Source organism: Prevotella sp. Sow4_E9_plate, from assembly GCF_052116205.1.
Taxonomy (GTDB): Bacteria; Bacteroidota; Bacteroidia; order Bacteroidales; family Bacteroidaceae; genus Prevotella.
Genome location: NZ_JBQKLN010000006.1, coordinates 57,672 through 114,842, shown reverse-complemented (window position 1 = coordinate 114,842; position 57,171 = coordinate 57,672). Strand labels below are relative to the sequence as shown.

Here is a 57,171-nt window from a genome sequence, read left to right as displayed (position 1 = left end):
TACCTTTGCAACAGAATAAACAACTACATCGTTAAAGATGTCCATATATAGATCAAGCACAGTATTCATATATACTGTAGATGCTGTAATTTACAAAGTTACAGAACCTACACGACTTGGCCAACTCTTAATATAAATAATTAATAATCAATTAATTACAAGTAAAACAAAGAATAAGAAAATGAATTATTTCAAATTGTTTGCCACTTTAGTAAAGGCTATGGTGAAGTCTTTGAGTACTCGACAGTATGTTCTTACTTCCGAAAAAGAGAGTGATAACCTTTGGTATATTAAAATGCCTTGGGCTGGACATCATCATAACTTGCAGATGGTTGCAGGAGCTAACCATCTGTTGGAGACTTTCAAGTCTAGATTGGTCACTGTACGTGTATCTTACGAACAGAAAGAATCTACTGATATCTGTCTTACCAGACAATACTACAGAATCTTTGGTGGTGCTACCTACAAGGTTTCCAATTTAGAGGGATTCACAAAGGAGGTTTGGATTTGCCCGGTTACTTTGTTCGTACTTGGTAAATATCCAAAACGAATTTATGTCTCTAACTCTCAGAAGTAACATCGTACATAAACAGGAGAGAATAGTCTGCAATGTTTACCTTTCAAGGGATAATGGTATTAATAGATAACTAAAAGATAATAAAATGAGTAAGGAAGTAAAGATTTCAGTTATCAAGTTTGAAATGGTCAACGGTAAGAAGACCTATAAGTCGTTTACCTTTAAGTTGAATCCAAAGGAAATGGCAAAGTTCAAGACCGAGGCAACGGTGAAGAAAAAGGTGGCAGAATACGTGGCGAAAAGTGGCGTATATAAGCCTTCTGAACTTCAGAACTTAAAATACGACATGAAAGAGTTCCTGGAGGAATGGAAAAAGATGGTCCCTGTGGTGGAAGCTGAAGAGCTTGCGAAACTGGATAAGTCACCGAATAATCCAGAAACTCGCGTTACCCCTCATCTCATCAGCCGTCTTGCTGCCGGTGAAATCTTTGTATTCGGCTCCAACGCCATGGGACATCATGATGGTGGTGCGGCAAAGACTGCCCTGGAGAAGTTCGGTGCCATCAGAGGTCAGGGACATGGTTTGCAGGGAAAGAGTTACGCCATCGATTCAATGAGTGGTATGGAAGCTATGAAAAAGGATGTGGATGAATTCATCGAGTTTGCTAAGAATCATCCTGACAAAACATTCTTTGTGACATTGATTGGTTGCGGTATCGCCGGATATTCTCCAAAAGAAATGGCTCCTCTGTTTGAAAGATGCTACGATCTTGAGAATGTGTGCCTTCCTTCTGAGTTCTGGGACATCATCGGATGGCCTAAGGTTCAGCAGCCACACTATGATCTCTTACGTTTCCTGGATGCCCAGGAGTTTGCCTATACCCAGGCTTTGAGAGAACTGAAGGAAGGACGAAAGCAAAGCCATTGGATATGGTATATCTTTCCACAGCAGAAAGGACTCGGTCATAGCTACAACGCAAACTACTATGGTTTGGATGGCGAGGGTGAAGCCAGAGCCTATGTTGAACATGAAATCCTGGGTGAAAGACTCCGTGAATGCTGCAAGGCGCTCCTGCTCCATAAGGGTAAGGACATCGAATACATCATGGGAAGCGGAGTTGATGTGATGAAGCTCAACACCTCTATGAATCTCTTCAATAGAGTAAGTCCGAATGATGTGTTTGAGGAAGTTTTGGATGTTTTCTTTTAAAAATAAAATAATGACAAAGGTAACTCTTGGACGTTTTAGCGTATGAAGTATTTGGAAATGATGTAATCAAATTTCGCTCTTGTATGCTATTATTTAATGCACAATGTAAGAATAAAGACAATCCTTTTAGAAAAGTTCTTATTAGAGAATATTGGTTATTTTAAACAATAAGACCAGGATATGTAAAGTTGTAACAAAAAAAGAAAATGGTAGTAACAATCATAAAAATGTGATATAATGAAAAAAATATTTTTTGCTGCATTCATAATGCTTATCGTAACAGTATTCACTGCTTGCACTGCTAAACAAGTTTCAGAAAGTACTGTCAATACACAGTTACAGAACTCTGTTGACAGCATTGTAAAGCAGGATATGAAGGAGTTTGCGGCTCAAGAAGGTATGGTAATCGTCATGGAGACCTCCACAGGTAATCTCCGGGCAGTAGTAGGATGGAAGGAAGATAAAGGGAAAGTAGTAGAAGACACCACCCTACTCTCCAAATCCCGTGAAACTTTCCTTTTCAGAGGGGCATCCCTGCTTGCAGCTCTGGAAACCGGAAAAGTTACGCTGGACGATATGTTTCATACTTATGCCGGTATTGATGTTATCGGACAGGATACCATCTATGACCATAACTGGAGGAAAGGTGGATATGGAGAACTGACGCTTCTGCAGGGGCTGGCATACAATTCCAGTATTGCCATTGACAAGGCTGTAGATGTGGCTTATCAAAATAAAGATGTTTTCTTGCAAAAGCTACAGCAAATGGGATTGGAGAAGGATTCTACTTTCAAAGGTTCCTGGCCTGTTTATGCTCTAGGCTTCCATCATAGAAGACCAACCAGTATGGTGAGCTTCTTCAATGCCATTGCCAATGGTGGAAAGATGGTTAGTCCAAAATTGCAGGAGGGTTCTGCCATCGTAGCAGACTCTATGATAGCCAAGAAGAAGAATATTGAATCGATGCAGAAAGCACTTAGATTCTTCGTCACAAACGGCTTGGGCAAGAAGGCAGAATCAAAAATGGTCAATGTGGCTGGCATCTCAGGAAGTATCCATACGGAAGATGGCATCTATGCAGACTTCTGCGGCTACTTCCCTATCGAGAAACCGAAATACACGGTATTCGTCAGCTATAAGAGATCAGGGACACCAGCTCCTGGAGGAAACATGGCAGGACGAACTTTCAGAAAGATAGCAGAGTTATTGGAAAAAAACATCAAATAAAAACAATACATATGGAGACTATTATTTCAACAATTGTGATTGTAGCTTGTACTTACTTCTTTACTCGAAGAAAAGCAAAGCCTACAGAACAAGAGCCAGATGTCAGTACACAACCTGAGGCTTCCGCAGACATACAGCAAAAAGAAAAGCAGGATGAACCTCCACACACCAAGGATTTGTGCATAGAGCTACTGAAGCAATTAAATTGTGAGGTAACTACTTCGAAAGAGAACGAGAACCGCTTGTATTTTGAGTATCAGGGAGAACATATTGTCATTGATGCCAGTAACGACAGCTACTTCATTGAAATGTGGGATCCATGGTGGTTAATTGTTCCATTGGATGATCTAGAGCAAATGTCTAACGTACGTAAGGCAATTAACGTAACCAACAGCTGGGGCGGAACAACCGTATATTACACCATCGAAGAAGAACAGAAATTTGTTCTCCATTCCAAACGCCAATGTATATTGCCAAAAGAATTGCCCAACGTGAAAGAATATCTCATGGCTCTACTGAATGATTTCTTCACTGTAAAAAAATGGCTGAACGAAGAAATTATTGTACAACAAAATAAAGAGAACTGAGATATCCTGGGGTTAGGCAAACATTTTATTTATAATTTTGCCGCAAATGTTCAGTAATAACCATACAGTACCCAAAATACAAAGCAAACTATCATCACGCTACAGTTCAATTATCTAAGAACTGGCAAGATCTATTCTTAGGGTATGCCCCAATTAGGTGTACCCTACAGAATGGACTGCTCGTAAGCAAGCATACCTAAAACGAAAGAACTCCCCATTAATTGTGCCAAAGCAGAACCCTTCAAGAACCTCAAGCAAGTAAAAAAGAAAGAACCTTTGGCCAGATGTAAGAGTATGAACACTACACCTAACTTAATTGAGAAGTGACAAAGCTCTTTCACAAACCAAAGGTAGAAAGGCGCAGCTACCATCGAACCCCTAGGCTGCCTTTCGTTGGAGCAGGTGCTGTCGCTCCAAACCTTTCTTTTATGCAGTCGGCATTTCTGCGCAATCTCATTCATTGCGAATATCCAACTGCCATGCAAAACATTGGCGGTAAAAATGAGAACGTAGCTATGACCCTCTCCCTCAATCCAACACTTTCACAATTGCAAAGTTATATTTTTCCATTGAAATCCCAACACATTGAAGCGTTAATCTTTTGTAATATTTGAATATTCCTTTTGGACTATATCAATTTATCTCTACATTTAAAAGAAAAACACCATCGACATTAAGCTATAGTGGAACTATCGAACAGGAATCATCCCTTGTTGTAATGGCCGATGGTATCGTACTTTACAGTAATGAGAAGTTAAGTAGAATGATCTACCAAAAAATATACGTGCCCCTCTACGTCATATTTAAACCGATGCCTTGCATCCAGTCTCATGCTAGCTTCAATGGACGATTTCGTCGAATTTGGGAAAAACACCTTCACTTGCTGATATATTTCCATAAGCGACAATGGCTTACCGGCCAGAGACAACACCTCATAAATCTTGTCAACCATCGTTCCCCAATAGATATGCTCCCAAGACGCCAACCCATAGTAGCCTGACAATCCAATGGATTTCACTTCCTTCATTTTAAGCAAATAAGCGCGGATGGTATTAACTGTAAGATGACGATAAGTAGGACACCTTCTTAGAAAAATGTCTCTAATTTCCTCCGCTCTCATAGGTTTACCTCTTTCTTTCAGTATATCCAGTAGCTCATAAGTAACGGAGATTTTGTTTCTTTCAGCCACAAAACCACCTTCACTATCCACTTCCAAACCAAAGATATCCAACATCAGATAAGTAAAGAAAGAAATGAAATGCTCCTTACCACCTAATTTCTGAATATCCAACTCCTTTAAAAACATACTAGCCTGATAATGCTCATCCTTGAAACGAGTGGTAGCCAACAGTTCTTTCATCTTCGCAACCAGCTTGGCTATTTCTTCAATATCAAAAAGAATTGCATTAACCAATATGAATCTATCTTGATATTTGTACTTTCGAAACTGCTTGTTTAAAGGATAGCAAGAATTTCTCAAAAATATCAGTTCCATCAGCCCAATGACATCCTGCAAATGCTCTTTTTCCAAGATATTCTTACAAATAGGCGAATAGAATCCAATAAACGGCATTTCATACAAAAAGTCGTAATATTTCCAATGTTCATCCTGTGTAATTGGTTCAGTATTCTCCCCTATTGGGAAAAAAAGATACTTCTTAAGTTTATATGATTTTATATTGTAGGCTTTCATCAACTCCTGAAGAGTTCTTCTTTCTGTCCCGATTCCTCTATATTCTAAGAAAAAACACCTTCTTTCATTAAACATTCCACTATCCAGATAATCCGTAAAAAGAGTGAACATCGGATAATAACCATTTGCCTGATGAAAATCAATCACAAAGGATACCTTTTTATCCGTCATGAATGGAAACAATCCTATTGTGCATAAACAGGTATGTTCAAAGTCTATGGATGTATATGCCTCTACAAGAAAATCAAGCAAAGACAACGGATAATGATCGTTCAAGGAATGATTAAGTTTATATTCAATACCAAAACGATCAAATTTATCAAAGCTATGATATGTCCATGATTGGAACATGTCAACTTCATATGTCAATCTATCTTCCACAAAAGGAAATATCTGGACATCATCTATCACCTTAAAGTTCTTTTTAAAGACAGCATAATGCAATTCCAACAAGAACCTGTTCTTATTAGAAAGACGAGAATAAAGTAACGTTCCCAATGCATCTTTACCCACCTTATGCATATAATGCTTAGCATTATCATGAACATAAAAACTAAACTCGTTATGAATATCATGCATCAAATATTCCAGGCAAAGTAAGAAAACATATAGGCATGAAGCTGCCCTAGGATAATTATCCACCATCGACATTAAGTGAGATCCCTTCATACAAATGAACTTCAGTATATCTAACGAAGAAGGGAATATTGCCTGAAATTCCTTGCTATCTCCAGCATTCTCACATAAATGAGCATAACAGATGACCATCTTTTGCATGATTTCATCACCACAAAATTGCTTTACCTCCAAAAGAGGATCTTGAGAATTAATCGTAGCAAAAACATGCTCCACATCATTGATAACCTTCAATCCTATCCCTGGTATTGCCCACAACTTTTTTATCCCCATAGCCTGAAGGTCTCCAACAGTGAATAGTGAAAGAGCCCACAGTTTGTTGTAAGTAAACGTTGTTATCAGCTTATCGCCTAATAATCTGTATATCGATGTATCAATAGTATACATAATTCTTTTTTATATTTCATTGTTCTTGAATTTCTTGACATAAAAACCATCAAAGAAACTCACATAGTTAACAGTAAAAGTTCCATATTAAACAGCTTAATCTTTTTTGTCAAACGTAGAATACATAGCTACCTGAAACAAGTTCCTCACTTCAGAATTATCTGACTTAAGCCAAATACCATCCTTGCTAGCCACATAAACAGCCAACACCATAAGAAGAAAAGAGTACAAGCAGTTAAGCCCAACCTGAGCAGATGTCAAAGCAGCACCAACCCAGAGCAAAGGGATTACCAGAACATTTCGCCTGTTTAACCATTCATTGAAAATATATCTATTCATTATTATAAGTTTAAGCACTTTTATACAAAGGTACAAAAGTATTAAAAATATAATAGAATACCAACTTTTCGTTAGTAATTTTACTGATAATTCCTCAAAATACTTGAAAATGAGGCCATTTCTTTAAAAGAAATCTATTTCAGTACCCCCTTAAAAAGTATCTCTAAGAAAAAAGCACGTTGAACTGTCCACAAGACTTTAGCACGTAGGCAGTTCAAATTAATCCTTGTTGTAGTGGACGATGGTCTCGTACAACAATGAATACGAGAAGTACGACGATGAGTTGCGCAAGTCTTAATCCTTATTGTAGTGGACGATGGTCTCGTACGAGATTGTTGTCGTTTACGCAAATGTGAACGGCAGTTCAAATTAATCCTTGTTGTAGTGGACAATGGTCTAGTACCTCAACAAGAGTGCTAACATTGTAATGACACTCGGGTCTTAATCCTTATTGTAGTGGACAATGGTCTCGTACTTGATGATATTTACTCTGATATGCAGGCAGACCAGGGTCTTAATCCTTATTGTAGTGGACGATGGACTCGTACTCTAAGCTAAAGTTTACTTTCGCTAGCATTGGTAAAGTCTTAATCCTTGTTGTAGTGGAAGATGGTCTCGTACTCAATTGCCTGGTATTTTATGGCATTAATCCATTCAGTCTTAATCCTTATTGTAGTGGACAATGGTCTCGTACTTATAGTAGACACTGAGAAAGAAGCCTTTGAAATAGTCTTAATCCTTGTTGTAATGGAAGATGGTCTCGTACACGTGAACGCGCTTACCAAAAAAGTTGTAAAAGACTTAGTCTTAATCCTTGTTGTAATGGAAGATGGTCTCATACACGATAAGAAAATAGAAGATGCAAAGGAAGAAATCGTCTTAATCCTTGTTGTAATGGAAGATGGTCTCATACCAAAAAGAGTTCTGTAGTTATTTCTTGGACTATAAGTGTCTTAATCCTTGTTGTAATGGAAGATGGTCTCATACTTCCACAACGATTTACGCTATCAGCGCAATAGAACGTCTTAATCCTTGTTGTAATGGAAGATGGTCTCATACGGCATGAAAATCCAATTAAGAGAGCTCAGTTTGAGTGGTCTTAATCCTTGTTGTAATGGAAGATGGTCTCATACTTGTATGCTTATTTATTTGCTGGTATTTCTCCAATTAATAGTCTTAATCCTTGTTGTAATGGAAGATGGTCTCATACATTATTAACTCTTTAACATTAAAATTATGGATAGAAGTCTTAATCCTTGTTGTAATGGAAGATGGTCTCATACTCGACCTTATAAGACCATACTGATTATCAGTAAGTTAAAGAACTTTACTAAACAAATATTGACTTTTCTTAACCGAAAATTAACTATTCCTTAGCGGGTGCAAAGGTACGACTTTTTTCTGAGATATGCAAGCCAATTATTCTTAAATATTTAGGCCTTTTAGACCTCACAATTTAGTCTTGTTAACAACAAATCAAAAAGTTAACCCAAAAAGCACTCTTCAGCATAAGAGTAAACTACACCATCACAATATCATAAACCAACAAATCAAACTACAAAAAACTATTTCTCACATATATAATAAGGTATTATATGCACCCTAACAACAAAAAACAGGAAAAATGAGCCAGTGAAATATCATTTCACGATGTTCCCCTACCTTTGCACCCAGAAAAACCAAAGCCGCTATGGTTAAGTTGTTAGCGACACAGTAGTATCCATTCATAAAAATGGCATAAAACAAAAGAAAGTAGCAAAAAAAGGGAAAATTGAGTGAGTGAAATACCATTTCAAACTCCCACAGTACTTTTGCAAACGAAAACAGGAACAAGAAGTTAAACCCATTAAAATTAAAGAATATGAATTACGAATATCGCTACCTCATGGAATACCTCCCAAAGAGATACTCCGCTACAATGAAACAGGAGAATGACAGAGAAGTCATCTACGACTTCAAAAACGGCTACTGCAGCCTTAGCTTGATGAACACAATCGTAGAATGCATCAAGGAAATAAAAAACGAAACAGGTGGCAACAACTGGAGAGTATACTTCATACCAGCATCCACCCACCACAAGACAGCTTGCCGCTACCAAAAGCTCGCAACCTTCATCGAGAAGGAAACAGGAATTGCCTGCGACTACCATACCATCCTGCCCATCCAGGACCAGGAATCAGGCCACATCACAGGCAAGAAGACAAACCCGGCAGAGAACTTCAACATCAAGACAAGCGACGTTGCCGGCAAGAACATCATCCTCATAGATGACGTCATCACAAGAGGCATGACATACGTGCACACAACCAACAAACTCATCAACAATGGTGCCAACATGGTAAAGGGACTCTTCCTCGCCAAAACAATCAATCCTGACTGGGTAAGACATTCAGCATAGCCCTTCAGAGAGAACAAGAGAATAAACGTTAAAAAATATAAAGATCATGACAAAAGAACTCAAAATGAACGCCATCCCAATGACAGAGGATGCAGCATCAACAGTACAGGCTACCAATAACCTGGAGTACGTAAACCTCATGGAATATCTCCCAATGAGATACCCTCCAACGCTAGAGGAAGAAAAAAATCGCAGGATTGTAAGCAACTTCAAGAGGGGAAGATGCTCACCGGAACTGAAGAATCAGTTCACCGATGCAATCAAGCAACTCAAGGAAGAACGCAAGGACGTGAAGCTGAGAGTCTGTTTCATACCGGCCATCACTGCAGACAAGACAGCCCTCCGCTACTCACAACTGGCAACTGCCATTGAGACAGAAACAGGCATACCAAGTGACTACCACACCATCCTGCCAAAGCCAGAACTAATCACTCAGCACATGGCTACCGGAAAAACAGATCCAGCAGAGGACTTCCTCTTCAACAAGGAGCAAATCGAGGGAAAAGACATCATCCTGATAGGTGACATCATCACCACGGGAACAAACTTCACCAAGACAAGTCTAAAGCTTGCAGAACTTGGAGCAAAATCAGTCATCGGCCTGTTCTTGGCAAAGACCATCATTACAAAGTAACAAAAAATTAAATCAAAAATATAAGAATAATGAATAATTATCAATACCTTAAAGAATATCTCCCAGTGAGATACCAGGCAAATGCCCAGCAGTTGGCAGACCGTCAGACTTGCTATAACTTCAAAGACGGCTACCTCAACGATGAAGTTAAGAGTGGATTCCTGAACAAGATCCAGGAAATAACAAATGGAGAGAAGACAGGTTGGGCCATCTGCTTCATCCCTGCATCCACCAAGAGCAAGACACAAACCCGCTACAAAAAGCTTGCAGAAGCAATCCAGGCAGCCGGCTACAAGGTAGCAATCAATGCCATCTACAATGAGCACGACCATGAAGCTGGTCACCTCACAGGAAAAACCGGCAACCCAATCGAAGGCTTCGGCTTCAACGCCAGTGACATCGCAGGCAAAAAGCTCATCGTCATTGACGACATCATCACAAGAGGAAGAACCTTCCAAATGGTTGCAGAAAAGCTGGAAACCATGGGGGCAGCAAGCGTAACAGGACTGTTCCTGGCAAAGACCTTCAACCCAGATTACCATCCTTACTATGATCCGACGGACGATTACGAGCCAGAAGACTACTACGATCCATCAGACTACTACGAGGAGGAAGAGACATACGACAACTACAACGGTTCATACGCCCAAGACGTAGAAGGCTGGAGCGATCAGGACATAGACGATGTTTTCGACGGCGATCCTGATGCCTACTGGAACATCGACTAGTACAAACAGAACGTGCAGCTGCAAAAGCAAGTATTTTTTCTCCAAGATGTTGGGAATTCAAAAAGAAATAACTACTTTTGCAGCTGTATAACAGAAATAATAACAAAGAAATAGAACATAAAGAAATATGGCACTCAATACAGAACTCATTTTGACATTGAAAAACCTCAAAGGGTGTGGAAACAAAACCGTTCTCTCCATAGCCGAGGTAATTACGTCCCAAGTGCAGACCATCGAGGACCTATGCCACTTCTGGCCAACACTTAAGGGTAAGAAGTTCGAAAAGTACTCTGCCACTGATCTCCAGGAAGCCAACAGAAAGGCACTGACCATCATCAACGATGCAGAGAGAGAAGGTGTAGGCATCATCTCCTATTACGAAGAAGCCTTCCCTCAAATCCTGCGTGAGACCATCAATGAAGATGGCAATGCAGACGCTCCATTGATTCTGTTCTACAGAGGCAACATCAAAGCACTCCAAATGCCGGGCATCGCCATCATCGGTACAAGAGAACCAACAGAAGCAGGAACCCAAGCAGGAATCTACTTCGCAGAAAAGTTCGCAGAGCAGGGTTTCAACATCGTATCAGGTCTTGCCATAGGATGTGACACCACCGGTCACCAGGGAGCATTGAACGTGAAGGGAACCACCACGGCATTCCTAGCCAACGGCTTGGATTGGGAATCCATCTACCCTAAAGAGAACCTGGAACTGGCCAAGAACATCGTGGAAAACGGTGGATTGCTGCTCTCAGAGTATCCAGTAGGACAAAGAGGCAACCGCTATACCCTGGTGGAACGTGACAGACTGCAGGCAGGACTCTCATACGCTACCCTTGTCATCCAGACGGGTCTTAAAGGAGGAACCATGCATGCCGTAAATACCACTCTTAAAGCCCGAAAGCCACTCTTCATGATCAAATACAAGAACATGGATGGACAGGTAGGCGGAAGAGCAGAAGGCAACAAGAAGTTCCTGGAAGATGGAAAAGCACACGCCCTGACATCAGGTTCATTCGAAGAAGCCCTTGCCGTCATCAGAGAATCAGTAGAGAAGATCAACAAACCCAAAATCAAGGATTCATTATTTTAGCTTATGGCAAAAGGAGTGATTTTTGATCTGGACTTAACTCTTGTAGATACCACAATACTGGAAAATGCCAGAAAGATGAGAAACTGGCACGAGGCATATGGGCTAATCCCATATACCTCCATGTATGCAGGAATCCAAGAAGTCCTTGACCACATTAAAGCACAAGGAATCAAGATGGCAATAGTCAGCACCTCACCACGTCCCTATGTGGAAAGAATCGTTAGCCATTACCAGATTCCAGCAAGATTCATCGTTGGCTACCATGACGCCCATCCCATCAAACCTCATCCAGCCCCTATGCTAAAGGCATTGGAGTTGATGAATGAGAAAGCGGAAGATGTTCTGAGCTTTGGAGATAGGGCTATAGACATGATTGCAGCTAAAAGAGCAGGCATAAAAGCCATTGCATGCCTTTGGGGAACTAAGGAAAGAAGCATGCTGCTTGGCACCGCATACGACCAAGCAATTAGCTCTCCACTGGAGATTCTTCCATACCTGCAATGAAGATAGCAGAGACATTGAGTATGGTATCCTCTCATCAGGTTCCACTAGACATCCACATTTCTAATGGAACCTTTTTAAATCACTTAACCCCCAAAAATACAAAATTAGAGTGAGTGAAATACCATTTCACTATTTTGCAATACCTTTGCAAGCAGAAAAGAGAAAGATACTAAAAGCACTTCTCTTAAATTAAAGCATAGTATTAATATTCAATATCAATCAAACAATAAATTCATATGGAAAAGAACGCTATTATACTTGGTGATATTCGCCTCAAAAAAATGAGTAATGGATGTACAATCTCCCATCCTGATCGCGCTATATTAATTGTTACACCAGTCTTTGGATGTGCAATCTTCAACGTTATCACCAAGGATAAAACCTACGCATTCGACTTAAAAGAGACAAGCCACGGATTCCGTGTTGATACACGAGAAGGAATCTTCTATTTCGAGTATGAAGGACTCAAGTCCATCAAAGAGCGAATGGAAGCAAACATAGGTGTCTCACCTAAGACTCAAGCTGCATAGCACAAGTAACAGGCAAAAGGACTCCCCACATAACTATTCAAACAAGCTATGTGGGGAGTTTTGCATGGATAATGCAGGTATGCTAAACATTCATTTACACTTTACTGACTACTATACCTCAAACATGCCTTAGATATTAAAATGGATAGAAAAACAAGAATTGTAAAACTATCAGAACTACGAAACCGTTTACCTCATTACATGTAAACCTCTGATAATATGAATATAAAACAAAGAAGACAGGCTAGACGATAAAAGACTTTCATCATCTAGCCTACTTCCTGTCTCACTTCTGGTGGGTAAAGCTTAGATAGTTCATCGGCATGAAAGATGCAAACTACAAACAAAAGCCGATCAACTATCTAACAATCAAGTAAAGAGAAAGAGCAGACGGTATATCCACTCCTATCGTTTTCTTTGAACCTTCTGAGAAGGTCTCATCATGTGAAGGGCCATGAAGAAGCAACGCTGGCGGAATGCCAGGTCATCTTCATCATCACGCTTTCCCCATCCAGAGCCTGGTCCACCACCGCCACCACCGGATTGTGAAATCTTAGTGGCAGCATCCAGATAGCCCAGATATAGAGCAGCGGCAATGGAAGTCACCTGTACGGCATTATCCATGATAGTCTCTGCTATGGAACCATCAAAGAGAATGTCTCCTGTCTGCCTTGCCACTTGCCTCTGTTCAAAAGGAAGCGAAGAAAGGAACTCATGATATTTGGCTACCCGGTGCTTGGCATCTGTGGCCATCATCATATACCCCATTTGCTGCATTTCCTTGACGGTGGCCTTGCTGAGCAAAGGCACTTCCTTCTGGAGCTTCTTCTGTACCTCTTCAAACTTTCTCTCAGCCGAGAGGGTCTTGGTTTGCAACTGGGCAAGCTGTAACTCCGCAGTATGAAGTTTTTGAGTCTTGTCAGCAATTTTCTCATCCACCTCTTCCAGTTCCTTCTGTATCCTATCAAGCCTGATCTTTGCCTCTTCGGCACTAATCTTTCCGGAATCACGGTCTCGCTTGAGTTGCTCAACCTCCTCCAACAACCGATTCTTCTTAGATTCCAAATTGGCAATCATGGTCTGAAGGGCCTTGAACCTGGCAGTGGCATGTTTGATGTCTTTCTCCAAGCCACTCAAAGTAGCTCGCTGCTCCCTGATGACAGCCTGCTGCCCCTCGATGGTTTGAGATAGCTGCTCATTCTCACTCATTAATTTTTCCCGAAGCTCAGCGTGGTATTCCTCCGTGGAACGATGCCGGGCTCCTGTTTCAGAAATTCTATCACCACGCTCTAGACCATATTTCTGATTAATCTTAGCGATGTCATTGTGAAGACTGCTGTAAATTCTCAGACCATCCGTCTTCAACTCACCGAAATAGGACTTCCAGGAAAACTTATTGTTCTCTGTAATGGGAAGCATTGTACAATGCACATGAGGATTGGTTTCATCCAGATGCACGATAAAGGATGCTATATTCTGTTCACCAAACCTTTCACATACAAATTTATACATGTCCTTAGCCCATTCTTCTATCTCCGGATGCCGGACAATATTAGAGTTATCAGCCCCTTTTTTGAGGTTCACCACCTGGTCACCAAAGGCCAGACGATGCATCTGGTCTCTGGAACCACCTAAAATGATATTGGCCACCGTACGGAAAAACGGCGGATCCCTCCCCCTGTTCGGGTCCCAAATCTTTCGTTCCTCAAGCAGCATCTTGATTCTTTTGGGGACAGATGTTTTCTTGTCCACCTCACAAATCACCCCACCTTTCTTAATCTCAAAATTCAGGTGCTCGCGAGTAGAATCATAGTTGCCGCTCCAACGCTTCAACCTCTCGCCACCATTAGCATTGCGAAGAAACTCATTGCTCTGAGAGGTTGTCATGCCTTTTCCGGCTCTAATGTCGAGTACTTGTTTTGCCATAACTTCCTTTGTTTGTCAGCAGGGACTAAAGGGTTCTTAGGGACTTTCCCTAAGCCTAATCGCTTACCTCGGCTTGCCGCACGAAGTTGCCAAGAAATTGGCAGGTAAGCCTCCGTGTTTCAAAGCGTTAGCTATGAAACCGGGGATTAGGCTCCCCCCTGATGTAAAAAAGTGCGGTTTCCGGCGCAAGCGCCCTTGGGAAACGAGCCTTCGATAGAAGCAGTTTTCCTGATATGGCAGGCCACCTGACCGAAGCCGAAAACCAGATTGATCCATCGTGCCCATCTTCCAGGAAAGAGGGCTGAAGAGAGGCTATCCACCAGGAGTTGGAGAAAGCCCGGAGCTGAAGATGCTGGGCTTCAAATGCACCACCTTACTGGTTACCATGTTGCACACCTCCAGAATCTCATACTTTTGAAGCTGGTCAACAAAGGCCAGCACTGCCGGGCGACTCCATCCCCATGCCTTCACCAGCTGCGCGATGTTGACATCCATGTCCTTGGAAGCGAGCTTGGCCTTTTGGAAACGGATAAGCAAATCCTGCAAAGCCTTCAAGCGAGAGAATCTGTTGGGATTGCGATACGAATAGTCGTTACAGAGATAAGCAATTAGCTCTGACGACATGTTGATAACGAATCTCTCCTCCTTCGGAAGCGATTCGCTACTGCTACTATTTTCTTTTACCATTTGAATATTTCTTTTAGATATAACCATTAACTATATAATCTACCTGAGAGACAGTTGAAGATTGTGATGCTCTTTCAAAAGCTCCTAGGCAGCATTCCTTCCCCGTGGCCAGGAACCCAAGCTGCGCCACCTGCTTTTCATCCCGGGAACAGGCGGAAGCTGCTTGAACGGATATACCATACCGGCCATGAGTAGGATAAAGATCAGCTCACCCATCAGGAAGGCACGTCCACAATCAACCACTGCCACCACAATAGCAAGAGAGGCAAGGAGAATTTGCAAGCATCTGCTCCCATGAATCCCAACCAACACCCTGTCGGCAAGCCTATAGGAAAACAGCAGCAACGTCATCATCAAAGCCACCATGTAAACCCAGAGAGAGGTCTGAAACGGATAAAGGATGTTCTCCATGAACGACTTGGGACCCAGTTCAACCTCACCAACAATGCCAGGCAATCCTATATCATAAGGTGTAAGGCTCAAAGCCTTCCCTTTGGCCGCACATTCCACCTGAAACGAACAGGCTTCCTTGGCTGCATGAAAGTCCACCACCTGAAACACCAGCATACAAATGACAAGAATCAATGTAAAGAATTTTCTTCCATTGTCACTTCTATACATCTTGTGATATACATAGGAGATCCATGCCTTTACGGCAAGCGCCTTCCTTTTCATCCAAGGCATTCGGGCAGACAGGAAACTATAGAAGTTGCGCCACTTATCAGAGCTGGCAGCCTTAGGCTTGATGCAATAGTGGAATACAAAGGGAACCGATGTAAGCAGCATAGCCAGGAGCCATTTCAAAACAATCATCACCATCTTTTACAGATATGCTAAATTAGAAAAAGAACGAGAGAATCTCATCCATCTTTTGATACTCCAGAACTTCTGCCGGCACCCTGGTAACATCCCTGAGCACATGCTGGATGCCCAAAAGCATGGTTTCATCACTGTCGTAAAAGTGAACCGTCAACGAATCAATGACCCCATATTGCTCACTCCCCATGTGAATGATAAACATACTGCCATCCACCGGTGTGGAATAAGCTGCCGCCTTTAACAGCTTGCCATAGTTCTGCTTGCTGGCATAGAGGATGTGAAGCCCAAGTTTCTTCTCCAACCACTCTACCAAATCCTCCATCATTACCTGTTTGGAAGCAGGTATGACAACTTCCACGTAATCCTCATGAGGAATCGTAGGTAGAGGAACCTCCTTAAAGAATTCCGGGAGCTTGCTGCGCAACTCCAGGAAGAGCGTATTAATGGAATCCTTCCATTCCTCGCTCTCTAAAAGATTGTAGTCGCTTAATGTCTTAATCATTTGATTGCAATTATAATATTGATGATAGATATGATTTAAGGAAATACTCCGACAACACCTCTGTCAAGTTATTTTCCTTGTCTCGAACATGTTTCCTGGCATCCAACCTTTCAAGCAAGCCAGGCAAGTCATCTGAGAGGGCAAGAAGCTGCTCTCTCTGCTCCTCAGTCAACACGGCAGCAGAATAGTCGTCAATGGCCATGAAAGGCTGGATGAGCATCCATCGATAGTTGGCCTGCTGGGTGTTACCAAGGCGTCTTCTGGACAAAATATCCTCCTTACATGCCAAGGCATTCTGAATGATGCGCCGGTTGAATCGCATGCTTAGATATAACATGGTTCTGTCGTTGACATCATCCACTTGTGCCCCTACAGATGAGTAGAGTCCATCAAACACCCGGGTGGTGCCCATGGTAAGCTTCTGCAGGGTCTCGGTATCCACCTGAGCAAGATACTTCATCAAACTCCTGAAGCATTTATCCTCCAAGGCTATGAAGTTCATCAGCTCGTCACCCTGCTTGAACGACGTGGCAGAGGAAAGAAGTTTGCCATAGGCTGCAAGCGTCGTCTTCAATGATGGATAGAGCGGATAAGTATCAAGTTTCTCATAATACTTTACCGCATCCTTGAAGATGGCATTCTTCTCCAACACCTTCCGCTGCATGGCAGTGTTCAGCTTGAAATACATCACCTCACGAAGCGAGCGAGGCTTGACAAACGCCAAACGGGTGATTTCCGCCCGTATGGAATCCGACACCATGAAATATGCCACAGCCATCGGACTCTTGAGGTTGAGAGAAGAGTCCCTGCCAAAACTACTGTAGGCAGAATCCCGTACCTCCAGCCAAGTGGAGGTAAGAGAAGAAAGGTCCTCAATGGACGCATCCTGCTGCTGCTTCAAAAGCTCCAGCTGCTGCTTGCATCCCTGTAATGCCTCCTCAGACGAAGAGAAGGAAGGATGCCGCTCACAGGAAACCAATATGGCCATCATGGTCATACCGAATACAATTAACTTTTTTACCTTCATTTTATTCTAATACGATTATTGATATGTTACCTGAATCTGGGTGCAAAAGTAAAAAAGAAAACTTAAAAAGTAGTAGTTTTCGCTATATAACTATATATTTAACATTTATACAAAACCCTATTATGCAAGTTTTGAAGCTCCAAAAAGTAGATATAGAATCCCCAAAACGCCGCATATAAAGACTTTATGACATGTTCTAGATATGATAGAAGCGCCTTTTCAAATGTTAACTGCAAACATCTTATATGTTAAAATTACAGGGTTAATTTGGCACACAATTGGAGTATCATCTTAGCATAACAACTACCGAAACTCCCTCATATACCCCCAAAAACAAAAAAAGTTCCTCGCCTATTGGCGAGAAACCCTCAAAATTCATCGATAAAGATTGATGATGTCCAATCCTTTCAGCCTGGCTTTTCTGCAGGTATAGAAAGTTCCTCCCTTAGGCTTGCCATCATAATAGGCGATGATGTCACTTGCATGGGCTAACATGTAGTCATTGCGCTTGAGCAGACAACCATTGTAATACTCCTCACTGAGCACTATTTCTTCATCCACCTCATTCAAGATACGCTGATACCGCTCACGCTGATAGGGAGCCCACCTTTCACTCTGACCTCTGTAAGGAACAACCGCAACCAACTTTACCCCCTTCAGTTCCTCCTTGAGCTTGATAACCTCCTCAGCTGCCAACATGTCAAAACCTAGCGCCATGCCCGAAACAAACTTTCTGAAACCTAACGAGAAAAGCAACCTTATCTTTCCTCTCACCTGCTGTCTCACTTCCCGCTCCTTGTCCTTTGGAACAGAGCGATGTCCGGTGAAGACAACGCTCTGCTTTTTGAAAATCTGATTCATACCTTCTTATATATATAATGTGTTCTAGCTAAAAACAAACCTCCCACCACATGAGCGCCATGTTTCTCCACCTCCTCGGCAAAGATGGCATAAGAGCCACCGGTGGTGATGATGTCATCAAAGATGAGCACTTGCTTACCCTTGAAAAAAGGCTTGTCAAAATCCATGATGCTCACCTTGGAAATCTCCTTCTCTCTTCCTCTTCTGCGCTCATGAACTGCCAAGCGGTCTTCCATCAAGATAAGATGGGAATAACCATTCTTGATACCACTCAATCGGCTCACCTCCTTGCAGAACTCCTTGTAGCGGCTCTTGTTCACCTCCTGACGGCTAGCTGGAACACATAGGAAAACCATGTCCTTCACCTGCTCCCCATACTCACGCTTCAAATAGCCATCCACCATCTGCGCCACCAACTTGTAAGCATCATCCCTTGCATCCTTGAACGCATAGATAAGCTTTCTATCTTCCTTGGCATCCTCACCCACATTACGGATTCTTGCAGGAAAGTACTTCAAGAAATATCCTTGCTTCTTACTCAACTGGGCTATCCTGCCCTCATCTATCAATCTAGCCATAAAAAATCGTTTTAAAAGTTACTCACTCAAATGGTTCGGAGTCCACACCTCCACTACCCACTCATATCCTACATTATTGCACTGACTTTGGTTCATCCGTCTGATGTCCTCGGCTTGCTCCTCAGTAATAGGCTCACTCTCCAACTTCATCAGCTTCTTGATACTAGCCTCCCTGTTTGTCCCGATGTAAACCAAGTCCTTGCTCTCACGGGAGTTCCAATTGTCTGTACGATAAAAAAGAAATACTTTCATCTTGTCTCATTTAAAAGTTCAACACTCAAAAAATATTCTGGATTTCCTGATTCACTGCCTTTTCAAGCTTTTGTTTTCAGAAGAATCCGAGTTTTTTTTAAAACATTCCGGCATAACCGTCATCACTTTAGCCTTTTTACGTGCATAAAAGAATGGAAGTCCAAGGGGGCAGTAAGCCAAACAATCGGTCAAGAATCTTTTCTAGAATACCCAATCTCTGATTGCGGAAGTCTGCTGGAAAAGAATCTTAGCCGATAACAAAGTGGTGTTTGGTATCTGCCAGGACTTCACATACCTTTGCAAAGTAAAAAGACTATGGTGATGGCTACCGGCTAGAAAAGATAAAAAGTGAGGAGTATTCCCCATAAAAAACAAAATAGAACCCTAGATATATCCCATCAGAAATCACATCAAACATAAAACACGGTGTTTTCCCACCATGACCAAAGGGAACCGTGGGAAAACGAACCTCTCTCCCTTTAGCCTTCTGACAATATGGTCAGGTGGCAAGGTAGCATGGCAGGCCATACTGCCTTGGGGATTAAAACTGTCATGTACATGAAGAGAACGCCTGGGCGTGAGTCTTGAAGAGAATGGTCATGCGTGAACTACCCAGTGAAGATGGGAAATTGTCCACCTTCGCGGGTAAGTCACCCTTGGCCAGACTCGAAAAGACCTCTTCTTGTGCATGACATCAGCAAGAGAAGGTTCAAAAGACAATATATACCTTCACCCAAATACAACCATCCTATCTCTTGCAGATATAGACATAATGCAAACCTTCAGCCATAAACATGATATATTCTGTTAGCCCACAGCGTAATAGATAAAATACTCAACGCCAACACCTTTAGAGAATAACAGTTGATGTAATTGAACTACCCACAAGCAAAAACTTGATTGTGAGTAGTTCAATTCCCACAATTAACATTTACAACAAGCTAATCAACCATAAAAGTCAAACATTCTTTTACTGTTTTGCAAATCCCCACCCTGAAGAGTATTCTCAGCATACTGCAAGGCCTCATTCCAAATATTTTGATATGTAAGAATGATACCAAAATTTAATCACGGCAAAACGAAAAGAGCTATCTTGCAAAAACGAAATGTGATTTTTGACTCCAAAAACGAAATGTGAATTAAAAAAGCATTTAAACGACATTTGAAGGGTGTTTAAATGGTATTTTATCTTCGGGATTTGGGATGCAGCGGCATTCCTCTCAAAGATGCCTGTAATCTCGTGCTCGAAGGTGAAGCCAATAAAGGGATAACCTATTCTAATGTTGATATAAGAAAAACGGTGGTTGTTATAGGATGGGCTACTTCAAAGGCTGAATACATGAATAGCCTCAGTCACGAAATGCTGCATGTGGTTCAGCATATTTCTGAACAGTTTTTGATAAATATGTATGGGGAGGAGGTTTGCTACTTGCTTGGTGGATTGGTGCAGGCAGCCATTATAAAATGAGTTTACTTCTCGAATGGAAGCTATCGCTCATTCGAGTTATATGTTTGCTTTCCACATACCCATAATGTGGCTCAGCGAGGTTAAATGCGTACATCAAGACAATTCTTTTGCTGTCTTAACTACGTAATAAACAATCTCTACCATAAACAGTAGAGCATTTAACACTAGCAATAATATTGCCATAATACTGTCAAAATCTGCCATAATTATAAATTTTAAAATTCTTGTTAAATTTACTGCAAATTTACGGCTTTTCTGCGGATATTTTACTTTATCCGTTTATTTAGCGCATAAAAAATGCACTGAACTCCGTATATTTGAAGTCGGTGCAAAGATACATATTATTCTTTATGCACGCAATATTATAACAAATTTACTTAACAAGGCTATACAAAAGTACTTAGAATTTCATTGAAAAAGCTAGGTAAAACTTAATCTACCTAGCTTTTTTGTCTATTACAAAGTCAGCGACTTAGAGTTCTAAGTATATAACAATATAACGCAATAAACAATATATATAAATAGATATAACCAAACAGAAAAGACATCAAACCCTCCGTTCTTTCCACACTGCACCTGTGCCGTAGGAGGGAGCAGCCCGAAAAAATCATCCACCTTGCAGATGGATGATTTTTTGTTAACTTTTTCATAGACGTATTAATTAATCATCAATAACATCAAATGTTACGCTTACCTTTTCACCATTACCTTCTAAGATACCTTTGTCGTATTGGTCTCTTGCCATATTCTCAGCCTCTGTCTCGTTTGCGGCTTCAACGCTTACTTGAAAAACTATTTTTTCAACGATTTCAACTTGATACTTTTTCATATTTTCTCCTTTGTTAATCTTATCCGGCAGCCTTTCAACTACCGGATAAGAACATTAAACATGAAACTACTTAGTCCCAATAATCATTTGCTTGACCTCCTCATAACTTTCCTTCGTTATGAATTTGCGCCCCTCAACGCTATGCTTTGTTGTGTGTATGAGGGTAATCACACAAACCTCCTTGCCGTCCTTATAATCTTCAGTTGGCTCAATGCAAGCAATCTCGTCGGTATTAATCAATACTTTTGTTCCTGCTGTCACTTCAATGAATTTGCTCATATCTAAATTCTTTCATTAAATCAATATACATTCACATGGGTAGTTGCAAGTGGCTTTTCTGTAAATCCAAGCTCCTTACAATACACGTTTACATTCACTCTAGAGCCGGTTCCGAAGTGACGTCTCAGATTTCCGCTCTCCAAATCACGATTAATCTTTCGGTTAATCGCCTGCTTCAAACCTCTCTCAGAAGAGAAAGTAATACTGCTGTGAAAGTCTAAGATAGTCCATGATTCACCATTGCAGTCATAATAAAGATTTGCATTCATACTCCAATATCATTTAAAAGTTCAACACTCAAAAAATATTCTGGATTTCCGGATTCACTGCCTTTTCAAGCTTTTGTTTTCAGAAGAATCCGAGCTTTTTTTTTATAAACATTCCGGCATAACCGTCATCACTTTAGCCTTTTTACGTGCATAAAAGAATGGAAGTCCAAGGGGGCAGTAAGCCAAACAATCGGTCAAGAATCTTTTCTAGAATACCCAATCTCTGATTGCGGAAGTCTGCAGGAAAAGAATCTTAGCCGATAACAAAGTGGTGTTTGGTATCTGCCAGGACTTCACATACCTTTGCAAAGTAAAAAGACTATGGTGATGGCTACCGGCTAGAAAAGATAAAAAGTGAGGAGTATTCCCCATAAAAAACAAAATAGAACCCTAGATATATCCCATCAGAAATCACATCAAACATAAAACACGGTGTTTTTCCACCATGACCAAAGGGAACCGTGGGCAAACGAACCTCTCTCCCTTTAGCCCTCTGACAATATGGTCAGGTGGCAAGGTAGCATGGCAGGCCCATACTGCCTTGGGGACTAAAACAGTCATGTACATGAAGAGAACGCCTGGGCGTGAGTCTTGAAGAGAATGGTCATGCGTGAACTACCCAGTGAAGATGGGATATAGTCCACCTTTGCGGGTAAGTCACCCTTGACCAGACTCGAAAAGACCTCTTCTTGTGCATGACATCAGCAAGAGATACTTTAAAAGGCAATACACTCCATTTCAACAACCAGATATTTGCTGACATAGATACAAACCACCTCACCTGTCCTAAACATATATGCATCTACAATGATATACATTGCAGAGGAAACAGAAAACTTGACCAAAGGGTCAAATCCCCACAAAGACAAGACAACATCAAAGGCGAAAAGAAACCCTACCAAAACATAGGATTTCTTTTCTAAATATACTCTTAAACATCAAATCTTCATCTTCCTTGCCTCTTCCACAAGAGACACCCATTCTTCCTCTACTCCTCCACAAGCCAATGAAAACTCATCACCATTCGCCCAATTCTGAGCAAGGATATACAGAAAGAACGACTCCTCTATGGTCAAGCCATCGGCTTTCTCAGAGGCAAGAACCTCTCCCATCACCACTTCATCCTCACGATACAACACCTTCAATTTCTCGAAAGACATCTTTTGAACAGCCGCTTTCTCCGTCACATACGCACTAGCCGCCTTCTCTATTAGATAAGCCATGACCTTGAGCTTACCGCCGGCAGAAAGCTCCTGGCAAGGAACCACCTCATGAGCATAACACTTGGAAAAATGAAACTTGGCTGTAGATGTATCAAACTCCACCTCCAAATGATAAGAAACACCCTTCTCATCTTTCTTGCAAGAGGTGACTACACCATAACAATCCCCTCCAAGAAAAGACTCTCTTTCCACACGAAAACCATCAAACTCCAAAACTTCTTTCTGATTCATAATCCTTATTTTTAAACTCTTTGAAACTTTCCCCATGCCTCCAAGGTATCAACCTTGCAAGCATGCTGATAAACACGCTCTATTTTGCGAAAAGCAACTTGAAAAGCCTTTGGCGTACTGGATAAAGCCATACGCTTTCCCAAACTGACTTTCTGCCCCACTTCCATGGATTCCCAACAACGTATCATGCCTTCATCTGTAGGCTTGCACCCTAGATAAACGCCCTTGATACCCGTAACCCTCTGATACTTCTTAGGGTAAGGACAATAGATAGACCATGCATCCGGCGCATCCTTGGCGCTTACCCTTTCATCATGATATAAACGTACTTTCATACAAATATTTTTTTATGGAGAGGTGGTGAGCCTCTCCGTTACCTTTACAAATCCAATCTACCCTTATCATGGTAAGAGAAATAACACCCATCAGCAATTATCACATGGTCCATGAAAAAGATGCGCATGATGCTGCAAGCTTCCTTGACGCTCTTGGTAAGCATATCATCAGCCTTGCTGGGATGAGGGCTATTGGATGGGTGATTGTGAGCAATTGCCAAGATAGTAGCATTGTTCAAAACAGCCTCCCTCATGATTCTGCGCACATCTACCGCCGTCTCCGTGATACCCCCATGACTCATAGGCACATGCTTGATAAGCCTAAAGTTCTGGTTCATCAAAAGCAGATGGCATTCCTCCACCTCCAAATCCTTCACATGCGGATAAAGGATATTATAGATAGCCAAGCTACTGCCCAAATCGGGACGCTCTGCCATATTCTCCAAGCTGTAACGCTTGCCAAGCTCTATGGCTGCCTGAAGAGCTATCGCCTTGGAATCCCCGATACCCTGAACCACCTGCAAGTCCTCTACCCTAGCCTTGGCTATATTACGCAAGCTCTCCTCCATCACATTGAATATCTGACGTGCCTGTTCCACATTCTTCTGTGTACCTGTACCGATAACCAAAGAAATCAGCTCCACTGTGGTCAAGTTTCCAAGCCCATTGTTATAAGCCTTATACTGAGGAAATTCCTCCATGCAAAACCCCGAAAAATTCTGTCTCATATCTCAAATTGCTTTAAATTAAACTTAAAATATTCTGGATTTCCTGAAACAACCAGCCTTTTTCAAATCCCTGGAGTTTTGAGGATAAATCCGAGTTTTTTTTTAGCATTCCGGCATAACCTTCACACCAAGCCTTTTTTCGTGCCAAAAAAGCATGGCAGTCAAAAATGGCAGAAAGCCAAACAATCGGTAGAGAATCTTTTCCGGAAAACCGCAATCTATGATTTCGGAAGGCTGCCGGAAAAGATTCTTCGCCGATAGCAACGTGGTGTTTGGTATCTGCCAAGACTGCCATACCTTTGCACGATAAAAAGCCTGGTGGGATTATGCTGCGACAAAATGATAAAAACGAGGTTCTATTCACAAAACTACAGTAGCAAACAATAGATATAAGTATTATCTTCCCATGGATATCTATCTAAACCACGACACAGTAAAACTAAACCATAGATATCAACAAAACAGATAGACAAAGATAAGCATAAAAGAGCCGGCATAAAAGAAAAAGAGCCAAGAGAAACACATGCAGTCCATATCAACCATGTATTCCTCCTTGGCTCCCAAAAGAACGATTTCATCGAGATACCACTACTCAGATGAACCGATAACGCCATAAACTTCGCAACTTAATCAGACGATGGCACAAAGATACACCAAAAATCCAAATTCACAAAGAAAACCTCAAAAAAAATGCGATTCCATCGAAAAGTAGATATAATACCATCCCCCAAGTACCATCAATCCAAGACTACCTAAAAGATAGCCTTGGAAAGATAAACATGGCAGATATGGGAAAGGAGGCTAAGCTGCCTCCTCCTTCTTTTGCTTCTCCACCTCTGAGAGACTGGTGGCGATAAGCTTGATAACATGATGGTCCTTGCCATCCTTCTGATAGGTCTCACTCTTGAAGAAACCCTCCACCTTTACTCGCTTACCCTTCTTGAGGAGATCGAGGAGCGCCTGGTCATCATTCTTGATCCAGGTCTCGAAGCTCTGGATGGAAGAAGAGGTAATCTCCACCCCACCCTTCTTCTCGGTGGTCTTGATGGATACGCCAAAACGAGCGAGGCTGCTCTTCTCAAAGTTTCTAACTTCTGCGTCCTTGCAGATAAAACCTACTACTGTGAAATTGTTACTTGCGTTCATAATCTTAATTTTTAAAACGTTAATACTTAAATTTTACGTGCGAAATAACACCAACAAGGAGAAGGCGAGAAAAGACAAGAGATGGCCCATATTATTTTCAAAGCCAGCCTGGTTGTTTTTGAAATAGGAGCCGCTGCACCCAAAAACAATGAAAAAAATGTGGAGACAAGCCCCTGGGTGTGCCCTTGGCAGTCGCCGCTTGTGGTAAATTTGCAAAGTAAAATCAAGGGATAACGCTTAAGAAAATGAATGAACGCTCACCCCAAGAAACAAGAAAAGTAGTAGGAATCAAAAAGGACGCCACCTTAAACCAAAAACCTTGAGAAGAATAGCCCTACCTATACCCATGTGTATCCATCAACATCACCGAGAAAAGAGAGAATACCCCTAACCTCTTTTCACCCAGGACTCCGAGACCCAAAACAAAACCAGCCACTCCTCCCTCAAGGAAGGCAAGCGAAAGGAGGTGACATCCAAACAAAAGAGACCTGTCACAAGGATGGTAAAGGACTACCACCTTCCAAGAACAAGCCACCCTTCTCTCCAAAAGTGAAGCAAAAGGAAGAGGAGAAAGAGGTACCATATCTCTACTGCCATAACACCAGCATCTATCTTTTAAACAGGTAGCCCATCTCCCTAAAGTGCTCTCCCAAATCCCCCATCGCCCAATAGATATAACATCTCAAATGCTGATTGCATCAGCCATCAAACAAGCATCTGCGATACCACTTTATCCGGCATAACTGGATGGTTATGCCGGACGGCTGCGCCCTAAGAAGCAGCCGCGCCGAGGAGAGAAGCCCGAAACAGACCTCTCCCCCACTCTACACTAAAAGGCAAAACCGGCGAACAAATCAAGCTGTAAGTTACCAGACAGACGTTCCTTCAATTTCTTCACCAGCTTCTCTGTCTTCTTGTCCACCTGAAGATACTTAATCAGGCTATTAATAGCCGTATCTTTCGCCTCGTCCTCCGTACGATATAGCTTCGTAAAAATCCCGGGCAAGAAAGACCATCCCCTGGTTCCATGGAAAACGGAAACTCCATATGTCCACAATCCATTGGGATGCTGCATGATACTAAATTCCAAGTTCTCATCAATCTCTACGACTCGAATACGAGGTTTCAAATAGAATAGCACATCAACCCAAAGATACTCGTTAAGCTTCAGTTCTGACGGCGTACGAACATATCCCAACTGCTTGAGCTTCTCATAGTCACGCTTAGCAAACTCAATATGCCGCTCCCTCATATTGGATTTATCAGACGCAAAAAGTTCCTCCAACTCCATCGTCTCATCACTAAATATATTTGCCATATTCTAAAATTTGCGGCAAGGTGGTTAACCTTGCCGTTCCCTTTTTAATCTGTTATTCTGTAATAATACTGCAACTTGTCTCCTTTGAGATTGTCCTCAGCGTAACATGCAGCCATGTGATAATACTTGTTGTAAAGTTCCGCTAACTGCATATTTCTCTCATACCATTGGGCTATCTTATGATTCAGCACCATTACAAGCTCTGTTACATAGACACAATTATCTTTCCACTCAGCAAACGCACGATGAAATGTATCTGTTACGGCATCCACTCCAAAAGCATCAGCTATGGAGAAATCCTGCCAAAATGTGGTGCGTGGCTTGTAACCAGTCTCACTCTCGATGTTCCACTTAGGAACCATGATTTGAATTGTCTCTGTCATCTTCATTTATTTATAGTTCAACATTTAATTTATTCTGGATTTCCTGATTCACTGCCTTTTTAAGACTTTTGTAATCATGCTATCCGAGTTTTTTTTTAGTCATTCCGGCATACCCGTCATCACTTAGCCTTTTTATGTGCAGAAAAGATGGAAGGCTAAAGAAGTCAGTAAGCCAAACAATCGGTAGAGAATCTTTTCAGGAATACCACAATCTTGATTGAGGAAGGCTGCTTGAAAAGATTCTTTGCCGATAACGAAGAGGTGTTTGGTATCTGACAGGCCTGCCATACCTTTGCACTATAAAAAGCGAGTGATGAAAGGTTGCAAACTAAGACAAAAAACGAGGTAACGCATGATTTCAAAAAATAATATAGATCTCATTACTCTTATCTTACTGCAAACCTACTACTAGCATCTCTCCTGAGAAGAGCCATCTTCTTAGCCCTATTTAACTAAATCCACATGAAATCCATCTAGCACTTGTTTCTAAAATAGAGAGAATTTTGAATATCGTCTTTCTTCCATTGTATAGTTGACATGCATCTATCTTGTTTGAATACACGCTAGTCAACAGAAGCAGTTCACATCATTATGATAATAGACTCAGTTAAATTTTTAATTATTAGATATTTTGTTTATTAATATATAAATACCTTTGTTTGTTAATATTCAAAGTACTAAAATAATTAATATATTAGATTACTATATCCATACACGCCTACTATTCAAGTATTTAGTCCTCTTACAGTATATCTAATGAAAGGAAAGAATATTAGATTAGAAACAGTTTGTCATGCATTTTAAGTAGGACTTTCATGTTTACCAAAACCCAATCAAAGAAGATTGTTTGCAGCCAAGAGGTCACCACGAGGATACCACATCACACTCAGATCAAGTCCAACGTCCCATATTTAAAGTCATCTTTCGGTCCAAGTAGCCACAAGTAAAAGTCATATGCAATGGATAGAATCGACTATCTTGTCAACAGTCATACCATTCTAACCTGTCTCCTACTTCAACTATTTACAAACTCAGCAAGTACCAGGCTCGACATCTTCACACACTTGAATCTTGTCATGCCAATGAAACGTAAGTTCCCGATAAGGATACTAGCATATCACTTATATAGAGCATAGACAAGCTTCCATAGTCAATCGCATCAGGGTTAGTGGTACATTGATGAGCATTCTTCCAGAGAGACAACTCATAAAACAATAGATGCTCTATCATTGAAGACTATAATTAGACTGTCAATGAAAGAAATATATTAAACAAAGTATTTAAATAACTAATATACTTATTATTTAAGTATCTAAGCATTTCGATTTTCGGTATGAAGATTACCTAGTATCAAGTTCATATTATAGTGAGCTAGATATTATAGAAAAAGGCAAAGTGATACAGCAATCCCTAATCAACATAGACCGGTTACATCCTCGAAGACATACCATAGTCATGAGTAGGTCATGGAGCTGCAGTCTGTAGCAGACCATCACCCTACCTACCCAAATTGCGATGACGTAATAGACCGCGACTTGAATGCAGCCAGAAGTATTCTTGAAGAAAACTGAAGAAATATATAGGAAGTAGCCATCGATCATACAAATGAAGAAGACGCAAGACTTGCTCGTAAGCATTCCATGATGAAATCGAACTCCTCCTAAAGCCTTTAGCTTGTGAATAGTTCAACATATATAGATGCTTCAAGTATCGATAGTTGTTGATATGAGAACTACGACAAAACTAGCTAAATGCTTTAACATGAGAAAAACTTAGATACAAATAATTGAATATATAAGATATTTAATATATTTATTATTATATTATCTTATATACAAAGTATTTTCATCTTAATATCTAAGAATTAATGAATTACATGATGAACTGGCAGCGTTACCAAGTAAAAATATAAGGGTAATAAAGACTTCAAGAAATGCAGAACCTTACTATATACCAAATAACCAACACCTGCAAAGAAATAGAGCACGCTACCTGGAGGTCTCTGTGACGAACAACATCACATACAGTCCTGCCCCATCGTCTCATATCTAAAAAGATATCTTTCAGGCCACGTGTAGATTCTAACTTAAAAGTGTACCACCCCTAATAATTAAAAAGTATACCACGTAAACACAGGTACCTATCTTAACAAATGGCTAAGGTCTGTTGATCTTGTGAACAGTATCGCCTTACTTACCGATCATCTACCTCAGCCTATTCACAAACCATACTTGTACTAGAGACCTCATGCTTCCCCACTACAATCTTGCCTTAAACATGATACGCAGTTCTAAACGAAATCGAACACCTTAAATCTAAAGTTCGTAGGTAGTTCAACATAATATAGACAACTAGAAGAATCGAACACTGAAGACTAAAGAAACATAGTCAACTTAGTTAAATACATAATCATTAAAAAAACTAAGATATAAATAATAGAATATATAAGATATTTTATATATTTATTATTTTATTAACTAATATCTAAAGTATTATTTTGCAAAAACACTTAATATTTAAGGGATTAGCTGCAAAACAGAAAATACCATGGTTATAAATATAAGAGTTGAAGCAGTTTAAAGAAACAGTAGAAAGTCTCTACCGTGGACTATAGCACACTCCATATACGTCCAAAGTACACAACATGAGTCATCTTCCTGATCACGTAGTCATGATAACAAGTCTTGCTCAATGGATAGAATCAGGCTGGCTTGCGAACAGGCACTCCATACTATACCACATACTTCAAACACTTGAAAATTCAGAATGTGAAAAAGGATGCTCATCTCATTATACCCTATCAGCTTGTCATAACGAGTTGTCGTTAGTGGGATACAGAACTTCTCAGAGAACCCAAGAATCAAAAAAGTCGGCTCCTACCCTATTTGAAAACGGCAGAAAAACCATTTCAATACTAGATGTTATATAATACTTAGTATATTTAGTATTAAAGTAACAAGTTCATTTGTATATAAGAAACTTATAATCTAAGTAACATGGCACTTCGTGTATTTAGTAATGAAGTAATAAGATACTTTATATACTAATTATTTAATATTAAAGTAATAAAATACTTTATAAACAAGATACCTAGCATTTAAGTTTCTAAGTATCAAGAATACTAAGTATCAAGCATACTAAGTAACTTGGCATCTAAGCAACAAGACACTTCGTATATTTAGCAATAAAGTAATAAGATACTTTATATACTAACTATTTAATATTAAAGTAACAAGATACTTTGTATATAAGATACTTAGCATCTAAGTTTCTAAGTATCAAGAATACTAAGTAACTTGGCATCTAAGTAACAAGACAATTCGTATATTTAGTAATGAAATAATAAAATACTTTATATACTAATTATCTAATATTAAAGTAATAAGATACTTTATATACAAGATACTTGACATCTAAGAATCTAAGTATCAAGAACACTAAGCAACTTAGTATCTAAACAACAAGAAACTTCATATATTTAGTAATGAAGTAATAAAATACTTTATATACTAATTATTTAATATCGAAATAACAAGATACTTTATATATAAGATACTTAGTATCTAAGCAACAAGACACTTCGTATACTTAGTAATGAAGTAATAAGATACTTTATATACTAATTATTTAATATTAAAGTAACAAGATACTTTGTATATAAGATACTTAGCATTTAAGTTTCTAAGTATCAAGAGCACTAAACAACTAAGTATCTAAGCAACAAGATATTTCATGTACAAAGTATTGAAGTAACAAAATACTTTATATACTAGATACTTAATATTAAAATAACAAGATACTTAGTATATAAGATACTTAGTACTGAATATTCTAAGTATCAAGACTACTAAGTAACTTAGAATCAAAACAATAAAACACTTCGTATATTTAGTATCGAAGTATTTATATACTTTATATATAAGATACTTAGTATCTAAGAAAACTAAACAACTTAGTAACTAAACAACAAGACACTTCGTGCGTTTAGTAATGAAGTAACAAAGTACTTTGTTTTTGCCAATACCTAGGAATCCAAAAATCTGAGCAGAAGCTATCAACAAAAAAAAGGAAGTAATGACCGCCAATAGGGAAGAACCATCGAGGTATAGGCTAGAAATATATAGCTTCTCAGCCCTCGGGATAATCAATTCGCAATACTGAGAAATCTCTGCTACAAAACATTTCCATAGCATATCAGATAAATAGCAACCATGAAGAAGTCAAGGAACACTATACACTTCACGAGAAAGCGCAAAATGGTAGCTCTAAGCATACCCCAAAACGTCCTTCATCTAATAGGAAGCAAAGTCTTGGAAAATATGATAACCATAAGTCTGATTCTACAAGTAGGAGGTACTTTTACTCTGGTATTACTTCCAAAAACCAGAAGACAATGATTAGATCGATGAGTTTCCAATACAACAGTCAAGTCATATTAACTCATGCTCATCCAATAAGCAGTGGAACAAGTTGTTGTTTTCAATAAGCTAAGCGTTCAGAATAGCAATCACACTTACAAACGAAGTAGTCGGAATGCTTGCAAGCAAGCCTTACACACTCTCCATCGGTGCAATAGAAAATCTTGCCAGATGTATTTCTTAAATCTTCATCAAGTATATTCATCGCAGCATTCAGGTCCTGTACGATCAACTCACCGTAATTATGGCAAGTATAGTAGCAATCTGAAAAAGACAGTCCCTCTTGAAATGACCACAAAGCTGGCATGTTTTCTTGGATGGATAGAACCGGCCTACCTTAACTAGAATTACGCCGTACCACTTTTCCTTATTATCCAAGCTAATGTTCGATGCCTTATGCCTGGAATCATTTGTATTCTATATCCATGACGATAGGGGAGGGTTGGAGTAGGAAAGCCGGGGATATTGTCATTTTTTTAGATAGGGTAGTGGAGGATACCCAACACTACATATATATGCAATTCCTAGGAACAATTTGTATAGAAGAGCAGCTTCTACATTTAGCTGAATAATCATAAAGAATTACCCTGAAGTCACCTGCTTATCAGACGGCCAAAGACGTAAAGTTTAGCAAATTCAATTGGATGCAAACATATCTTGAAATTATAATCTTGAAGTATAAGCTGGAACATATATCTAAGAAAACTGCTTTACAACCATCAGGAAGCATAAGAGCATTTATGTTTTAATATACATATCTTGATATTTAAATATTTAGTAATTTAAATGTTTTAATACTTAATATACATATAGTTTTACCGAGCGAAAAGAATAACTAAAATAATTAATATATTTAGTATTTTATAATTTTCGCAATAAAATTCACCTTAAAACAATATCTTAAAAAGCAATCTTACCTAAAGCATACGGAATAGAACAATTGATAATCAACATATTACAATATTTAATAATAAAGTGTTTTATTACTTTAATATTTTATTTACTAGTGTATTGATATATTTATCAATATGTATTTTTGTAATCTAATACTTAAATATACTTAATTACTAAATATTTCCCCTGCAAAAGTATGTAAATTACTAATATTTTTAGTATCTTTGCGGACGAATAGGGGAATGACCTCAACATAGGTAGCTACCTCAACAAAACGTAAATAGAATATATTAATAATAAAGATCATGGGGAATAATAAGATTATCGTATTTGCAAACCAAAAGGGAGGTGTCGGCAAAACAACTCTCTGTATCATGTTTGCACATTATTTGCACTCACTTGGCAAAAACGTTTATGTGATTGATGCGGATCAACAATTGACTGTATTCGATCGACGTAACGACGAGTTGAAGCAAAAAGCAAAAGATGAAGAGCCTTTCGGTGTTTGTGCTGTAAACATTAAAGACAAAGATGAGGTCATTAAGGCTGTTGAAATTGCCAAGAATTTTGATGGAATAATCTTAATAGATACTCCAGGTACCATTACCGAGGATGGATTAATTCCTATTTTCGTTAATGCTGATGCTATAGTCTGTCCATATGATTATGAGACTAACACTATAAAGTCAACAGGAGTCTTCATCCAAATGATGAACATCTTGAAAGGAAAGTTTGAGAAGTTTCACGCCAAGTCTTTCTTTGTGCCAAATCGTGTGCGTAAGGGACAGGGAATCGAAGACGAAAAGAAGTTTTGGAGTTTGTCAGACAGTTTGTTCCGCGGATTTGGTGAAGTTACCCCAATAATATACGATCGTGTTGATATTCGACGAAATTCAACTATGATTTGCAAGAATGAGCAGTTGGAACTCGTTAAAGAAGCATTTGAATACATAATGGATAAGATTAACAAAGATAATAAATAAGACATAATATGGATTATAACGATGAATATTCATTGCCAGGTGGACTAGATGGTTTGTCAAGGGCAATTCATAAACAGCAATCAACAAATGTTGATAAACCTGAAGAGCAGGAGAACAAAGTAGTGAAGGAACCTAAGAAAGCCTCAAAGAAGGTTGAAGATACAGATGTCGAGATTACAGAAGATATGTCATCACTTGACAAGGTATTGGAATATGCTGATGCTTTTTCGAAAGAATATCGTGCTACCAAAAAAACTGGCAACATGATTATGATTGATGAAGACTTAAAACTCAATCTAGAAAAGCTGAAGCTGGCATTCTCTGGTGAGAAGAAACTCTCGGTAAAACATCTTGCCAATGCCATCATTAAGATGTTCTTCGAAGATGAAGAAGTCAATGATTCCTTAAAATCTAGACTGAAGAAGCTCTAAGGAATTAACATCCTCATAAACCATTTAAGAGAATGTGCTCCCATACTTGCAGAAGAGTAGGGGAGCACATTTTATTTCGTAAAATGTCAAACACAAAAAAGATTACATATTAATTATTTTACAATGAATAATTTCATTAAGATATATATGTATATTAATTAATAAAATAACTTATTATTTAAATATCTAAGAATTAGATAACTAAAGTAGTAAAGTTACTAATTATTTTTCCGAAACAATTAATCATCTGATAGATAATACTTTATATTCTATTTATGACGGAATATATTATTACCACCATAAACTATGCAACGTAAAAACCCGAGAAGGATCTCGTAAGAATTCGTACACCAGGTCGAAGAGGGAATAAAAATTATCAATTGTCTCCCACAAACAAAAAGTGCATGTAAGAATCAGATATCCTTACATGCACTTAATTAATCATTCGTCTTCAATAGCTACTGGCGGAATATCCCCCAACAGAGCACCCATTTCTTTTTGATCACGCCATACAAAAACATCATTGATGAAATTCATCAACTTACCATGTTGAACTTGTACATTTTGCTCTAACACAGTATAATAGTCAATATCATCTTCCTTTGACATTGCGGCAAGTTGAAGGTTCAAGTCATCAAGAGAGTTAAGTATAGAGTTGAGCTTATAATAAACCTGCTGGTAATATTGTCTCTTCTCTTTTTCCTCCAGATGAGTGGATTCCAATACAGCTCTTATATTCTCATCTTGCATAGAGTAATCAACTTCCTCCAATGGCAGGAAAGCATTAGCCGCTTCATCACCTGCCAAAATGAAAAACACTACTAATCTATCCCTTCCAATCCACATGTGATTAGGGTCATTCAGTAACCAGTTTCTGACTTTTCGAACAGATGGGATCGTTGAATTAAAACCAGAAATAATCTTCATCATAACCTAGTATTTAATCGTCAAAATTTAATCTACCCTGGACACCTTTGCCAGGCTTACTATACATGTATGGAATGTTGTAATCTTCATAAAACATCTTGCAAATGGAACCACATATCTTTCGTTCATTTTCACTGAAACCATCCTTCTTATATCTAAGAACGATCTTCTTCAGCTGCTTCGCCATTTTCTGAAGAATTTCAACTCTCTCTGACACAGAATCTACCTTTGCAACTTCCTTGCTGATAGCTGTAACATAATAATTAGACTGTTCTGTACGGAAATGAGCACGCAGACAAGTATGAATTATCGTTATTTGATCATTAAGTTTTTTACCATACCCCTCCGACATAATTTTTATCTGAGTAGGCGTAATCGGTTTCTTAACTCCTAAACGCGCAGTATTACCATTTGTCTCAATGATAAAGTAGTAAGAAGTAACAGCGCCTCTACTGTTCTTTTCCTTTACTTTATAGTCAAAGCAGACATCGCAAAGTCCTTTTTCATATAATGACCTGATGTCATCCTTTGCTTTATCAAGGACACGTCTCTTGAAATCAGAACCATTTTTATACTGCTCTTTTTGCTTGATATTTCCATTTTCATCACGAACCTCAAGAAGATTGAACATCTTTTTGATATCATGTACTGTCATAAAGAACACCTTATCTTCCTTGTTACGGTATTGGCAACAGAACTCATAGAAACGCTGAGAATACACACTCTTGAAGCTCATCTCAATATACATGTCAAAAACAGTAAATTCAGATGAGAGATTGGTGAAGTAGGGGAGGAGTACCGGAGTGATACCTACAGTATAGGTTTCATGATCAGGATGTTCATCCACATAAGACAATAAACCGGCATAAATACGGTGTCCATCTTTTGAATGGAATATCTTTTTTGAATCGGTTATATTCTTCAAAGCATTGAAAGCATAATCCAAATTTGAACTATGACCAGAGACACACTCCAAGAGTTGGCTACGAGTGAGAGTAAGCTCGTATTTTTTAGGATCACCATCAGGTAAATCCTTGTTCTTTTGGATACCACGCAGTATTTGCAACCAACAATTTCTTTCGATAGCTGAAAGATTGCTGATTGCCTGTGTCACATCGTTCGGTTGCGATATGAAGTAGTGTTGGTTATCAGTGATAACCAATCCATCTACCTTTTTAGGGCGGCCAGGTTTCTTTTTTCCATTCTGGTCAACCTCATCAGCAAAAGGAATAACTTCTGCGACGACTTCTTCTATATTATCATTATTTTTTGTCTTAGCCATATCTCTAGCTTTAATTTTTTGGCAAAAATACATAAATTCTACGACAATCTATTTTTTCTAGTCGCAAATTAGATATTTTTAACCTCTTTAAGACCGAAATAGTTTAAAATGGATAGGGTATAAAAGTTTTGATGAACAGGAATCACTTGATAACCCATTGTGGATCACCATCTAAAGTTGAAGATTATCAGAATCTTAATTCCATGTATAGAGAATAAGTACGACTATATTATAACTTAATTATGATTGAAAATAAATAAGGATAAGACATAGTTTTTATAATATTGTCGTAAATAGATTCGTTCAATATCTGTTTTGTAAGGAGCTCAATATAACTTGAACAATAACAAACATGATGATTGCACATTGTATCAATGACTTATGTAAAATAGTACATCAAATACAACTACGACAAAATTATAAGCAATATTATGAAGTAGATTGTATTTGGTAGATAATAATAAGGAATCGTATTATGGGTATAAATTTATCGAATATAACTTAATGGTCTAGTTTGTTTAACCATAACATCTTAGCAATTTGGTAGTTAACATAGTAAATGCGACAAAATTAGAAGATATAAGAAGTGAATGAAAAAGAGAAGATTGCTGCGACGAAATAATAATGATTATAATAAAGATGAATCAATAAAAGACGATAATATAAATAAGTCGTAAATAAATTCATTTGAAATATAATTTTGTCGCTGTATAGCTATTTCTTCATCTAAGGTATAAGACTCATTTGTTTGCTACCAGTGAGTGGAGTCTGCTGATAATTAGAGATAGCAACAGCTAGAATTGGATGATGAGTAAAGGCATAATGGTGAGGTGTTTGTTAAGGCGCGACTAAATTATAAGGAGATTCTGGATAGGCACTGAGATACGTAATGTTTGTAGGTAAGCTTTATAATTTTGTCGCAACAGATATTATAAATATCTGTGAATCAATATTCTATGTTTATGTAGAACGATACTTGCAACACAAGCTGAAAGTACCCTTCCATTGTTTAAGTATGCGACGAAATTATAATGAATAATATAGCAAATAAAGGCATTTGCGACAAAATTATAATAATGTCGCAAATCAGTTTATTTACTTTATAATATTGTCTTATCAACGTTATTGTTTTATAAGAATCTACTGGATTAAGAGTACAGTTGCTCACTTCAGAGCAGAGTAATCAAGACTTGCTTATGTTCTCTTGATATATCTGATAGCTTCTTGTTAAGCCCATAACTTGTTAGAAGTAATAGTTATATAGTCCGTTGCTGCGGCAAAATTATAAAGCTATATACGTCTGGGGCGTAACTGCTACACTAACTCTACGACCAAATTATAAATCCCATAGTTAATGTTCCTTCTCACGGTATAAGTTTGAAGGTTGACTGTACAGCTTCTCATTATAGATTAGTTTCTGTTATAATGTTGTCGTATCTGTATTTGAGCATGTTGAATGCTGTTATAACATATAAATACATAAAAATACATATTTTAACACACATGAAAGTCTGCTCTTTCTTTTTATGGCTTGGCCTTCCAAAATCCTCCCACAACCAGGCCATAATCCACTCCATATTGTGAAATGGGGGAGAGGAAGACCTACCTAAAAGTCTTTCATGTCCCCTGCTCATTTTTATTTCTTTATTTTTGGCTTATTATTTTCAGCGCTTATAACTTATTGTAGGTGAGTGTTATAGAGTGTGTTGGTGCGACAAAATTATAAGATGCTAAGACAATATTATAAACTTAGGTGCGACAAAATTATAAGTATAACCCTAAAAGGTGCGACAAAATTATAAAGCTAATAGTTAGCGGTATTTAACTCTTTACCATAGGTTTCTAAATTCGTTCAGGGCTGGAAGTTTAGTGGATAATGAGTCCAGTTTCTTATTTCTGATCGGCTTCTTTTCATGTTGCCACACATATCCAATAGCTTCTTAATAGCCCATAACTTGTTAGATGTTAGAATTATATAGTCCGTTGCTGCGACATAATTATAAAGCTATATACGCCTGAATCGTCATAGCTCCCTAAACAGTGCGACAAAATTATAAGGCTTATAGTTGGTATAAGCTTGAAGGATGGTGGTACAGCTTCTCACCATAGATTAGTCTCAGTTATAATGTTGTCGTATCTGTATTTGAGCATGTTGAATGCTGTTGTAACATATAAATACATAAAAGTACATATTTTAACACGCATAAAAGTCTGCTCTTTCTTTGTATGGCTTGGCTTTCCAAAATCCTCCCACACCCAGGCCATAATCCACTCCATATTGTGGAATGGGAGAGAGGAAGACCTACCTAAAAGTCTTCCTCTCTCCCATGCTCATTTTTATTTCTTTATTTTTGGCTTATTATTTTCAGCTTTTATAACCAATTGAAAATAAGTATTATAGAGAGTGTTGGTGCGACAAAATTATAAGATGATACGACAAAATTATAAACTCAGGTGCGACAAAATTATAAGTATAACCCTAGAAGGTGCGACAAAATTATAAAGCTAATGGTTATGGTTAGTTAACACTAATGCTTTTCCATTATATTCTTATAGGGCTAGAAATGAGCCTTCAGATCGGGTTCTTTTCATGTCGCCACAGTAATCAAGGCTTGCTTATGTTCTCGTGATATATCCAATTGCTTCTTGAATAGCCCATAACTTGTTAGATGTTAGAATTATATAGTTCCTTGCTGCGTCAAAATTATAAAGCTATATACATAGCTACCCCTAAACAGTGCGACAAAATTATAAAGCCTATAGTCAATGTTCCTTCATGTTCTGTTAGTTTGCAGGATGATGGTACAGCTTCTCACCATAGATGAGTTTCTGTTATAATGTTGTCGTATCTGTATTTGAGCTTGTTAGCATGCAATGATAACATATAAATACATAAAAGTACATATTTTAACACGCATAAAAGTCTGCTCTTTCTTTGTATGGCTTGGCCTTCCAAAATCCTCCCACATCCAGGCCATAATCTCCTCCATATCGTGAAATGGGGGAGAGGAAGACCTACCTAAAAGTCTTCCATGTCCCCTGCTCATTTTTCTTTCTCTATTTTTGGCTTATTATTTTCAGCAAGTATAACTTATTGAATATAAGTATCATAGAATGTGTTGGTGCGACAAAATTATAAGATACTGCGACAATATTATAAAATTAGCTGCGACAAAATTATAAGTATAATCTTAGCAGGTGCGACAAAATTATAAAGCAATTTGTTAGTGGTATTTAACTCTTTGTACACGCTTATCATGGACTTTTTAGCTTCTGACGGAAAGATCCTGATGTCGTATCTTCTGTTCTTGGCTTTGGGATTGGGCGTTGTTTAAAGGTAAAGGTGCGACAAAATTATAAGCTCAGTATGTTTCGATACTGGTGTTCTTCCATCAGCTGTAATAGTATGCTTCAATGAATCGTCTGCCCCCGATTTTGATTATAAAATTGTCGTAGTTAAGTAGGATGAAGACTGCTTGTGCGACAAAATTATAAAGGAAATACTCCCATAAACTGTCTTTTTCAGTGGCTCGATAAAAATATAGTCCGATGAAGATGCTCATTTTGCCTGTTTTTAGCCGCTCTAAGGCAAGATAACACAGATGGAGTATAGTTTTAAGCAATGCTTCTCAAAAAGGCTCTGACGGCGTTTTTCTGGTTCAAAAATAATAGGGAGGCAGATACGGTTCTAAACTTAAAGACAGAAATCTCCCAGGAAAGTTTGATTTTTCCAAGTATTTTCGTACCTTTGCCGAAAAAAGTAAGCATATGAGTTATATCGAGAAACATTTGACTGATGTTTTGCCTGAGCCAACGTCTCACCATATCGGTGTGAAGCAAGTATTGTTGGCCAATGGGGAAACTTCTACGGCAGTCACGCAGATTGCTAAGAATACCTTGAAAGCTGGTGAGAAAGTTGAGGAGCATGTTCATCCTACGATGGATGAGCATTATCTTTGTTTCTCTGGAGAAGGTGTCCTTTGGGTAGAAGACAAAAAAATAGCTTTCACCAAGGATACTTATATCTTGGTGAAAGCTGGAAGCAGACATTATCTGGAAGCTTTGTCTGATATTTGCTTCCTGACAATGGGAATTGCTACAGAATAGTACTGCTGTGTTCAATGAGCATGAGCAACAAACAGAAAAAGTACAGTTTCAGCAAAGATAATGGCTGGAACCCCGTACTTGAATTTCAAATGCTGGGTTTTGTGATGCCAAATTCTCATGCCTGCAAAGGCTCCTATAGAACCGCCCAATATGGCAAGTATGAGTAAGGTTGCCTCCGAAATCCTCCACTTGCCATGTTGGGCCTTCCATTTGTCAATACCATACGTCAAAAAGGTAATGACATTGATGAGAACCAATATGATGCATAGTTCCTTCATCATGATTTCGTTCCTTAAAAACTAAGTCTCATCTGATACCATGGAACTCCTCCATGTGTAGAGGTGGACAAACCTTCGTTCTTGAAGCCGAACTGTTCGTAGAATGAAATCTTTTCTTTCTTGCAGGTAAGAACAATACCGCTTTTCCCTTCCTCCTTAGCATGTAGGATGAATTGGTTCATCAGCCGGCTGGCGCATCCTTGGTGCTGAAAAGAAGGATGTGTCACTATACCAAATACCATTTGCCATTTCCCGTTTTCTTTGCAAAATGCAGGATCTTCGTACATTTCATCCATCAGGTCCTGTTCTTCCGTAACTGGGCCATTGATGAAGGAAATGATCTTTCCATCTTGTTCCAATACCCAAAAATGAGAAGGGTAGGCATTCAGTCTCCACCTGAAGGTTTCCTTTGTTGCTGCCTCTGACTCTGGAAAGCAAGAAGCTTCAAGCTGACTGATTTCATCAAGATCAGCAATGCTTGCCGTTCTCATCTTCTCATTTTTAGAAGTTAAACGACCGTATAGGGTGATGGCATCGGTCATGATTTCATCGTGGTCAAATGCCAATTCCGGCAGGTCTTTGAGCAGGAACCATTCTGCCTTGGCTGCATCGTCTTGTCCCTTGACCTCATATGGCTTGTCCACAATGGCAAGGTAGGCCACTGATAGGGTTCTTCCACGTGGATCTCTATCCACCTTGGAATATACTCCAATCTGGTTCACTTGGGAAATTCCAAGTCCGGTTTCCTCCTTCAGTTCACGAATGGCACACTGCTCTGTGGTTTCATCCATGTTCATGAATCCCCCAGGAAAAGCCCATTTGCCCTTGAAAGGTTCGTTTCCACGCTGTATGAGCAAAACCTTGGTTTCTGCTTCTCTGGTGAAGACAGCGCAGTCTGCTGTTACTGCAGGCCTTGGGTATTGATACGTGTAACTCATTGTCTTATAGTTTAATCTGTTATTTAAAAATCCAGTTCATCTAAGATTTGATCCAGTTCATCGAGTTCTTCTTCCTTCGTTGCCCAACTGGTCACAAATCGGCAGATGATTTCAGTATCACTCTTTCTTTCCCATATCTCAAATGCCACTCTTTTTGAAAGAGCCTCATGGAGGGTAGGGGAGAGCACGACAAACTGCTGGTTGGTAGGAGAATCGTAGGCAATGGCGATGCCATGCTTCTTGAAGATACCTCGGATGCGAGCGGCCATGGCGATGGCATGGCGAGCTACCTTGAAGTAAAGCTGATCCGTAAACAGGGTGTCAAACTGGATGCCGAGCATTCTGCCCTTGGCCAGTAAGGCTCCATGACGCTTTACAGTGGTGAAGAAATACTTCGGTGCATTCATACCCGAGAAAACCACAGCTTCGCCCATCATGGCACCCACCTTGGTTCCACCAATATAGAAAACATCACAATGCTTGGCAAGGAATGGCAGGTCGTAGTCGCATGCCTCAGATTCCAAACCATATCCCAGTCTTGCTCCATCGATAAAGAGACGGAGGCCGTATTTCTGACAGGTAGCATACAGGGCGGTCAACTCTTCCTGGGTATAAACCATTCCAAATTCAGTTGGCATTGAGATATACACCATGCCAGGCTGTACCATGTGAGGATGTGTCTCGTCGGCAAGGAAAGAGTCCATGTAAGAAGCCAGGGTGCTGGATGATAACTTACTGTTCTCTCCTGGCAGCGGGATGACCTTGTGCCCAAAAGCTTCTACTGCTCCCGATTCATGTACCTCAATATGTCCTGTCTCCACACAAATAACACCTTCACATCCCAGTAGAAGGGAGTCAATCACTGTGGTGTTGGTCTGCGTACCGCCTACCAGAAAGAACACATCAGCATTCTCATTGCCCACGGCCTTGCGAATCTTCTCTTTTGCAGCCTCAGAGTATGGGTCAAAACCATAACCGGAGGTCTTCTCACTGTTGGTCTTGCCAAAAGCCTCCAGTATCTCTGGCAACATACCATTGTTGTAATCACTTTCAAATGAAATCATATCTTGTCTTTTATCCTTAAATGACAAGCAGCCTTATTCTTTTAACTGCTTGATGTATAATAATTTAATGTTTTAATTGAGCAGAAAAGCCTTAGTCTTTCCAGCTTCTTCCCCCATATGGGTGAAGTTGCAACTCAATTTCTTGGTCTTCTTCATATCTCGATCAGCCTTCAGTTCCAGGTTGATTATCTGCTCCTTTTGCAGAGGGTCTGCTATATGCAGCCAAACCTTGCCATCAGCCTTTCGGCTAACCATGAGAGCACATGGAACATCCACCTTGATTCGTATGTTTGAATCCCTGTATTGTCCCTTGGCATGGAATATCATCTGCCAGATGCCCAGTTCAGAATGCCAAACAGCCTGAAGGTTCCTGGTATTCTCCAGTATCAGAACCTTCCTATTTCCATCAGCCAGATATGTAAATGTACAGCCTTTATAATCGAAGTCTTGGTTGACTGTGGTCATCACATCGTATGGAGACCTCGAAGTGATGCCGGCACTGAGACATACCACTTCATGATCAAAGAAGAACCAGGCCTTGCGCGCCTGTGTATGGATACTACCATGTGTATCATTATAAAATAGGTAGTAGCTCCATAGAGGGAATCATTTACGCCACCAGCTAACTGTGAGGTGCCGCGAAGTTTCCAGGCATTTTTCCCTAGCGGAACATCTGGCATCTGTGGAGCCGTAGTACCAGGAATACGTGTCCAGTTCCAGGCAGGGAAGATGTTGAAGTATTCATCACCTGTCTTCACAATCGCATTACTGCCATCAGAAACGAAATTACCGTTTCTCTCAGTAGAATTACCTACCGGATAAGTAATCAATACCCCGATGAGACCGACTACTTCCTCTCCTGCTTCAAACAAGAGCGGCAGTGAATCGAGACTTTCTGAAAACGCTTGCAAAAGTACTGATATTTAGTGAAATCAGGAAAAATATGGCAATAAATAATTTTAAAATGGTATATTTGACCATGTTACTTTCTGTTCTGTAGTCAGTAAAACCTGCTGTATAGACAACAGAATCATTCATCCAGAAAGCCTTAAGCAATGACAATGAAAGCCAGATTCTATCAAAATCCGGCTTTAATGAGAAAATCATTCTTCAGTTTGCTTCAGAATCTCTGTCCATTCCTCAGGAGAGTAAGCTGTAACAACTGCAAGCACTGAAACACCAAGAACAAATAGTAACATCATAATTTAAGAATCGTTTTCCGTGTGATCCCACGACAGACCTGCTGCAACTAGTAAATAATGATAATCCCCTTCTCCCCAAATCCTAGAGATTACAAGGTGATAGGCTTTTTACGTGCAAGCAAGTACGATAAATACGAGTAAACATGATGCAAGGAATTTCTGTATTTTTTTTCGGTAGCTACCGGCTGCTTAGACAAAAAATCAGAAATAACCTTCAGGTGGTACTTGCAGGTTTACGTTTATCGTAACTTTGCAAAGTAAAAACCTGGCTCCTTGATATTGGATATGGGAGCGATAAGGCGATGGTAAGAATCATCGTTGCAGTAGGTAAGGTGTCTATATTCGCGATACCTATCAAGAAGTTATTGTGAAGACCATCTGTTGCTGTGACTCCGGAAGTGGTATCAATGGCTTTCAACTGGATAATCATGCAAACAAATGTCATTTTCAGATGGATTCTGTCAGAAATCTCTAGTTTTGGCAAAAAAAGATGCAGGTGTGAACAAAAAAGACACACCATAGCAATATCTTTGCAAGCGAAACGTTATCAAAACAATTAATGTAATATACAAATATGGCATTGAATCAAACCAACAAGCTCGTGTGGATTGTGGAGACCATCTATCGGGCACATAAGATTTCCTTCGAGGAACTGAACCGCCGCTGGATGGACAATGTGGATTTGAGCGGAGGTGAGGAGATGTTGAAGCGCACCTTCCACAAGTGGAAGTGGAATATCTTCGACACCTTTGGCTTGTCAATAGAATGCGAAAAGACAGCACCTTATAGGTATTATATCGCCAATGAGAATGACATGAAGATTGGAAGCATTGGGAATTGGCTATTGAGTACACTGTCAGTGAGCAACTTTCTTCTTGAAAGCAAATCAATCAAAAACAGGATTATCCTTGAAGACGTGCCCAGTGGCAGGGAATATCTGGAGCTCATCATTGATGCAATGAAGAAGAATCGCTTCATTCATATCACCTATTTCACCTACTGGAAAGGAAGCACGCACGATCATTATGTGATGCCATTGTGTGTAAAGCTTTTCCGTCAGCGCTGGTATATGGTGGGACGTAATTGGCCGGCAGAAAAAGACATCGTCTTCTGTCTCGACCGGATTCAAGACTTCCGTCTTTCGAGCCATACCTTTAAATATCCAGAAGAGTTTGACCCGCAAGAATACTTTGAGGGTTGCATCGGTGTAATGCCCGGCGATGATTGCGACATGGAAAAAGTTAAAATCAAGGTCAGTGCCAGTCAGGCCAACTACCTGCGTGACCTTCCTTTGCATAAGTCACAAAAAGAGACTAAGCAGACAGATGAATACAGCATCTTTGAATTGTATCTCAGACCGACATTCGACTTCCAGCAGGAACTGCTTTGGAATGGTGAATACCTTGAAGTTCTTGAACCTTGTTGGCTCCGTAAGGAGATAGCCGGAAAGGTAAAGAGCATGTGGAACAAGTATAAGGAGGACAAAGAGAAATAAAATTATTGAAGTAACTCTATGGCCAGGACGGACACAAACGCATTGCCGACAACACTCTCGTCGCTCTCACACTGATGATTGCCGAGAGCCGCACAGAAGAGAAGGATGTGATGGTGAAAGTGGTGGTCAATCTAATCAATAAGAATAATCAGTAGCATAATCCTGGCAGATTCTTATGACAGTATTACACTAAAATTGGCTTATAGAGCCATTGAAATATTTAATAAATAATAAATTTATACAAATGAAAGTATATACTCACTTTATCAAAATTGACGAGAACGACGGGTACCGATGGAGAACCCTCCTGCAATTTGGAAACTCGTGGGATTGTATAGGCTCAGTTGTCATGAAGAACCCAGGTTCTTCAAAGATGGTCGATTCTGAGCCTATTTCAAATGATGTAATCATTAAAAACCTTAAAAAATATCAGGACATAGAATTGCCATGGTATGAGTTTTCAGAAGATACTACGATGAAATGTATCGCAGAGTTGTTCGCTTACAAATGTGGGCTTACAAGCCCTGATGCATTGTCTGGAGTAATCCAGATTTTTAATATCTTTTACATCAAAGAAGCTGACTTAGAGAGAGCAAAATCTAAAGATGCGAAATATGGTCTTCCCAACATTTTTGCATCAGAACAAGCTATGAGCGATTACGACATTAACCATCTTTTGCCTCCTGTGTATCTTGGTTTTGGGAAATTGGCATTTGATAAGCACTATAGAGATAGATGTGAAGGATTCTTTAATGTAGCTATTAAAGATTTCAATTGTCTGTATCTATCGCACACTTATTCCAATAACTCATTTTATCATCCGCTCTATTTGATGCGATATGGAAAAAGTACAGAAAATGGAATAAAGACTTTGCTCAGATTTAAACAGAATACACTTTCACCGGAAGGATTAGAGAATGCCATAAAGGATTTGATGGAAAAAAGAGCCATTGACAACATGACTGAACAAGAATCAAACCTAAGATGGCAATACATCTATGCCTGCCTTAATATATTCTGTAAAAATACGATGAGTTTGAAACTTCTTGAAGAGTCTAAAGATAGTACTAGTTTCTATATTCCAGACGAAGAAGGTAAATCCGATATTATCGTCTCGCTTGTGAATCAAAAGGGAGATAAATCTGTTGGAGTAAGGTATTCTATAAAGAACCATGTGAAAGATAAAATATTTGATGCTGCTTCCAAAAAGCTGACAGAAATTGACAAGTCATTCACGCCGATGTTAAATACTAATGGCTACGTAATTTGGATAGGCAAGCTTGGCCTTACCAATTGCTTGAAGGATATCGATGCTTTCATCAGAGAGATAAAAGAACTGATTAGGAAGGTTGTTGAAGAGCTACAAAATATTATTTAGAGAAGTTCTCGCCAATCTTTCTGGGGCTATGGACATATTCGCATAGCCCCATTTAAATTTTGGTATCAAATTTAAAATCTATTCTCAATGACGTATAAAGAATTTCTCAACATTGTTACCTTTGAAGAGGTGGCGCCACATATAGTGAACATGTATCCCGAAGCAAAAGACTGCCTCGGATGGTTTAAGCTACATTATGATATGCTCAAACAGATGACTCCTAAACGTCATGATGATTCCAATGGTGATTATTTTTGATTACAATCCAGATTTAGGTCAACAGATAGAAATTACGGTAGTCGCTACTGACATTTCTGTATCGAAATAATAGTCTTGAAGTCTAATCTCTCATTTTCTTGAAGGTAGTGCCCATATTTAGCATACCTTATGCCGACCTTTGCACCATCAATTATAAAGACATTGAAATATAATCGTTATGGTACAGATGGCGAATGACGAATCCATGCGCAATATCCTCGAAGAGGGAGCCTGGATGAAGTCACTCATCAGTGGCATTAATAAATATAATACATAAAATTCATAGATTATGGCACTTTGGAAAATTTCAGTTAAGAGAAGCGGCAATGCCGCTTGTAAGGACAAGAGACAACGCCTTGAAAAAGGCATGTTTGTGGAGACGAGCACCGCATCAACTACACCGCCTATCGATGTAACTCGTGAACAACCCATGCTGGCTCAATTATTCCTGAGCAAATATGGTATTGAAATAGCTCCTTATTGCATGACCCGCTCATATTTCGATTGTGAGAAGATGGGTTGATCTGAACTACTCACAAGCTAAAGACTTGTGGTATCCTACTTCGTCATGGAAAGCTTGCGAGCAAGACTTACGACCTCTTAGTCTTCAAGTTTTGCCCACTGCTGTAATGTGGCTAAGTTACAAAAGAGTGGGGAACTAGAGATGTTGGATGGCCAGCATCATGGTTTCTTTCATGCAGATATCGATTCCTTCTGGAACCTCATATTCTTCCAAAAGAAGCTGCAGACTGTTTTTCTGAGTCATGTCAAGTGGAGTAGGAGAGCAGAGTAAAGATAGAAATACCTCCTCCAGGTCTTTTCTTGTGAACAAACGCAGTTCCTTGAGTTTGCTTCCCTGTCCCTTGAATACGTAATCTGTAGTAGAAAACTGAGTCCCACAGTATGGACATCCATTGTATCTTTCCAAAGGAAAAGTACCCTCTGGAATTAAATGGCCACAAGAAAGTGAAGTGCCTTGGATATCCACTTCGTTTTGTAAGAGATTGGCAACCCAGGTAATGAAATGGTCTATTGCTCCTTCTTCAGTAGGTACATTCCAACCCTTTACAAGTGGAGACCAATTCAGCTTCACTCCCATTACTTCCTCAATAACGTTAACAATATCGGCTAGTTCTTCAGCTGATACCATGCCAAGACCATGTAACAGCTCCTCGCTTACACAATAGCCGTTTTCCTTCAACCGCTCCAAGAGGGAGTAAACAGCTGGAGTGATTTTGGAACACATGTTGATGTCTTCCTTTCTGATGCCAAGATACAAAGCTTTGTATCTCAATGCAACTTTTACTAATGTCTTGCCGTTCATATTCTTTCCATTATAATAAGGTAATGGAGGAACTCAAACATTGAAATATAATCCAAGAAATGAAGTAAGTCCCTCTTGACCTAAGTTAATAATTGGGGTTGCGGGCAGGACTCGAATCTGCGACACTAGGCACTCATTGCAGAAGTATGTGTAAGTTGACCTGCCAGAAGAAGATAATTCCCACACAATACTACGCTCTACCAACTGAGCTACCGCAACCATGAAGAATGTGGAATAAGGTGGTAATGGAAAAGCTAAGTATCCATAACTCTAGTGCATTCCACTAGCGATTCATTAATTGAAGTAAGCCTCTCTTGACCACCCCTATCTCTTCACACATCCGAAATTTTTTGTTTTCTAGTGCAAAGGTACTATATTGGTATGCAGTCTTTCTGCGTAGCTGGAAATATTTTAGTTTTTAGTGTATTTTCGAGCAAATTTTACCAATAACCAATGTAAGATTCGATTTGAATTTCCTCATTTCATGCTGGAATCCTTTGAAGTTTATACATGAGGCAAGAAAAGAGGGTGTGTCATAAGTACATGACGCACCCTCTAGTTAAAAATATCTATCTTGTCAATTCGCAAGACTGCTATAATTTTAGATAGTCCAAATTTGTTGCTTAATAGAATGTCCTCGTATGATATCCTTCTCTTAAAATATTATTTGAAATAGTCAAACAGAAAAATTGGGAAAGCATTGAGTACTGCTACTTTGCAATCTTCGGTATTCACATACTGTTCTACTTGTGAGTTGAATATTTTGTCTTGAAGTATGTCTTCTTTAGATGCAGGCATCGTATTCTTCCCCTTACATAGATAGTTCGCTTTTCCCACATTCATTTCCTTTAAATACTCCCAATTTTGCTTAACTTCCTCCATCTCTACTTCTGTTGGCTCTCGATGATCTTTCAGTAGGATGTAATCGAAACTGTCATACGCAGAAAAATCGGCAGATACACCTTTGAACTTACCACACTCAGAACGTGTTACAGAATACGTCCAATAGTTTGCATCGGTCAACTGCTTAGTATATCGTATAGACTCAACCATCGGATAGTCAATATATAGCCAACCAAACTCCGTTTCGTTGTTGAATGTTTCTTGCATTTCCTTTACCTGCCTGTTGATTTCTTCGAGAGATAAATTCCGGTTATGAAAGTCATAGTCGAAGAACAGATAGATTTCAGAAATGTCAGCAGATGCATCAATATCCTTGAGCGGATTGTCTGCTTGACCAGCAAATTTCTCCATAAGCAAAGACACAATATCTCCATCGCCATCATACTCCTGCAAATCTTTGTATAGCAGATAGATGTTGTTGTTATAGGAACATACTATCTGCTCATCTCTATTTGCAAAGTATAATCGCTGGATGGTGCGGAACAAATCCGGCTCCCGTTTTACTCCTTCAAAAACGAAAAGTATCATACTTCGAATGCGTTACCTCTAAACATTTTTTCTATATTATGCCCGAATCTCAACTCTTTTTGGGTGCAGTCGCTCAACGGCATGATTTTGTTGTCTTGCAAGATGAAATTGCAATCTGGGCGAAGCAAGTCGTTGGTCATCAGATAGGTGTTGTGTGATGACGTAAAAGCCTGACATGGAAGGGAAAAGAGGGCTTTGCAAACCTCATAAGAGAGTCTGAAATGATAGAAAGCATCAAATTCATCTATGAAAACGAACGATGCATTTGTCATCTGTTTCAGCCAGTAATATAGCAGCATCAGAGATTGAGTACCCGTTGATGCAATCTTATCGAATGGAATGCGACCTAATCCAAATACGCAATACAACTCTTTATCATCATCCTTTGGCTCCTGAAACTCAAAACTTTGTCCGCTTACCCGATGGATGAATTCCTCAAAGTCCCGAGTCAGCTGATTCTTGATGATATACTCATCGAGATTAGCCGGAGCAGTAGCCAACCCCATAAACTCATTTTTTTCAACACTTCTGAACCATAACATTGAGTTTACGAATTGCTGCAGTTTCAGAAGATAATGCTCCTTGGCAAGAGGATAGGAAGTAAGCAGAAAGTTTACGATGGATACATTGTTAGCGTTATTGGCAAGGTTTGCCTTCACCGCAGAATCCATCGGAAACTCAACATCATCCAATGTCAAGACAGAATTTTTGTTGCAGAAAATAAGTTTGTTATTCACGACAAGTTCTTCATCCTCCAGTTTTCCATCAGGTGATTTGCTATATGTATATAGTAACGTATCATCTCTAAACTTGAATGCATATTCAAATTTTACGGGGAAGTTCAACTTTCCCGTATATGTAAAGTTATCGTAATAGTTCACCTTCTTCCACTTCTGTGAAAGATGATTTGTAATGTCGAAGATGGCCATTGCAAAGTTCGACTTGCCAGAACCATTAGGTCCATATACGATGCCATTCTTGATGATACCATCTTTTATGGCAAAAGTATTGAACGAATAGTTACTTGGTTTCGACAAATCCCATTCTATGCGATTGGCAAATCCTCTATAGTTCGTTACGGCAAATTTTACTAACATGCTTATATATACTTTATTTTAATTGATAACTATCTTGTTGGTGTAAAGCTAATACACACTTAAACAATGCAAACTATCTTTTATTGTCAAGTGCAGCTAAGCAGTTGCAAAGATATACAAAACATCAATACGCCGTAATTTTTTTACGGATATTTAAGATAATAATCCTTTCAATGCAATTTAAATGCTTTATTATTAAAATAACTAAACTATAAATTAATAAAAATATAAAATAACCAATATATAAGATACTTTAATAATCTATAGCTAAAGTTATATATTGATTCCTCTCAATATGGGGTACTGCAAATAATATATTTACCATAATGTCCGTTAGAAAATGAAAGTAGGGGGCTGATAATGTGCCAGATGTTCAATCTCTTTTGTTCCATTTCAACGAATGAAATGAGGAAAAGCAGCTTCTCCTAATTCTGGCGCATATTCAAAACCTTCGTAACTGAAGCCAGCCAATTCTTCTGGAGTAAGAAGCTGATTATTCAGGATATATCTCACCATGGCTCCACGGCAAGATTTAGCCCATACAGCCTGCATCTTCAATCTGCCGTCTTTCTGGCGGACATAAAAGAGTGGCTGAATGACCTTTATCTCCTTACATACTCTCTTCCAATCAAACAGATATTCATATTCCTCTGTTGAGAGATGGATGAGAATGCCATCATCAGCTTTCACACTATCGATGAGAACATCCGTCAGTTTGTCTTTCCAGAACTGATTGACAGGCTTGTCATTTGTGGCTTCAAGCGATACGCAATGCTCCATACGATAAGGTACGATACCATCCATTGGTCGAAGTAAACCATAGAGAAAACAGGTAATCCAGAGATGCTTCTGGGCATACTCTAATGAGTCGTCACTTAAAGAGCTGGCACGCATATGTTTATAGGCCTGACCATTGTAAGCCAGGATGGCTGGCATCTTTTCTGCTGCCATAAAATTATGATAGCGTTTCCAGTTTTCAGTTGCAATCTTGCTGCTGCAATCCAGTTGCCTAGCCAATTCCTCTACATTCATCCTTGCCATTTCTTCGGCCAAGACATTGGCAACTGATTGAAAGAGTGGCACGGAGACAGGCTTTCTGTCTGCCTTATCAAACATGATTTTGGCATTTGCCAATAATATCTGCATAATAATCTATCTTTTATTTTTTGAACATCAATAATCAGTAGTTGTACAAACTTAGAACAGAACCATTTATGCCTTCTCCTTCATAATCTCCTGAAAGCGGAAGTTGACTGCAGATATTGCAGATTTCTGCATCATCCAAATGCTCTGTTAACTCCAGATGAAATCCCCAACTGGTGGCATGCAAATCCCAGACACCAAAACCGCATGCGTTGACTGCTGTAATGATGGTATCTTGAAGTTGCCATATTTCCGTGAAGTCTCTCATCCTTTCTTTACCACCCACTTAAAGTTTTCCTTTCCTGCTCCTATTTCTAAGTGAAGCTTGGCAATGCCGAGGTCCATCTTGGTATATCCTACCATTGAGAAGCCGCTCTTGGTAAGAACTTTGGGTTTACAATCAGCTTTTGTACCTTCCTGGTCTTGCAGGAAGAATGAGAACTTCTGCTGATTGATGGCAGTGGGAGCAAGAAGAGCTGCTTCCACGCCCTTTCGGAACCATGAAGGAGAATTGCTGGTTGCATTGCTCACCTGTTCCATGGTCTTGATTTTGTGACTAACCCCTTGTGACTCTCCGTATCCCAAGGCAATCATGCATGTCAACTTCTCCCCTTCTTCAATCTTGTAGGCTTCATTCACCTTGTGATAGCTTAATCCTACCCAGCAGGTGTTGAGTCCCAGTGTTTGGGCAAGCAGCACAAGCAGTTCGCCATAATAGCCAATACGCTCATCAAGATCACCGGCTTTTTGCCCTGCCATTACGAGATAGTTCTCCACGCCATGGAATTTTCCATATGACATAATGCCGGAGAATGCCTTGGTTTCTTGGGTAACCAGTTGTATGTGAAGGCCACCCTCTTTGTTGCACTCCCCGATTTTTTCTTCAAGTGCTCTAACTACCTCAGTTGAAAGAGGTTTGTGTATGTACTTTCGTACACTATGTCTTTGTTTGATAGCTTCTTCTATAGTCATGGCTTCTATAATGAATTGTGCGTGCAAAGTTAAGAAAAAAAACAATATTCAAAGGCAAAAAAACAAGAAAAATCTCAGGAACTTATAATTTTTTATAAAAAGAACATTATATGATACTTTTCCTTGTTTAATCCAAAAACATTTCTTATCTTTGCACAAAAAGTACAATATAATACACTACTTGATATGAAAATTCAAGAAGTAATGAAATTGCAGCGTAAGGCCTTGGGGATTACCCAGCAAGATCTCGCAGACATGTCTGAGATAGCCATTTCAACCATCAAGAAAATAGAGAGCGGTAAAGGCAACCCTTCCCTATCGACGGTTGAAAAAATCATGGATATCCTTGGCATGGAGGTTAAATATGAGATTCGTCAAACCGCTTAAATATAGTAGGATAAGAGAAAAGCTATTCTTTTTTGGACGATAAGATGAAACATACCTATTTCAAATCGTCCAAGAAAGAATTCAAAGATTCAATCGTAAATCAGAATGAGAATCATGAAACTGACATATATCTTTCATAGTGGTTTTGCAGTGGAGACCCAATCCTGCGTATTGGTCTTCGATTATTGGATGGATCCCGCCGATTGTATGCCGGTGATTCTGTCCAAGGGTAAGCCTGTGTACGTACTTGTAAGTCATTTCCATGAAGATCACTTCTCCCGGGAAATCTTTTCATGGCGCCAGTGCTACCCTCATACCTCTTTTACCTATATACTCTCCAAGGATATCTTCAGACATCACAGATGCCAAAAGGACGAAGCTGACGTCTTGATGGTAAAGGGAAACTCATGGCGCGATAAAAATCTAAAGGTAGTTGCAGCCGGCAGTAATGACAGTGGTGTGTCTTGGATAGTAGAAGTTGAAGGCAAGCGTATCTTTCATGCAGGCGATCTGAATAATTGGTACGCCAGGTTCTTGACTTCCGACTATCAGGGTGGAACCATCTGGAGCTTTGAGTTTGGCGAGATAGACCCTCAAAAAGACGAGAAGCAATATTTGGGTGAACTCAAGGACATCAGAAAAATGGCTGATAGCTTTGATGTTGTGCTGTTTCCTGTAGATGGCCGCATAGGTAATGGCTATACCCGTGGTGCAAGACAGTTCATAGAGCAATTCCAGACAGGTCTGTTTGTCCCAATGCATTTTGTGGCAAGTGGTTTCAAAAGCGCCTGGCGTATGAAAGAGTTTACCGATGCTGTACAAATTCCGTTTTGGAAGATAGCACATGAGGGCGAATCGATAGACATATGATTCTTGTTCCATGAAGGGTGGTAATCATTCCAGGACTAGCAAGGCAAGAGATACGACAAGATTATAAACATAGAATGACATAATTAACAATGAATCCAATTGATATAGCACTCCGTATAGCAACGTCAGCCCATGCCGGTCAACTTGATCGCGATGGCTATCCTGTTATCCTTCATCCACTCACAGTGGGCTTGATGGGCCATACAGACGAGGAAAAGATGGCAGGCTTTCATCCCCAACAGGTTTCATATGAGAGCTTATGTAAACTCTTCTTCGGGATTCACGACCCGGCACAGACCGATGGTGTTGGTCCTGATTTGGCGCCACAATACCGCAGCTGTATCTTCTATCGTAATGAATCTCAGAAGCAGACAGCCGAACATGTGACGGAACTTCTCCGTAGTAAGGGTGACTAGGTCAATACCTTGCTCCTGCCAGAGGAGACATTCTACATTGGCGAAGCCTACCACCAGCATTATTATGAAAAAAAACAGATGGTGAGCCTTATTGTCATCTGAGAACGAAGAAATTCTGAGAAGTAATTTTCTGCAAAATATCAAAGAGGTAAATATAGGCTAGAATTTTCATGTCCAAAACTCTTCTTCGCCAGTGGGTTGCATCTTGCCCCTGCACTTTGGGCAAGTATGCATATCCCACCTGTGAATCCTGTCAGAACCACATCTTAGGCATAGCCTTCCTACAAGAGAATTAAAACTAGGTGCAGCATCACCAATTACTCCACCCACCACAAGAGGTACTATGTTCCTGCAGTCTGGACAAGACATTGATTCGATATGCTGTCCCATGAAGCCACGTCCCTCATATACTTCGGTCTCGTACCCACAATCCTGGCATCTGAATATCTTCTTTAGTGACATAAATAATCTCCTTTCTTACCATTTTAACACTCAACTTGCATTGGAGTATCTTCCTATAACCCCTGCATCCTTAATGCCATCAAGCTGACGGACATACTTGTTTCTCTTGCTGATATCTATAGTTTTACCTTCCTTGTCATGGCTATTGAATTCCAGCAGGACTGCAGTATGCAGATTCATTCAACCCATAATATAATGAAGTAAATAGGCTTTATACTTCATTATATTATAGGTTAAGCTTAAACCTTTCTTTAAACATAGCCATCTCTCTAGCAGGGATTTGAAGCAGAGTAGCTAAACTTTCCCATTGACTAACTGCTGCTTGAACCTCTTGGATAATGTTTTCAGCTTCCTCCCTCTTAATCATGTAGCTTTCAGATGAATCAAGCAGAATATTGATGTCTGCCTTGTTTGAAGATTCATTGATCAGAAGACTCTGATATTCATTGAGGGTAGGATTCATATCATAGGCTGGTGATAGAGTCCAGCCTTTTGGTGTGAGCAGAAAGCCATGGTTTCTGAAGTGGTCATCAGAATTGCCAATACAGATGTTGAAGACAACCCTTCGGTAGAGTTCCAGAAGATTTTTCTCTACGTCGCAGCAACCTTGGAGTATGAAATCAACAATATCGAGATAACCATAACCACCTTGTGCATTATCTCCATCCTTCAATCCTAGCAGAGACATGGATGACGCAAAATGGATTCTCTTAGCTTCTGCAGTTCGGTCAAAGCGTTTAGACAGGAGTGTGTGATATTTTCCCAGTCCTCCCAACACCCTGGTTTGAGCTACCAGGATACCAGCCTTTTGAGCTAGCAGGTGAGAAAAGTGCTCCCAAAGTGCTGCGTCATAATCATCCTTACGAGAGGGAAACTTCGCGATGCATAGATTGCCTTTTTCATCCAATACGCCTGCTTTAGGTCTTGCGCCACCCAATGAAGTACCAGGTTGGATGAGCTGCGCTATCCATTTTTTTTCAGGCAAAACATCATTCTCTTCAGATCTTTCTACTTCTTGACTGGCATGTACCAATTCTCTAATCTCTGTTAATGGGGGTATCTTGAGAGATGGAGACACATTGATATAATCACCTTCCATTTCCTTCTTAAACCTAAATCCACCCATTCTGGAGAAGTCATCGATACCCATGAGGTAATCGAACGAGGAAAGAGGTCTGACTGCTCTTTTTTCTTCAGTTGCCTGTATCTGTTCTCTTCTTTTGAGCAAGGTACGTCCCCACCTATCTGGCAAAGCATCAGAAAAACATCCGAAAATATCACTTCCTGGCTGGGTATATTGCATGCCTGGGTAATTGTTGATGTCTTCCGAAAGCTTAATTCCGGTATGAACCTTAAGCCAATTCTCATCAAACTTAAATGCATAACTGTCAGAGCCGCGCAATTTTTCATAACACAACTCCCCTACCAGCTCCGCTTTGCCGAGCCAGTTAAAATCTGCGAAAACAAACAGTCGTTCCATTTCTATCCTTTTTTAGATGCTCGTTGACGATTCTTCAGTCCTATATCCTGCAATACCCTTCCGAGTTTGTCATCCTTTGCCAGGAGCAAGATGTCATCATCCAGCTGAAGAGCATAGAGTACACGAAGGTAAATTCCGATGGAAACCGTTGGTAATCCCTTCTCTACCTTGCAAAGTGTAACTTCCGAGCATGTTGCCCTTTCTGCAACTTGTGCCATGCTCAGGTTGCGTCGTAGTCTGGCAAGCTTAATCTGCTCACCCACGATTTCCATCTTTTGAATCAACTTCCTTGGAAGTTTGTTTGCCATTGTATTCTTTGTCATAGCCTTAATCTTAATTATGATATGCAAAAATACATAATTTACTTTATTATAAGATGGGTTATCAAGTTTTTTTAAGAATAATTAGATGTATTAAATTAAACGCATAAGTCTGCCGGCATTACTGCCAGCAGACTTATGCGTTATAATTATGTTGAAATCAAATGTTTGTTACTCTGAAACAGCAGCCTGCTCTGTAGCCTGCTCAGACTCTGTTGACTCCTGCTGGGTGTTCTCCTGTGGAGTCTCCTGAACCTCAGCTGGCTGCTC

The 57,171-nt window shown here is 39.6% G+C and carries 60 protein-coding genes, 1 tRNA gene, 1 pseudogene and 1 CRISPR repeat array (1 of these 63 cut by a window edge); of the genes and pseudogenes, 22 read left to right on the top strand and 40 right to left on the bottom strand.

What is annotated here, in order from left to right:
• Window positions 1–181 precede the first annotated feature (181 nt).
• The 4 genes from ACTQ53_RS04125 to ACTQ53_RS04110 all read left to right on the top strand — a co-directional run bounded on the left by ACTQ53_RS04125 (window position 182) and on the right by ACTQ53_RS04110 (window position 3,541).
• Window positions 182–577: a DUF6717 family protein gene (locus ACTQ53_RS04125; protein ID WP_441932164.1), complete on the top strand. Its 396-nt coding sequence runs from the start codon at window positions 182–184 to the stop codon at window positions 575–577.
• Between the two features lie 85 nt (window positions 578–662).
• Window positions 663–1,727, top strand: coding sequence for an A1S_2505 family phage non-structural protein (locus ACTQ53_RS04120; RefSeq protein WP_441932162.1), 1,065 nt, complete (start codon window positions 663–665; stop codon window positions 1,725–1,727).
• A 237-nt stretch (window positions 1,728–1,964) separates the two neighbouring features.
• On the top strand, window positions 1,965–2,954 hold the full coding sequence (locus tag ACTQ53_RS04115) for a penicillin-binding transpeptidase domain-containing protein (protein ID WP_441932161.1): 990 nt from the start codon (window positions 1,965–1,967) through the stop codon (window positions 2,952–2,954).
• Window positions 2,955–2,965: 11 nt separating this feature from the next.
• Complete coding sequence (locus ACTQ53_RS04110) at window positions 2,966–3,541, top strand: hypothetical protein (RefSeq protein WP_441932159.1); 576 nt, start codon at window positions 2,966–2,968, stop codon at window positions 3,539–3,541.
• 754 nt (window positions 3,542–4,295) lie between these two features.
• On the opposite strand, the gene ACTQ53_RS04105 is transcribed toward ACTQ53_RS04110, so the two are convergent.
• On the bottom strand, window positions 4,296–6,257 hold the full coding sequence (locus ACTQ53_RS04105; RefSeq protein WP_441932157.1) for a hypothetical protein: 1,962 nt from the start codon (window positions 6,255–6,257) through the stop codon (window positions 4,296–4,298).
• 776 nt (window positions 6,258–7,033) lie between these two features.
• Window positions 7,034–7,879: direct repeats of the CRISPR family, unit length 37 nt; unit sequence GTCTTAATCCTTGTTGTAATGGAAGATGGTCTCATAC.
• Between the two features lie 578 nt (window positions 7,880–8,457).
• Between ACTQ53_RS04105 and ACTQ53_RS04100 the strand changes: the two genes are divergently transcribed.
• The 6 genes from ACTQ53_RS04100 (at window position 8,458) to ACTQ53_RS04075 (ending at window position 12,483) form a co-directional block, all read left to right on the top strand.
• The gene (locus tag ACTQ53_RS04100) at window positions 8,458–8,994 is read left to right on the top strand and encodes a phosphoribosyltransferase (protein ID WP_441932156.1); all 537 of its coding nucleotides are present in this window, start codon (window positions 8,458–8,460) and stop codon (window positions 8,992–8,994) included.
• Window positions 8,995–9,040: 46 nt separating this feature from the next.
• The gene (locus ACTQ53_RS04095; RefSeq protein WP_441932155.1) at window positions 9,041–9,628 is read left to right on the top strand and encodes a phosphoribosyltransferase; all 588 of its coding nucleotides are present in this window, start codon (window positions 9,041–9,043) and stop codon (window positions 9,626–9,628) included.
• 29 nt (window positions 9,629–9,657) lie between these two features.
• Entirely contained in the window at window positions 9,658–10,356 is a 699-nt protein-coding gene (locus tag ACTQ53_RS04090; RefSeq protein ID WP_441932154.1) for a phosphoribosyltransferase, read from the top strand.
• A 127-nt stretch (window positions 10,357–10,483) separates the two neighbouring features.
• Window positions 10,484–11,449 carry a DNA-processing protein DprA gene (locus ACTQ53_RS04085; protein WP_441932153.1) on the top strand — a complete coding sequence of 322 codons (966 nt, stop codon included), beginning with the start codon at window positions 10,484–10,486 and terminating at the stop codon, window positions 11,447–11,449.
• 3 nt (window positions 11,450–11,452) lie between these two features.
• Window positions 11,453–11,953, top strand: coding sequence for an HAD family hydrolase (locus ACTQ53_RS04080; RefSeq protein WP_287624948.1), 501 nt, complete (start codon window positions 11,453–11,455; stop codon window positions 11,951–11,953).
• 236 nt (window positions 11,954–12,189) lie between these two features.
• The gene (locus tag ACTQ53_RS04075; RefSeq protein ID WP_441932152.1) at window positions 12,190–12,483 is read left to right on the top strand and encodes a hypothetical protein; all 294 of its coding nucleotides are present in this window, start codon (window positions 12,190–12,192) and stop codon (window positions 12,481–12,483) included.
• Between the two features lie 405 nt (window positions 12,484–12,888).
• Here the strand turns inward: ACTQ53_RS04075 and mobV are convergent, their stop codons facing one another.
• From mobV to ACTQ53_RS04035, 8 genes are all read right to left on the bottom strand, one after another.
• Window positions 12,889–14,409, bottom strand: a complete 1,521-nt coding sequence (gene mobV / locus ACTQ53_RS04070; RefSeq protein WP_441932151.1) for a MobV family relaxase — start codon at window positions 14,407–14,409, stop codon at window positions 12,889–12,891.
• A 312-nt stretch (window positions 14,410–14,721) separates the two neighbouring features.
• Entirely contained in the window at window positions 14,722–15,096 is a 375-nt protein-coding gene (locus ACTQ53_RS04065) for a hypothetical protein (RefSeq protein WP_264949443.1), read from the bottom strand.
• An 84-nt stretch (window positions 15,097–15,180) separates the two neighbouring features.
• A complete protein-coding gene (locus tag ACTQ53_RS04060) occupies window positions 15,181–15,915 on the bottom strand; it encodes a hypothetical protein (protein WP_441932150.1) in 735 nt (244 codons plus the stop codon).
• A gap of 19 nt (window positions 15,916–15,934) precedes the next feature.
• Window positions 15,935–16,417 carry a hypothetical protein gene (locus tag ACTQ53_RS04055; RefSeq protein WP_287595457.1) on the bottom strand — a complete coding sequence of 161 codons (483 nt, stop codon included), beginning with the start codon at window positions 16,415–16,417 and terminating at the stop codon, window positions 15,935–15,937.
• A 10-nt stretch (window positions 16,418–16,427) separates the two neighbouring features.
• Window positions 16,428–17,444 carry a hypothetical protein gene (locus ACTQ53_RS04050; protein WP_441932149.1) on the bottom strand — a complete coding sequence of 339 codons (1,017 nt, stop codon included), beginning with the start codon at window positions 17,442–17,444 and terminating at the stop codon, window positions 16,428–16,430.
• A 375-nt stretch (window positions 17,445–17,819) separates the two neighbouring features.
• Window positions 17,820–18,305 (bottom strand): SLOG family protein, encoded by a 486-nt coding sequence (locus ACTQ53_RS04045; RefSeq protein ID WP_441932147.1) that lies wholly within the window; start codon window positions 18,303–18,305, stop codon window positions 17,820–17,822.
• The gene (locus tag ACTQ53_RS04040; protein ID WP_334567004.1) at window positions 18,302–18,883 is read right to left on the bottom strand and encodes a ribonucleotide-diphosphate reductase subunit alpha; all 582 of its coding nucleotides are present in this window, start codon (window positions 18,881–18,883) and stop codon (window positions 18,302–18,304) included. The genes ACTQ53_RS04045 and ACTQ53_RS04040 overlap by 4 nt, the downstream gene beginning before the upstream one ends.
• An 18-nt stretch (window positions 18,884–18,901) precedes the next feature.
• Window positions 18,902–19,135 carry a hypothetical protein gene (locus ACTQ53_RS04035; RefSeq protein ID WP_441932145.1) on the bottom strand — a complete coding sequence of 78 codons (234 nt, stop codon included), beginning with the start codon at window positions 19,133–19,135 and terminating at the stop codon, window positions 18,902–18,904.
• A 1,177-nt stretch (window positions 19,136–20,312) separates the two neighbouring features.
• Here ACTQ53_RS04035 and ACTQ53_RS04030 point away from each other — a divergent pair.
• Window positions 20,313–20,603, top strand: a complete 291-nt coding sequence (locus tag ACTQ53_RS04030; protein ID WP_441932144.1) for a hypothetical protein — start codon at window positions 20,313–20,315, stop codon at window positions 20,601–20,603.
• Window positions 20,604–21,264: 661 nt separating this feature from the next.
• Here the strand turns inward: ACTQ53_RS04030 and ACTQ53_RS04025 are convergent.
• From ACTQ53_RS04025 to ACTQ53_RS03975, 11 genes are all read right to left on the bottom strand, one after another.
• Entirely contained in the window at window positions 21,265–21,432 is a 168-nt protein-coding gene (locus ACTQ53_RS04025; protein ID WP_329980151.1) for a DpnD/PcfM family protein, read from the bottom strand.
• A 66-nt stretch (window positions 21,433–21,498) separates the two neighbouring features.
• Window positions 21,499–21,711 carry a hypothetical protein gene (locus tag ACTQ53_RS04020; protein WP_334668096.1) on the bottom strand — a complete coding sequence of 71 codons (213 nt, stop codon included), beginning with the start codon at window positions 21,709–21,711 and terminating at the stop codon, window positions 21,499–21,501.
• 20 nt (window positions 21,712–21,731) lie between these two features.
• Complete coding sequence (locus tag ACTQ53_RS04015) at window positions 21,732–21,980, bottom strand: hypothetical protein (protein ID WP_334668097.1); 249 nt, start codon at window positions 21,978–21,980, stop codon at window positions 21,732–21,734.
• 938 nt (window positions 21,981–22,918) lie between these two features.
• Entirely contained in the window at window positions 22,919–23,434 is a 516-nt protein-coding gene (locus ACTQ53_RS04010; protein ID WP_441932141.1) for a hypothetical protein, read from the bottom strand.
• An 11-nt stretch (window positions 23,435–23,445) separates the two neighbouring features.
• Window positions 23,446–23,769: a hypothetical protein gene (locus ACTQ53_RS04005; protein ID WP_441932140.1), complete on the bottom strand. Its 324-nt coding sequence runs from the start codon at window positions 23,767–23,769 to the stop codon at window positions 23,446–23,448.
• A 44-nt stretch (window positions 23,770–23,813) separates the two neighbouring features.
• Window positions 23,814–24,497, bottom strand: coding sequence for a JAB domain-containing protein (locus tag ACTQ53_RS04000; RefSeq protein WP_441932138.1), 684 nt, complete (start codon window positions 24,495–24,497; stop codon window positions 23,814–23,816).
• Window positions 24,498–24,510: 13 nt separating this feature from the next.
• Window positions 24,511–24,792 carry a hypothetical protein gene (locus ACTQ53_RS03995; protein ID WP_441932136.1) on the bottom strand — a complete coding sequence of 94 codons (282 nt, stop codon included), beginning with the start codon at window positions 24,790–24,792 and terminating at the stop codon, window positions 24,511–24,513.
• Between the two features lie 506 nt (window positions 24,793–25,298).
• A complete protein-coding gene (locus ACTQ53_RS03990; RefSeq protein WP_441932135.1) occupies window positions 25,299–25,643 on the bottom strand; it encodes a single-stranded DNA-binding protein in 345 nt (114 codons plus the stop codon).
• 829 nt (window positions 25,644–26,472) lie between these two features.
• Window positions 26,473–26,961: a hypothetical protein gene (locus ACTQ53_RS03985; protein WP_441932134.1), complete on the bottom strand. Its 489-nt coding sequence runs from the start codon at window positions 26,959–26,961 to the stop codon at window positions 26,473–26,475.
• A 44-nt stretch (window positions 26,962–27,005) separates the two neighbouring features.
• The gene (locus ACTQ53_RS03980; protein WP_441932132.1) at window positions 27,006–27,344 is read right to left on the bottom strand and encodes a hypothetical protein; all 339 of its coding nucleotides are present in this window, start codon (window positions 27,342–27,344) and stop codon (window positions 27,006–27,008) included.
• A gap of 132 nt (window positions 27,345–27,476) precedes the next feature.
• Window positions 27,477–27,632 (bottom strand): hypothetical protein, encoded by a 156-nt coding sequence (locus ACTQ53_RS03975; RefSeq protein ID WP_441932131.1) that lies wholly within the window; start codon window positions 27,630–27,632, stop codon window positions 27,477–27,479.
• Between the two features lie 5,329 nt (window positions 27,633–32,961).
• Here ACTQ53_RS03975 and ACTQ53_RS03970 point away from each other — a divergent pair.
• Both ACTQ53_RS03970 and ACTQ53_RS03965 read left to right on the top strand, forming a co-directional pair.
• Window positions 32,962–33,639, top strand: a complete 678-nt coding sequence (locus tag ACTQ53_RS03970; RefSeq protein ID WP_441932130.1) for a ParA family protein — start codon at window positions 32,962–32,964, stop codon at window positions 33,637–33,639.
• A gap of 8 nt (window positions 33,640–33,647) precedes the next feature.
• Complete coding sequence (locus ACTQ53_RS03965; protein ID WP_441932129.1) at window positions 33,648–34,070, top strand: hypothetical protein; 423 nt, start codon at window positions 33,648–33,650, stop codon at window positions 34,068–34,070.
• Between the two features lie 441 nt (window positions 34,071–34,511).
• On the opposite strand, the gene ACTQ53_RS03960 is transcribed toward ACTQ53_RS03965, so the two are convergent.
• Together ACTQ53_RS03960 and ACTQ53_RS03955 are read right to left on the bottom strand one after the other, a co-directional pair.
• On the bottom strand, window positions 34,512–35,000 hold the full coding sequence (locus ACTQ53_RS03960; RefSeq protein ID WP_441932128.1) for a hypothetical protein: 489 nt from the start codon (window positions 34,998–35,000) through the stop codon (window positions 34,512–34,514).
• Between the two features lie 10 nt (window positions 35,001–35,010).
• Window positions 35,011–36,279 (bottom strand): replication initiation protein, encoded by a 1,269-nt coding sequence (locus ACTQ53_RS03955; protein WP_441932126.1) that lies wholly within the window; start codon window positions 36,277–36,279, stop codon window positions 35,011–35,013.
• A 3,768-nt stretch (window positions 36,280–40,047) separates the two neighbouring features.
• Here ACTQ53_RS03955 and ACTQ53_RS03950 point away from each other — a divergent pair.
• Window positions 40,048–40,386, top strand: a complete 339-nt coding sequence (locus ACTQ53_RS03950; RefSeq protein WP_441932125.1) for a cupin domain-containing protein — start codon at window positions 40,048–40,050, stop codon at window positions 40,384–40,386.
• An 11-nt stretch (window positions 40,387–40,397) separates the two neighbouring features.
• Here the strand turns inward: ACTQ53_RS03950 and ACTQ53_RS03945 are convergent, their stop codons facing one another.
• The 6 genes from ACTQ53_RS03945 to ACTQ53_RS03920 all read right to left on the bottom strand — a co-directional run bounded on the left by ACTQ53_RS03945 (window position 40,398) and on the right by ACTQ53_RS03920 (window position 44,313).
• Entirely contained in the window at window positions 40,398–40,667 is a 270-nt protein-coding gene (locus ACTQ53_RS03945) for a DUF1294 domain-containing protein (RefSeq protein WP_441932124.1), read from the bottom strand.
• Window positions 40,668–40,678: 11 nt separating this feature from the next.
• The gene (locus ACTQ53_RS03940) at window positions 40,679–41,602 is read right to left on the bottom strand and encodes a GNAT family N-acetyltransferase (RefSeq protein ID WP_441932123.1); all 924 of its coding nucleotides are present in this window, start codon (window positions 41,600–41,602) and stop codon (window positions 40,679–40,681) included.
• Between the two features lie 23 nt (window positions 41,603–41,625).
• The gene (locus tag ACTQ53_RS03935) at window positions 41,626–42,666 is read right to left on the bottom strand and encodes a threonine aldolase family protein (RefSeq protein ID WP_441932122.1); all 1,041 of its coding nucleotides are present in this window, start codon (window positions 42,664–42,666) and stop codon (window positions 41,626–41,628) included.
• A gap of 72 nt (window positions 42,667–42,738) precedes the next feature.
• A complete protein-coding gene (locus ACTQ53_RS03930; protein ID WP_441932121.1) occupies window positions 42,739–43,179 on the bottom strand; it encodes a polysaccharide lyase beta-sandwich domain-containing protein in 441 nt (146 codons plus the stop codon).
• Window positions 43,131–43,577 (bottom strand): polysaccharide lyase family 8 super-sandwich domain-containing protein, encoded by a 447-nt coding sequence (locus tag ACTQ53_RS03925; RefSeq protein WP_441932120.1) that lies wholly within the window; start codon window positions 43,575–43,577, stop codon window positions 43,131–43,133. Before ACTQ53_RS03925 ends, ACTQ53_RS03930 begins: the two co-directional genes overlap by 49 nt.
• A 505-nt stretch (window positions 43,578–44,082) precedes the next feature.
• Window positions 44,083–44,313 (bottom strand): hypothetical protein, encoded by a 231-nt coding sequence (locus tag ACTQ53_RS03920; protein ID WP_441932119.1) that lies wholly within the window; start codon window positions 44,311–44,313, stop codon window positions 44,083–44,085.
• Window positions 44,314–44,442: 129 nt separating this feature from the next.
• On the opposite strand from ACTQ53_RS03920, the gene ACTQ53_RS03915 reads away from it, so the two are divergent.
• From ACTQ53_RS03915 to ACTQ53_RS03895, 5 genes and pseudogenes are all read left to right on the top strand, one after another.
• A complete protein-coding gene (locus ACTQ53_RS03915) occupies window positions 44,443–45,363 on the top strand; it encodes a helix-turn-helix transcriptional regulator (RefSeq protein ID WP_441932118.1) in 921 nt (306 codons plus the stop codon).
• A 14-nt stretch (window positions 45,364–45,377) separates the two neighbouring features.
• Window positions 45,378–45,518, top strand: a pseudogene (locus tag ACTQ53_RS03910) (cytochrome C biogenesis protein CycH); the annotation flags it as partial.
• Window positions 45,519–45,607: 89 nt separating this feature from the next.
• Window positions 45,608–46,741: a hypothetical protein gene (locus ACTQ53_RS03905; RefSeq protein ID WP_441932117.1), complete on the top strand. Its 1,134-nt coding sequence runs from the start codon at window positions 45,608–45,610 to the stop codon at window positions 46,739–46,741.
• 87 nt (window positions 46,742–46,828) lie between these two features.
• On the top strand, window positions 46,829–46,999 hold the full coding sequence (locus tag ACTQ53_RS03900; RefSeq protein ID WP_441932116.1) for a hypothetical protein: 171 nt from the start codon (window positions 46,829–46,831) through the stop codon (window positions 46,997–46,999).
• 289 nt (window positions 47,000–47,288) lie between these two features.
• Window positions 47,289–47,522 carry a DUF6140 family protein gene (locus ACTQ53_RS03895; protein ID WP_441932115.1) on the top strand — a complete coding sequence of 78 codons (234 nt, stop codon included), beginning with the start codon at window positions 47,289–47,291 and terminating at the stop codon, window positions 47,520–47,522.
• Between the two features lie 135 nt (window positions 47,523–47,657).
• Here the strand turns inward: ACTQ53_RS03895 and ACTQ53_RS03890 are convergent, their stop codons facing one another.
• The 7 genes from ACTQ53_RS03890 to ACTQ53_RS03860 form a co-directional block, all read right to left on the bottom strand.
• Window positions 47,658–48,323 (bottom strand): hypothetical protein, encoded by a 666-nt coding sequence (locus ACTQ53_RS03890; protein ID WP_441932114.1) that lies wholly within the window; start codon window positions 48,321–48,323, stop codon window positions 47,658–47,660.
• 93 nt (window positions 48,324–48,416) lie between these two features.
• Window positions 48,417–48,542: transfer RNA gene (locus ACTQ53_RS03885), tRNA-OTHER, on the bottom strand.
• A 444-nt stretch (window positions 48,543–48,986) separates the two neighbouring features.
• Window positions 48,987–49,754: a hypothetical protein gene (locus tag ACTQ53_RS03880; protein WP_441932113.1), complete on the bottom strand. Its 768-nt coding sequence runs from the start codon at window positions 49,752–49,754 to the stop codon at window positions 48,987–48,989.
• Window positions 49,751–50,851 carry an AAA family ATPase gene (locus ACTQ53_RS03875; RefSeq protein WP_441932112.1) on the bottom strand — a complete coding sequence of 367 codons (1,101 nt, stop codon included), beginning with the start codon at window positions 50,849–50,851 and terminating at the stop codon, window positions 49,751–49,753. The genes ACTQ53_RS03880 and ACTQ53_RS03875 overlap by 4 nt, the downstream gene beginning before the upstream one ends.
• Window positions 50,852–51,244: 393 nt before the next feature.
• Window positions 51,245–51,997 (bottom strand): YaaA family protein, encoded by a 753-nt coding sequence (locus ACTQ53_RS03870; protein WP_441932111.1) that lies wholly within the window; start codon window positions 51,995–51,997, stop codon window positions 51,245–51,247.
• Window positions 51,998–52,031: 34 nt separating this feature from the next.
• Complete coding sequence (locus ACTQ53_RS03865) at window positions 52,032–52,262, bottom strand: hypothetical protein (RefSeq protein WP_441932110.1); 231 nt, start codon at window positions 52,260–52,262, stop codon at window positions 52,032–52,034.
• Entirely contained in the window at window positions 52,259–52,966 is a 708-nt protein-coding gene (locus tag ACTQ53_RS03860; protein WP_441932108.1) for a nitroreductase family protein, read from the bottom strand. Before ACTQ53_RS03860 ends, ACTQ53_RS03865 begins: the two co-directional genes overlap by 4 nt.
• 186 nt (window positions 52,967–53,152) lie before the next feature.
• Here ACTQ53_RS03860 and ACTQ53_RS03855 point away from each other — a divergent pair, with 186 nt between their 5' ends.
• From ACTQ53_RS03855 to ACTQ53_RS03845, 3 genes are all read left to right on the top strand, one after another.
• Window positions 53,153–53,353: a helix-turn-helix domain-containing protein gene (locus tag ACTQ53_RS03855; RefSeq protein WP_441932107.1), complete on the top strand. Its 201-nt coding sequence runs from the start codon at window positions 53,153–53,155 to the stop codon at window positions 53,351–53,353.
• A gap of 114 nt (window positions 53,354–53,467) precedes the next feature.
• Window positions 53,468–54,223, top strand: a complete 756-nt coding sequence (locus tag ACTQ53_RS03850) for an MBL fold metallo-hydrolase (protein WP_441932106.1) — start codon at window positions 53,468–53,470, stop codon at window positions 54,221–54,223.
• Window positions 54,224–54,312: 89 nt separating this feature from the next.
• Window positions 54,313–54,639 carry a peptide-methionine (S)-S-oxide reductase gene (locus ACTQ53_RS03845; RefSeq protein ID WP_441932105.1) on the top strand — a complete coding sequence of 109 codons (327 nt, stop codon included), beginning with the start codon at window positions 54,313–54,315 and terminating at the stop codon, window positions 54,637–54,639.
• Between the two features lie 168 nt (window positions 54,640–54,807).
• Here ACTQ53_RS03845 and ACTQ53_RS03840 read toward each other — a convergent pair whose 3' ends face one another.
• The 5 genes from ACTQ53_RS03840 to ACTQ53_RS03820 all read right to left on the bottom strand — a co-directional run.
• Complete coding sequence (locus ACTQ53_RS03840; RefSeq protein ID WP_441932104.1) at window positions 54,808–55,101, bottom strand: hypothetical protein; 294 nt, start codon at window positions 55,099–55,101, stop codon at window positions 54,808–54,810.
• Window positions 55,102–55,131: 30 nt separating this feature from the next.
• Window positions 55,132–55,281 carry a hypothetical protein gene (locus ACTQ53_RS03835; protein WP_441932103.1) on the bottom strand — a complete coding sequence of 50 codons (150 nt, stop codon included), beginning with the start codon at window positions 55,279–55,281 and terminating at the stop codon, window positions 55,132–55,134.
• A 46-nt stretch (window positions 55,282–55,327) separates the two neighbouring features.
• Entirely contained in the window at window positions 55,328–56,581 is a 1,254-nt protein-coding gene (locus ACTQ53_RS03830; protein ID WP_441932101.1) for a type II toxin-antitoxin system HipA family toxin, read from the bottom strand.
• Between the two features lie 2 nt (window positions 56,582–56,583).
• Entirely contained in the window at window positions 56,584–56,904 is a 321-nt protein-coding gene (locus ACTQ53_RS03825; protein WP_441932100.1) for a helix-turn-helix domain-containing protein, read from the bottom strand.
• 168 nt (window positions 56,905–57,072) lie between these two features.
• On the bottom strand, window positions 57,073–57,171 hold the 3' portion of the coding sequence (locus tag ACTQ53_RS03820; RefSeq protein ID WP_441932099.1) for a hypothetical protein. Its footprint extends 246 nt past the window's final position; the window shows 99 of its 345 coding nt (coding positions 247–345); the start codon falls outside the window, past its right edge — the gene reads right to left on this strand; the stop codon is at window positions 57,073–57,075.

Excerpts from the sequence above, each read along its gene's own strand:
- ACTQ53_RS04045 (WP_441932147.1), bottom strand. The coding sequence starts at position 18,305 with ATGAATCAGATTTTCAAAAAGCAGAGCGTTGTCTTCACCGGACATCGC.
- ACTQ53_RS04060 (WP_441932150.1), bottom strand. The coding sequence starts at position 15,915 with ATGGTGATGATTGTTTTGAAATGGCTCCTGGCTATGCTGCTTACATCG.
- ACTQ53_RS03915 (WP_441932118.1), top strand. The coding sequence starts at position 44,443 with ATGGCATTGAATCAAACCAACAAGCTCGTGTGGATTGTGGAGACCATC.
- ACTQ53_RS04030 (WP_441932144.1), top strand. The coding sequence starts at position 20,313 with ATGGTATTTTATCTTCGGGATTTGGGATGCAGCGGCATTCCTCTCAAA.
- ACTQ53_RS04110 (WP_441932159.1), top strand. The coding sequence starts at position 2,966 with ATGGAGACTATTATTTCAACAATTGTGATTGTAGCTTGTACTTACTTC.
- ACTQ53_RS04020 (WP_334668096.1), bottom strand. The coding sequence starts at position 21,711 with ATGAGCAAATTCATTGAAGTGACAGCAGGAACAAAAGTATTGATTAAT.
- ACTQ53_RS03860 (WP_441932108.1), bottom strand. The coding sequence starts at position 52,966 with ATGACTATAGAAGAAGCTATCAAACAAAGACATAGTGTACGAAAGTAC.
- ACTQ53_RS04050 (WP_441932149.1), bottom strand. The coding sequence starts at position 17,444 with ATGAAGGTAAAAAAGTTAATTGTATTCGGTATGACCATGATGGCCATA.
- ACTQ53_RS03980 (WP_441932132.1), bottom strand. The coding sequence starts at position 27,344 with ATGACAGAGACAATTCAAATCATGGTTCCTAAGTGGAACATCGAGAGT.
- ACTQ53_RS04025 (WP_329980151.1), bottom strand. The coding sequence starts at position 21,432 with ATGAAAAAGTATCAAGTTGAAATCGTTGAAAAAATAGTTTTTCAAGTA.
- ACTQ53_RS03995 (WP_441932136.1), bottom strand. The coding sequence starts at position 24,792 with ATGGCAGTCTTGGCAGATACCAAACACCACGTTGCTATCGGCGAAGAA.
- ACTQ53_RS04005 (WP_441932140.1), bottom strand. The coding sequence starts at position 23,769 with ATGAAAGTACGTTTATATCATGATGAAAGGGTAAGCGCCAAGGATGCG.
- ACTQ53_RS03900 (WP_441932116.1), top strand. The coding sequence starts at position 46,829 with ATGACGTATAAAGAATTTCTCAACATTGTTACCTTTGAAGAGGTGGCG.
- ACTQ53_RS04125 (WP_441932164.1), top strand. The coding sequence starts at position 182 with ATGAATTATTTCAAATTGTTTGCCACTTTAGTAAAGGCTATGGTGAAG.
- ACTQ53_RS04075 (WP_441932152.1), top strand. The coding sequence starts at position 12,190 with ATGGAAAAGAACGCTATTATACTTGGTGATATTCGCCTCAAAAAAATG.
- ACTQ53_RS03825 (WP_441932100.1), bottom strand. The coding sequence starts at position 56,904 with ATGACAAAGAATACAATGGCAAACAAACTTCCAAGGAAGTTGATTCAA.
- ACTQ53_RS04010 (WP_441932141.1), bottom strand. The coding sequence starts at position 23,434 with ATGAATCAGAAAGAAGTTTTGGAGTTTGATGGTTTTCGTGTGGAAAGA.
- ACTQ53_RS03880 (WP_441932113.1), bottom strand. The coding sequence starts at position 49,754 with ATGATACTTTTCGTTTTTGAAGGAGTAAAACGGGAGCCGGATTTGTTC.
- ACTQ53_RS03850 (WP_441932106.1), top strand. The coding sequence starts at position 53,468 with ATGAAACTGACATATATCTTTCATAGTGGTTTTGCAGTGGAGACCCAA.
- ACTQ53_RS03840 (WP_441932104.1), bottom strand. The coding sequence starts at position 55,101 with ATGTCACTAAAGAAGATATTCAGATGCCAGGATTGTGGGTACGAGACC.
- ACTQ53_RS04080 (WP_287624948.1), top strand. The coding sequence starts at position 11,453 with ATGGCAAAAGGAGTGATTTTTGATCTGGACTTAACTCTTGTAGATACC.
- ACTQ53_RS03895 (WP_441932115.1), top strand. The coding sequence starts at position 47,289 with ATGGCACTTTGGAAAATTTCAGTTAAGAGAAGCGGCAATGCCGCTTGT.
- ACTQ53_RS03905 (WP_441932117.1), top strand. The coding sequence starts at position 45,608 with ATGAAAGTATATACTCACTTTATCAAAATTGACGAGAACGACGGGTAC.
- ACTQ53_RS03970 (WP_441932130.1), top strand. The coding sequence starts at position 32,962 with ATGGGGAATAATAAGATTATCGTATTTGCAAACCAAAAGGGAGGTGTC.
- ACTQ53_RS04085 (WP_441932153.1), top strand. The coding sequence starts at position 10,484 with ATGGCACTCAATACAGAACTCATTTTGACATTGAAAAACCTCAAAGGG.
- ACTQ53_RS03985 (WP_441932134.1), bottom strand. The coding sequence starts at position 26,961 with ATGGCAAATATATTTAGTGATGAGACGATGGAGTTGGAGGAACTTTTT.
- ACTQ53_RS03965 (WP_441932129.1), top strand. The coding sequence starts at position 33,648 with ATGGATTATAACGATGAATATTCATTGCCAGGTGGACTAGATGGTTTG.
- ACTQ53_RS04115 (WP_441932161.1), top strand. The coding sequence starts at position 1,965 with ATGAAAAAAATATTTTTTGCTGCATTCATAATGCTTATCGTAACAGTA.
- ACTQ53_RS03955 (WP_441932126.1), bottom strand. The coding sequence starts at position 36,279 with ATGGCTAAGACAAAAAATAATGATAATATAGAAGAAGTCGTCGCAGAA.
- ACTQ53_RS03875 (WP_441932112.1), bottom strand. The coding sequence starts at position 50,851 with ATGTTAGTAAAATTTGCCGTAACGAACTATAGAGGATTTGCCAATCGC.
- ACTQ53_RS03950 (WP_441932125.1), top strand. The coding sequence starts at position 40,048 with ATGAGTTATATCGAGAAACATTTGACTGATGTTTTGCCTGAGCCAACG.
- mobV (WP_441932151.1), bottom strand. The coding sequence starts at position 14,409 with ATGGCAAAACAAGTACTCGACATTAGAGCCGGAAAAGGCATGACAACC.
- ACTQ53_RS04120 (WP_441932162.1), top strand. The coding sequence starts at position 663 with ATGAGTAAGGAAGTAAAGATTTCAGTTATCAAGTTTGAAATGGTCAAC.
- ACTQ53_RS03945 (WP_441932124.1), bottom strand. The coding sequence starts at position 40,667 with ATGATGAAGGAACTATGCATCATATTGGTTCTCATCAATGTCATTACC.
- ACTQ53_RS04105 (WP_441932157.1), bottom strand. The coding sequence starts at position 6,257 with ATGTATACTATTGATACATCGATATACAGATTATTAGGCGATAAGCTG.
- ACTQ53_RS04055 (WP_287595457.1), bottom strand. The coding sequence starts at position 16,417 with ATGATTAAGACATTAAGCGACTACAATCTTTTAGAGAGCGAGGAATGG.
- ACTQ53_RS04065 (WP_264949443.1), bottom strand. The coding sequence starts at position 15,096 with ATGGTAAAAGAAAATAGTAGCAGTAGCGAATCGCTTCCGAAGGAGGAG.
- ACTQ53_RS03870 (WP_441932111.1), bottom strand. The coding sequence starts at position 51,997 with ATGCAGATATTATTGGCAAATGCCAAAATCATGTTTGATAAGGCAGAC.
- ACTQ53_RS03855 (WP_441932107.1), top strand. The coding sequence starts at position 53,153 with ATGAAAATTCAAGAAGTAATGAAATTGCAGCGTAAGGCCTTGGGGATT.
- ACTQ53_RS03830 (WP_441932101.1), bottom strand. The coding sequence starts at position 56,581 with ATGGAACGACTGTTTGTTTTCGCAGATTTTAACTGGCTCGGCAAAGCG.
- ACTQ53_RS03845 (WP_441932105.1), top strand. The coding sequence starts at position 54,313 with ATGAATCCAATTGATATAGCACTCCGTATAGCAACGTCAGCCCATGCC.
- ACTQ53_RS04095 (WP_441932155.1), top strand. The coding sequence starts at position 9,041 with ATGACAAAAGAACTCAAAATGAACGCCATCCCAATGACAGAGGATGCA.
- ACTQ53_RS03835 (WP_441932103.1), bottom strand. The coding sequence starts at position 55,281 with ATGAATCTGCATACTGCAGTCCTGCTGGAATTCAATAGCCATGACAAG.
- ACTQ53_RS04035 (WP_441932145.1), bottom strand. The coding sequence starts at position 19,135 with ATGAAAGTATTTCTTTTTTATCGTACAGACAATTGGAACTCCCGTGAG.
- ACTQ53_RS03940 (WP_441932123.1), bottom strand. The coding sequence starts at position 41,602 with ATGAGTTACACGTATCAATACCCAAGGCCTGCAGTAACAGCAGACTGC.
- ACTQ53_RS04100 (WP_441932156.1), top strand. The coding sequence starts at position 8,458 with ATGAATTACGAATATCGCTACCTCATGGAATACCTCCCAAAGAGATAC.
- ACTQ53_RS04090 (WP_441932154.1), top strand. The coding sequence starts at position 9,658 with ATGAATAATTATCAATACCTTAAAGAATATCTCCCAGTGAGATACCAG.
- ACTQ53_RS03920 (WP_441932119.1), bottom strand. The coding sequence starts at position 44,313 with ATGACATTTGTTTGCATGATTATCCAGTTGAAAGCCATTGATACCACT.
- ACTQ53_RS04015 (WP_334668097.1), bottom strand. The coding sequence starts at position 21,980 with ATGAATGCAAATCTTTATTATGACTGCAATGGTGAATCATGGACTATC.
- ACTQ53_RS04000 (WP_441932138.1), bottom strand. The coding sequence starts at position 24,497 with ATGAGACAGAATTTTTCGGGGTTTTGCATGGAGGAATTTCCTCAGTAT.
- ACTQ53_RS03935 (WP_441932122.1), bottom strand. The coding sequence starts at position 42,666 with ATGATTTCATTTGAAAGTGATTACAACAATGGTATGTTGCCAGAGATA.
- ACTQ53_RS03960 (WP_441932128.1), bottom strand. The coding sequence starts at position 35,000 with ATGATGAAGATTATTTCTGGTTTTAATTCAACGATCCCATCTGTTCGA.
- ACTQ53_RS03890 (WP_441932114.1), bottom strand. The coding sequence starts at position 48,323 with ATGAACGGCAAGACATTAGTAAAAGTTGCATTGAGATACAAAGCTTTG.
- ACTQ53_RS03975 (WP_441932131.1), bottom strand. The coding sequence starts at position 27,632 with ATGGCAGGCCTGTCAGATACCAAACACCTCTTCGTTATCGGCAAAGAA.
- ACTQ53_RS04040 (WP_334567004.1), bottom strand. The coding sequence starts at position 18,883 with ATGGCTAGATTGATAGATGAGGGCAGGATAGCCCAGTTGAGTAAGAAG.
- ACTQ53_RS03990 (WP_441932135.1), bottom strand. The coding sequence starts at position 25,643 with ATGAACGCAAGTAACAATTTCACAGTAGTAGGTTTTATCTGCAAGGAC.
- ACTQ53_RS03865 (WP_441932110.1), bottom strand. The coding sequence starts at position 52,262 with ATGAGAGACTTCACGGAAATATGGCAACTTCAAGATACCATCATTACA.